Genomic DNA, 56,407 nt, shown 5'->3' with positions numbered 1-56,407 from the left:
TAAACAGCGACCCGCCACTATCACAGTCACACAGATGAAAAATGGCAAAAAGGTCACCAGACATTTTTGTGATGTATGCAATAAACAACTAGATCACTTTCACTTGAACCTCGATTCAGATGAAAGTCCAAATGCAATGCAAAAATTATTTTCAAATTGGTTTGGAACACCGAGTTGGTCTGTGCAATCAGTTCCAATTAATAACAAGCAAACTATAGTACAAAATGAAAGTTGTCCGCAATGTGGTATGACATATAGAAAGTTTCTAGAAGAGGGTAAATTTAATTGCCCAACTTGTTACGAAACGTTCAAGGAGCAACTACCACAAGTGTTAAAGCGCCTGCATAATGGCGCAACAGAACATATAGGGAAAGTTCCAGGTTCTATAAATGAAAGTTATCAAACGAAACGACAAATTGAAGCATTACGGCAAGATATGAAAGTGGCTGTTGAAGAAGAGCGTTTTGAAGATGCAGCTAACATTCGTGACCAAGTTCGACTATTAGAACAAAAGCTACAAATGGGAGGTGAGGAAAGGGATGAACATTGATCACTTTCTAAAAAGTAAACCGCCTCTTTGGATGCGTGGTGATATTGATTACGGCGATATCATTATGAGTACACGTATTCGATTAGCAAGAAATTTAACGGATTTTCGTTTCCCTAGAGCCTTTTCAGATGAAGAGGCTTTACAGATAGATAAAATGGTTTCGAATGCCCTAATTGATGGAGATAAGAAGTTTGATATTCCATTCTCTTATTTCTCACTTCAAGATATGCCAGCATTGCAACGTCAAGTGTTAGTGGAGAAGCATTTAATTAGCCCTCAATTAGCAAATAAATCAAAATCTGGCTCAATCTTAGTATCAGAAGACGAAACAATTAGTATTATGGTAAATGAAGAGGATCATATCCGAATTCAATGCCTACAACCAGGCTTGCAGCTAGATAAAGCTTATCATTTGGCAGATGAAGTGGATCGCTTATTAGAAAGGAAATTACCGTATGCCTTTGATGATTCGTTTGGCTACTTAACAAGTTGTCCAACCAATACTGGTACCGGTCTTAGAGCATCTGTCATGATGCATTTGCCTGCTTTAACAGTAACCAATCAAATGGGATCGCTTATTAATACAATGGCACGATTAGGCATGGTTGTGCGAGGTATTTATGGTGAAGGGACTGAAGCTGTAGGTAATTATTATCAAATTTCAAATCAAATTACTCTAGGGAAACCAGAAGAAGATATCATTTTAGATTTACAAAGTGTAGCTGAACAAATTATCCAAAAGGAAATCAGTGCACGACGAGCATTATTAGAACACGCGTCCATAGCTGTTTCGGATCGCTTGAATCGCTCTTTAGGGGTTTTGCAATATGCCAGAATTTTATCAAGCGAAGAAGCGGCAAATTGTTTATCAAATGTCCGATTAGGGATAGATTTGGGCTTCATCTCGCCTATTCCAGATCGTATATTAAATGAATGTATGTTAATCATGCAACCCGGTTTTTTACAACAACATGCAGGTACAACGCTCCAACCAAATGAAAGAGATGTATACCGTGCATCAATAATTAGAGAACAACTGCAATTAAATAATACAGATTCAAATCAATAGTAAACGGTAATGAAGGGGAGGATATTCATGATGTACAATCGTTTTACACAGCGCGCACAAAAAGTTTTACAACTTGCGCAAGAAGAGGCAATTCGCATGAAGCACGAAGCAATTGGTACCGAACATATATTGTTAGGATTGATTCGTGAGGGAGGAGGAATTGCTGCAAAAGCCCTTGAAGCAATAGATGTAAGTTCTGAAATGATTGAAGAGGGTATTGAAGAATTAGTTGGTATGGGTACAAAAAATGTTGGTCCAATTGTACATTACACACCCCGTGCTAAAAAGGTAATCGAATTATCGGTTGATGAATCTCGTAAATTAGGCCATTCCTACATTGGCACAGAACACTTACTATTAGCGTTAATCCGAGAGGGTGAAGGCGTCGCAGCTCGAGTATTAAATAATGCAGGAGTAAGTCTAAACAAAGCCCGTCAACAAGTGTTACAACTCTTAGGTAGCAATGATCATCCACAGGCAAATAATAATACTGCTCCAGCAGCGAATACACCAACTTTAGATAGCTTAGCACGTGACCTTACTCAAATTGCGAGAGAAGGAAGCTTAGATCCTGTTATTGGTCGAAGCAAAGAAATAACACGTGTAATTGAAGTACTATCTAGACGTACAAAAAATAACCCAGTTTTAATTGGTGAACCAGGTGTTGGTAAAACGGCAATTGCTGAAGGTCTTGCACAACAAATTGTTAACAATGAAGTACCTGAGACATTGCGTGACAAACGAGTAATGACGTTAGATATGGGTACTGTTGTTGCTGGTACCAAATATCGTGGTGAGTTTGAAGATCGCTTGAAAAAGGTGATGGATGAAATTCGCCAAGCAGGTAATGTCATCTTATTCATTGATGAATTACACACATTAATTGGTGCAGGTGGTGCTGAAGGTGCAATTGATGCATCTAATATTTTAAAACCATCCCTTGCTCGTGGTGAATTACAATGTATCGGTGCAACAACACTTGATGAGTACCGCAAATATATTGAAAAGGATGCAGCCCTTGAACGCCGCTTCCAACCAATTCAAGTAGATGAACCTTCTGTAGAAGAAGCAATTCAAATTATTAAAGGGTTACGAGATCGTTATGAAGCGCATCATCGTGTGAAAATTACTGATGCAGCGATTGATGCCGCTGCAAAAATGTCAGATCGTTATATTTCAGACCGCTTTTTGCCAGATAAAGCAATCGACCTGATTGATGAAGCAGGTTCAAAAGTACGTTTACGCTCATTTACAACACCACCAGATTTGAAAGAATTAGAACAACAACTTGATTCCTTACATTCTGAGAAAATGGCTGCAGTACAATCACAAGAATTTGAAAAAGCTGCATCTTTACGTGATACAGAACAAAAACTAAAAGATAAATTGAATTCGACAAAAAAAGAATGGAAAGAAGAACAAGGTAAAGCAGAATCAAAAGTAACTGTAAATGATATTGCTGAAGTCGTATCGATGTGGACAGGAGTACCTGTTGCAAAACTAGCACAAGAGGAATCTGAGAAATTACTCAAACTTGAAGAAGAGTTACACAAACGCGTAGTTGGTCAAGGTGAAGCAGTCGAAGCTATTTCTAGAGCTATTCGTCGAGCACGTGCTGGATTAAAAGATCCAAAGCGTCCAATTGGTTCATTTATCTTCTTAGGCCCAACAGGTGTTGGGAAAACAGAGCTTGCACGTGCATTAGCAGAAGTAATGTTTGGTGATGAAGACGCGATGATTCGAGTTGATATGTCTGAATACATGGAAAAACACTCGACTTCACGTCTTGTAGGTTCACCTCCAGGATATGTCGGTTTTGATGAGGGTGGCCAACTAACAGAAAAAGTTCGTCGCAAACCATATTCAGTCATCTTGCTTGATGAAATTGAAAAAGCACACCCAGATGTATTTAATATTCTTCTACAAGTACTTGATGATGGTCGTTTGACAGACTCTAAAGGTCGTGTAGTTGACTTCCGTAATACTGTGGTCATTATGACGTCTAATATTGGCGCTGAAGCATTAAAATACCGTAAATCTCTTGGATTCGGTGCACAAAGCGCAACTCAAAATCAAGAGCATGCGAAAAACGTTATGATGGAAGAATTGAAAAAAGCATTCCGACCTGAGTTCTTAAACCGTATCGATGAAATGATTGTGTTCCACTCTTTAGAAAAAGAAGAGCTAAATCAAATTGTTGTGCTAATGGCGAAAACACTAACAAAACGTCTAGAAGAACAAAATATAACACTTGAGTTAACGCCAGCTGCAATCGAAAAAATTGCGAAGGAAGGGTACGATCCACAATACGGTGCTCGTCCATTGCGCCGCGCTATCCAAAAACATGTGGAAGATCGCCTTTCTGAAGAAATTTTAAAAGGTACTGTTTTAACAGGACAACGAGTGGTTTTTGATGTTAAAGATGACCAATTCATTGTGGAAGTAAAAGAATTAGTAACAAAATAATGAATGCATTATGACAAAATAGGCAATATTCGCCGTAAATAGGGCATTCCAAATGCGAAATTTGGAATGCCTTGTTTTATAATATAAGAAAAAGAGAAATACATGATAGTGGGGAGAAATATGGTTAAAAAGAAAACAAAATTCTTTTGTAATTCATGTGGCTACGAATCACCAAAGTGGTTAGGCAGATGTCCAGGTTGTGGTGAATGGAATACGATGGTTGAAGAAGTGGAAGTAGTTTCAAAAGGGCCAAAAGGTGCATTCCAACATTCATCAAGTGTTTCACAAAAAGCAACACCTATTATTTCTGTAGAATCAGAAGAGGCACCAAGAATAGAGACGGAACTAAAAGAGCTAAATCGCGTCCTAGGAGGTGGGGTAGTACCAGGATCCCTCATTTTAATTGGTGGTGATCCGGGGATTGGTAAATCTACATTATTACTACAAGTATCTGCGTTGCTATCCAATAAAGGCCACCGAGTTCTTTATATTTCAGGAGAAGAATCTATTCGTCAAACAAAGCTAAGAGCTGAACGACTTGGTGTCAAATCAGCAGAACTTTATATTTACTCAGAAACAAATTTAGAATTTTTAAATCAAACAATTGATGAAGTAAAGCCTAAGTTTGTTATTGTGGATTCAATTCAAACGGTATACCACCCAAATGTGACAAGTGCACCAGGGAGTGTATCGCAAGTTCGTGAATGTACAGCAGAATTTATGAGAATAGCAAAGACGAATAATATTGCCATATTTCTTGTAGGACATGTAACGAAGGAAGGGCAAATTGCTGGACCACGTATTTTAGAACATATGGTAGATACCGTATTATACTTTGAAGGTGAACGGCACCATACGTATCGAATTTTACGTAGTCAAAAAAACCGGTTTGGTTCAACCAATGAGATAGCCATTTTTGAAATGCTTCAGGATGGCTTAAAGGAAGTACTAAATCCATCTGAATTGTTTCTGCAAGAGCGTTCACAAGGTGCACCAGGGTCAACGGTTGTTGCTTCAATGGAAGGAACAAGGCCAATCCTAGTAGAAATTCAATCGCTCGTAACACCATCAAGCTTTAATTATCCAAAACGAATGGCAACTGGTGTTGACCAAAATCGTATATCCTTGTTAATGGCTGTATTAGAAAAAAGAATGGGAATGCTATTACAAGCTCAAGATGCTTATATTAAAGTTGCTGGTGGAGTGAAGTTAGATGAACCTGCGATTGATTTAGCAGTATTAGTTAGCATTGTTTCTAGTTTTAGAGATATTGCTGCAAAACCAATGGATTGTTACGTTGGTGAAGTAGGACTAACAGGCGAAATACGCCGAGTTTCTCGTATTGAACAACGTGTGCAAGAAGCTGCAAAATTGGGCTTTAAACGTGCTATTATACCAGCCTCTAATTTAGGTGGTTGGGAATATCCAAGTGACATTGAAGTACTTGGTGTAGAAACAGTGAACCAAGTATTAAAATTGAGTTTTAAGGAATTGTAAGACATTAACGGATTTCTTGTCGATTGATGTCAATCTAATTTTTTTATGAATTAGATTGTATTCAGTGACTATTCAAGGCGTTTTTAAGGGAATCTATGTATAATGAAATTACTTAAAGGAGGTGCATCAAATGCTAAAGAGAGTTATCCAATTTGCGTTTCTTTTTATCGGAGGAACATTGGGTTTATTTATTTTACCGCCATTATACGAATTGATTCATTTATCCTCGAACCCATGGTTAAATAATCCGTATACTTCTGTGGCAATTGGTGCTTTAATATTATTTGGTTTTTCATTTTTGCTATCAGATTACTTTGTGAAATTTATCAAATGGATGGAAGAAAAACTATTAAAGGCACCTGTAGGAGATTTATTGTTTGGCACCTTAGGGTTAATCATCGGATTAATTGTTGCATACTTAATTGGCTTTGCAATCGATAGTATTAAGATTCCGATTGTCACAACAATATTGCCGATTTTATTATCAATTGTGTTGGGGTATCTTGGATTCCAAGTAGGTTTTAAAAAACGTGATGAATTAATTAACGTTTTCACATCTGGTAAATCACATAGTGGATCTAAGAAAAAGGCGGCAGAAGAACCGGAGATTCCCGATTCAATGTATAAGCTTTTAGATACAAGTGTGATTATAGATGGACGTATTGCCGATATTTCTGAAACTGGATTTGTTGAAGGAATTTTGGTTGTTCCACAATTCGTATTAACAGAATTGCAACATATAGCAGACTCTTCAGATACGTTAAAGCGTACAAGAGGTCGCAGAGGCTTAGATATATTAAGAAAATTACAAGATGAAAGAGCTTCACATGTGCTTATTACAGAAGTCGATTTTGATGATGTACAAGAAGTTGATTTAAAACTAGTACGCCTGGCAAAGAAAATGGGTGGACAAATTTTAACAAATGATTTTAATTTAAATAAGGTATGTGATTTACACAACGTAAAAGTGCTTAATATTAACGATTTAGCAAATGCGGTGAAGCCGGTTGTTATTCCGGGTGAAGAGATGCATGTTGTTGTGATCAAAGACGGTAAGGAACACAACCAAGGTGTGGCTTATTTAGATGATGGTACAATGATTGTTGTAGAAGAAGGAAGATCTTATATTGGCCAAGCGATTGTAGTAACCGTAACGAGTGTATTACAAACATCTGCTGGTCGTATGATTTTTGCCAAACCAAAACAAAATGGAAGAATAGCATAGTATAAAATATGAAAGAGACAGGGCGAATGGCTGCCTTGTCCTTTTCATTGATAAGGAAGTGAAAGGGTTCAATGCAATACGATGTAATATTACCAGCTGCAGGTAGTGGGAAACGAATGGCGGCAGGGAAAAATAAATTATTTTTGGAGTTACGACAAAAACCAATTTTGATACATACATTAGAGGTTTTTCAGCAAGATGAAGCATGTAAGGGGATTTGGTTGGCTGTAAAACCTGAAGAGCGTTCGTATATTGAAACACTTTTAGCGCAATTTCATATTACAAAAGTAAAAGGACTACCTGATGGTGGCTCAGAACGTCAATACAGTGTAAACGCCTGTGTGAAAAAAGTGGTAGATGGCAACATTGTTTTAGTACATGATGCAGCACGCCCTTTTATTACAATTCCGATTATTCATAAATTGGTAGAAGCTGCTCATACCAAGGGTGCGGCAATTGCAGGCGTACGGGCTAAGGATACGATGAAAAGAGTAAAAGATGGTGTTATTGAAGAAACAGTGGACCGTTCAAGTCTTTGGATGATTCAAACACCTCAAGCATTTGATTTTCAAGTGTTAAAACGTGCAGAACAGCAGGCAGAAGAAGAAAATTTCTTAGGCACTGATGAAGCGATGCTCGTTGAACGTTTAGGACAATCTGTATATATTGTTGAAAGTAGTTACGAAAACGTTAAAATAACTACTAAAGAGGACTTAGTTTTTGGTGAAGCCATTCTAAGTCAACGTATAGGAGGATAACTATGTTTCGAGTAGGACAAGGTTTTGATGTACATGCATTTGCTGAAGGACGTCCATTAATAATTGGAGGGATTACGATTCCTCATGATAAAGGATTGATAGGCCATTCAGATGCCGATGTTTTGTTACATACAGTAACAGATGCAGCACTTGGTGCGATTGGAGAAGGAGATATTGGTCATCATTTTCCTGATACTGATCCAGCTTTTAAGGATGCAGATTCTTCAAAATTACTAGCGTATATTTGGAAAATCGTAGAAGAAAAAGGCTATTCTTTAGGGAATGTGGATTGTACAATTATGGCACAACGTCCAAAAATGGCACCGTATATTGAACAAATGCGTAATCACATTGCAGAACTTTTGCATGCAGATCCATCTCAAGTTAATGTCAAAGCAACAACTACTGAAAAGCTCGGTTTTACTGGACGTGAAGAAGGAATTGCTGCAATGGCAACAATTTTACTTATAAAAAATTGACTTCCTTTAATTTTTATACTTGCAGTGGTAAAATGAACAAAGTTGAATTTTTGAACGACAAATAGGAGGATTTAATCATGACTAACAAAGTTCGTGTTCGTTATGCACCAAGCCCAACTGGACATTTACACATTGGTGGCGCACGTACAGCACTATTCAATTATTTATATGCAAAACATTATGACGGAGATTTCATTCTTCGTATTGAAGATACAGACGTAGCTCGTAACATTGAGGGTGGCGAAGCATCACAAATCGAAAACCTAGCTTGGTTAGGTATCCACCCAGTAGAATCACCAGTAATCGGCGGTCCTTTTGCTCCTTATCGCCAAATGGAACGCTTAGATATCTATAAAGAATATGCTCAAAAATTAATCGATATGGGTATGGCATACAAATGCTTCTGTACTTCAGAAGAATTAGAAGCTGAACGTGAAGCTCAACGTGCAAATGGTGTTGCGGCACCAATGTACAACGGTGCTTGTCGTCACTTATCTGCTGAACAAGTAGCAGATAAAGAGGCAGCTGGTATGCCTTACACAATTCGTTTCAAAGTACCAGAAAACGAAACGTACACATTCGATGACTTAATTCGTGGTGAAGTAACATTCGAATCAAAAGACGTTGGTGATTGGGTAATCATAAAAGCAAACGGTATCCCAACTTATAACTTCGCGGTAGTATTAGATGACCGCATGATGGAAATGACTCATGTATTCCGCGGTGAAGAACACTTATCAAACACGCCAAAACAATTAATGGTTTACCGTGCATTTGGCTGGGAAGCGCCAAGCTTCGGTCACATGACATTAATTGTAAACGAAAACCACAAAAAGCTTTCAAAACGTGATGAATCAATCATCCAATTCATCTCGCAATACAAAGACCTTGGTTATTTACCAGAAGCTATGTTAAACTTCTTAGCATTGCTTGGTTGGTCTCCAGAAGGTGAAGAAGAAATTTTCTCAATGGACGAGTTAATTGCTCAGTTCGATGAAAAACGTCTTTCTAAATCTCCATCTATGTATGATACAAACAAATTAAAATGGATGAACAATCAATACATGAAAAAATTATCTCATGAAGAAGTAGTTGCTCTTTCTCTTCCATTCTTACAAAAAGAAGGCTTACTTCCTCAAGAATTAACTGAAGAACAACATGAATGGGCTTCAAAACTAATTGGTCTATATCATGAACAAATGAGCTTCGGTTCTGAAATTGTTGAATTATCTAGTATGTTCTTCACAGAAGAACTTGCATATAATGATGAAGAAAAAGAAGTATTAGCGGGTGAACAAGTACCGGAAGTTATGGCTGCATTTAAAGCGCAACTTGAAGCATTAGAAGAATATGAACCTGCAGAAGTTAAAAAAGCCATTAAAGCAGTACAAAAAGAAACAGGTCACAAAGGTAAGAACCTTTTCATGCCAATTCGTGTTGCTGCAACAGGTGAAATGCATGGTCCAGAATTAAATGATGCACTTGTATTACTGGGTAAAGAAACAGTTCTTAACCGCATTGAAAAATATGTAAAATAATTTTGTTTGCTTTTTTTCTACTTCATTGTACAATAAAGCTTACAAATGAGAAAAAAACGTTGAAGAGGAGAAGTATGCGGCACATGCTCTCAAAGAGAGGACCATCAGCGGCTGAAAGTGGTCTGGGCCAATGTAAAGCAGAAATGCACCTCTGAGTGCTAAGTTGAAACTTATTTTAGTAGGCTTAGTCGGTTTGTCACCGTTAAAGACGTTCAAGCGGGAAGTATTTTGTAATGCTTCCAACCAGAGTGGAACCGCGCACACACGGCGTCTCTGTCTTTTAAATAAGACAGGGGCGTCTTTTTTATTTAACAGCTAGCGTCTGTAGCTAGATAGATTTTATAAAAGGGGAGGGGCATTAAAATGTTTAAAAGAATGAGAGAAGACATTGCAACAATCTTTGAAAATGATCCAGCGGCTCGAAGTACACTAGAAGTTGTATTAACTTATTCAGGGTTACATGCTATATGGTCACATAGAATTGCACATGCTTTGTATAAACGTAAATTTTATTTTATAGCAAGATCTGTTTCACAAATCAGTCGATTCTTTACAGGTATTGAAATTCACCCTGGGGCTAAAATTGGTCGCCGCTTTTTTATTGACCATGGTATGGGCGTCGTCATTGGAGAAACATGTGAAATCGGAAATAACGTTACTCTGTATCAAGGTGTGACATTGGGTGGAACAGGGAAAGAAAAAGGCAAACGCCATCCGACATTAGAAGATAATGTTTTAGTTGCTACTGGTGCAAAAGTACTTGGCTCTATTACAATTGGAGAGAATAGCAAAATTGGTGCAGGGTCGGTTGTTTTGAAACCTGTACCGCCAAATGCAACGGTTGTTGGTATCCCAGGTAAAGTCGTAATTCAAGATGGTGTACGTGTAAACCATGAACAAAAATTAGATCATCAAAATATTCCTGATCCAGTAGAGGATCGTTGTCAACAAATGGAACAAAAAATAAATGATTTATATAAAGAACTTGTGAATAGCAAAAAGGAGAGATAATCCCCCATGGGTATTCAAATTTTTAACTCATTATCACGTGAAAAGGAACCGTTTGTACCTCTTGAAGAAGGTAAGGTCAAAATGTATGTGTGTGGCCCGACTGTCTATAACTACATTCATATAGGTAATTCACGTCCTGTCATCGTTTATGATACAGTCCGTCGTTATTTAACATACCGTGGCTACGAAGTTACTTATGTTTCAAACTTCACTGACGTGGATGATAAAATTATTAAAGCTGCAAATGAGTTAGGTGAAGAAGTTTCAGAACTAACGGAACGTTTTATTAACGCTTATTTTGAAGATATTACAGCGCTAGGATGCCAAAAAGCGGATGCACATCCTCGTGTAACTGATCATATGAATGAAATTATCGAGTTTATCAGTGTTTTAATTGAAAAAGGCTATGCTTATGAATCTCAAGGAGATGTTTATTACCGTACTCGTAAATTTAAAAATTACGGTAAATTGTCACATCAATCTGTAGATGATTTGAAAATCGGTGCTCGTATTGAAGCTGGGGAAAAGAAAGAAGATGCTTTAGATTTTGCCCTTTGGAAAGCTGCAAAACCAGGGGAAATCTTCTGGCATAGTCCATGGGGAGATGGCCGTCCAGGTTGGCATATTGAATGTTCTGTAATGGTACACAATCATTTTGGTGATACTATTGATATTCATGCAGGTGGTCAAGATTTGACATTCCCTCACCATGAAAATGAAATCGCTCAATCAGAAGCATATACAGATAAAACTTTTGCACGCTATTGGATGCATAATGGTTATATTAATATTGACAATGAAAAAATGTCTAAATCACTAGGGAATTTCATTTTAGTACATGATATTATTCAACAAATTGATCCGCAAGTGTTACGTTTCTTCATGCTGTCAGTTCATTATCGTCATCCAATTAATTTTGCTCAAGATTTAGTTGAATCAGCAGCTGCTGGTTTAGAACGTATCCGTACTTCTTACAACAACTTAAAACACCGCATAAATGCTACTGCTAATCTAGGAGAAAAAGAGCAGTCTTGGTTAGATGCAATAGGGCAAGAACGTCAAAACTTTGACATAGCGATGGATGATGATTTTAATACTGCAAATGCAATTGCTGTTCTATTCAGTTTATCTTCTGAAGCAAATAAATATTTGAATGAAACTAACACAAATGAAGAAATTTTAACAACATTTATCAATACACTTAAAGAACTTTCAAACGTTTTAGGTATTGAACTTGAAGTAAAAGAAGAACTGTTAGACGAAGAAATCGATGCATTAATCGAAGAACGTCAACAAGCAAGAAAAAATCGTGATTTTAAACGCTCTGATGAGATTCGTGATCAACTAAAAGAAATGAACATTATTTTGGAAGATACACGCCAAGGCGTTCGATGGAAACGAGGTTAATGAAGTGGGAGAACTTCGTAATACAGATGTAAAACAATTAAATGCACTCGCTTTAGCTTATATGGGGGATGCTGTATTAGAAATTGCGATCCGTGAGCATCTACTTAGAGTAGGTCGCGTGAAGCCAAATATTCTTCACCGTGAGGCGACGCATTATGTTTCTGCAAAGGCACAATCAAAAGTTATTCATCAAATGATTGATGAAGAGTACTTTACTGAAGAAGAGATGGCTGTTTTGAAACGTGGTCGTAATGCTAAATCAGGTTCTGTTCCTAAGAACACAGACGTCCAAACATATAAATATAGTTCAGCATTTGAAGCAGTTCTTGGCTTTTTATATTTAACTGGGCAAAAGGAACGCGTCGATGATATTATCCACTATGCGATAAATATGATTGAAAATAAGGAAGAGGTGTCAAAAAAATAATGACAGAACAATTAAAAGAAATAATTGCTGGAAAAAACCCAGTTTTAGAGGCACTTCGATCTGCTAGAGATATTAACAAAATTTGGATAGCTGAGGGAGTTAAGAAAAGCGGAGTTAATGAGTTGCTTGATTTAGCGAGAGAACGTGGAATAATCGTGCAATTTGTACCTAAGAAAAAAGTGGACCAATTATCTTCAGAAAATCATCAAGGCATTGTCGCTTCTGTTGCTGCTTATAACTATGCAGAACTTGAAGATCTTTTTAAAGTAGCTGAAGAACGTGCTGAGGATCCATTCTTTATCATCTTAGATGAATTAGAGGATCCACATAATTTGGGGTCTATTATGAGAACGGCAGACGCAGTCGGTGCACACGGTATTATCATACCTAAACGTCGTTCAGTTAGTTTAACAGCTGTTGTAGCAAAAGCTTCCACAGGTGCTATAGAATATATTCCAACAGTACGTGTAAATAACTTATCGCAAACTGTTGAAGAATTAAAAGAACGTGGAGTTTGGATTGCAGGAACAGATGCTAAAGGATCGGCCGACTATCGTAAAATGGACGCAACATTACCATTAGCCATTATTATCGGAAGTGAAGGGCGTGGTATGAGTCGCATTCTCAAAGAAAAATGTGATTTCCTATATAATTTGCCTATGGTTGGTCATGTAACATCGTTAAATGCTTCGGTAGCAGCATCGTTGTTGATGTATGAAGTGTTCCGTAAACGCCAAGAAGTTTAAGGTAGCTGCCGATGAATATACTCTTAGTTGATGGCTATAACATTATTGGTGCGTGGAAGGAATTACAAACTTTAAAAGAACATAAGCTAATAGATGCGAGAGATCGACTGATAGAGTTAATGGCAGACTATCAAGCCTATTCGGGAATGCGCATCATCGTTGTTTTTGATGCGTATCTCGTTCCAGGTGTTGCAACAAAGGTGAAGCAACATAATGTTGAAATCATCTATACAAGGGCAAAAGAAACTGCGGATGATCGTATTGAAAAGCTAACAGCTGAACTAACAACTAAACGCAACAAAATCTATGTAGCCACTTCAGATATGGCTGAGCAAAGCGTCATATTTGGAAACGGTGCATTAAGAAAATCAGCACGCGAATTTGAAATAGAAATGCAAAATGTGCGTAATCAAATTTCGCAAAAAGTGAAAAATATACAGTTTCAAAAGCCGAGTTCTAAAATTCCGTTATCAGCTGAAGTTATGGAAAAATTCGAACAAATGCGAAGGGGAATTAAATTGAGTGATTGACTGTTATTTTCCAATTCCGGTATACTGATTCTAAATAGGCTAGCGCAATCGGGGTGATACTTTGTTAACGAGTGATCATTTACACGTCAAGCATCAACAATTAGAAGATTTGACTGATGAGCAATTAGTTGAAATGGCACGTCACGGTGATACAGAATCGTTGGATTTTCTGATCAACAAATACAAGCCATTTGTGCGCTTAAAAGTGAAGTCCTATTTTTTAATTGGTGCTGATAAAGAAGATATTGTGCAAGAAGGTATGATTGGATTGTATAAAGCAATCCGAGATTTTAAAGGTGATAAATTAGCTTCTTTCAAAGCATTTGCGGAACTTTGCATTAAACGCCAAATTATTACTGCTATCAAAACAGCTACAAGACAAAAGCATATTCCGCTTAATTCATATGTTTCATTAGATAAGCCAGTCTTTGAAGAGGAGTCAGCTAAAACTTTGATGGACATGCTTACAGGAGCGACTATCGATGATCCTGAAAAATTAGTAATTCATCGTGAAGAATTTAACCACCTAGAAGAAAAAATTGGTGAAGTGCTAAGTGATTTAGAACGTCAAGTATTAGCCTTTTATCTAGAAGGCTGCTCTTATCAAGAAATTTCTGCAAGATTAGACCGACATGTAAAATCAATTGACAATGCATTGCAACGTATTAAGCGAAAATTAGAACGGCATTTAGAGGTAGAATAGTAGCTTAATAGCGTAGAGGGGTTAGTTGACAGCTTGTATAATAGGTGTTAGGATTTAAAAGGATAAATGTGTAAAAGGTGATACTATGGCACAAAAAGTCGCACTAAGTTGTGAAAAATGCGGGGCAAGAAATTATCAGTTGCCTGCAGCTAAAGATAGTACAAAAAGAATGGAATTAAAAAAATATTGTTCTCATTGTAATGAGCATACATTACATAAACAAACTAAATAATACAATTCGTTATGTATATATGATTATATTCGGAGGTTTGGTTGAATGGGTAAGATAGGTGAATTTTTCCGCGGCGTTCTATCAGAAATGAGAAAAACAAGTTGGCCGAAACGTAAAGAATTAACGAAATATACAATGATTGTTATTTCAACATTGGTAATCATGGCTGCGTTTTTCATGGTAGTAGATTTGGGTATTTCGAAATTATTGCGTTGGTACTTAGAGTTGTGATTTAATTAAGTTAATATGTTTGAAATTGCCCGTGTGTTGTTACGGGTTTTTTCATTTTGCCTTTTAGAAAGGGAGGGAAGGACGAATAGTCCTATCTATTATGGAAAAAAATTGGTATGTTGTTCATACTTATTCAGGTTATGAAAACAAAGTTAAAGCAAACCTAGAAAAACGTGTTGAAACAATGGGGATGCAAGATAAAATCTTCCGAGTTATTATTCCGGAAGAACAAGAAACTGAAGTTAAAGATGGTCGTAAAAAAACATATATGCGTAAAACATTCCCGGGCTATGTTCTAGTAGAACTAGTTATGACAGATGATGCTTGGTATGTTGTTCGTAATACACCAGGTGTTACTGGATTCATCGGTTCTTCAGGTGGCGGGGTAAAACCGACACCGCTATTACCTGAAGAAGTAGAAGCAATTCTACAACAAATGGGTGGAAACGAAGAAAGTGTTGATCTAGACTTTAGCGTAGGTGACTTAGTAGAAGTTCTAGAAGGGCCTTTTGCTCATTTCCAAGGGATTGTAAATGAAATAATCGCTGATAAAGGTAAAATCAGTGTAACAGTTGATATGTTCGGCCGTGAAACAAAAATGGAACTAGATTTTGATCAAGTTCTAAAAGTTTAAATGTAAGGTACTTGCCTTGCATTTTAAAAAGTGTTATTATTTCATAGGTCATACTGTGTAAATATATCACATGTTATGGCATAGTAATCTTTAATGTTATCGGATTAAGCCGACAGACAGATATTGAGTGGGAGGGGAAACCCAATTACCACATCACGGACTTAAGGAGGTGTGTCTCGTGGCTAAAAAAGTTGTTAAAGTTGTAAAACTTCAAATCCCAGCTGGTAAAGCAAATCCAGCGCCACCGGTAGGTCCTGCATTGGGTCAAGCAGGTGTTAACATCATGGGATTCTGTAAAGAATTCAACGCTCGTACTGCGGACCAAGCAGGTTTGATTATTCCAGTTGAGATTTCTGTATTTGAAGATCGTTCATTCACATTCATTACAAAAACTCCACCGGCAGCAGTGTTACTTAAAGTAGCAGCTGGTATTAAATCTGGTTCAGGTGAACCAAACCGTAAAAAAGTAGCTACAGTGAAACGCGATAAAGTACGCGAAATCGCTGAAACTAAAATGCCAGACTTAAACGCAGCATCAGTAGAAGCTGCTATGTCAATGGTAGAAGGTACTGCACGTAGCATGGGTATTGTGATCGAAGACTAATCCCATTACTTGATAAAGTATTGTTTTTTGGAGGTTGCGAATGTTTCTTATAGTGATATTTGAAACTCGCAGCCTTTATTCGTGGGAGGTTTAATCCGTTACAACCACAATCAAGGAGGAAATATAAAATGGCTAATAAAGGTAAAAAATTGCAAGATGCAGCTAAATTAGTTGATCGTAACCAACAATACACAGTAGCTGAAGCAGCTGAACTTGCTAAAAAAACAAGCACTGTTAACTTTGACGCAACAGTTGAAGTAGCATTTAACTTAAACATCGATACTCGTAAAAATGACCAACAAATCCGTGGAGCAGTTGTGCTTCCAAACGGTACTGGTAAAACTCAACGCGTTTTAGTTTTCGCTAAAGGTGAGAAAATTAAAGAAGCTGAAGCAGCTGGTGCTGATTACGTAGGCGATGCAGAATATATCCAAAAAATCCAACAAGGCTGGTTCGACTTCGATGTAATCGTTGCAACTCCAGACATGATGGGTGAAGTTGGTAAACTAGGTCGTGTATTAGGACCTAAAGGCTTAATGCCAAACCCTAAAACTGGTACAGTTACTTTCGATGTAACTAAAGCAGTAAACGAAATCAAAGCTGGTAAAGTTGAATACCGTGCTGACAAAGCTGGTATTGTTCATGCTCCAATTGGTAAAGTTTCATTCGAAGCTGACAAATTAGCTGAAAACTTATCAACTCTTGTTGACGTAATCATCAAAGCAAAACCTGCTGCTGCAAAAGGTACTTACATTAAATCTCTTCATGTAACTACTACAATGGGACCATCTATTAAAGTTGATCCACTATCTGCTACAGCAGCAAAATAATTTTTGGTTGACAAACCTATTATCATTTGCTATGATTTATAGCGTTGTGAATCATCCATTTGTACCGTAGACCGTAGGGGCGAGTAATCGCTTAATCATCCTACCGAGGACAAAGGAACTCAGACTCTTACTTTAAGATGATGAAATTCCGCCTCTTGTCTACTAATGGCAAGAGGCTTTTCTTTTGTTGGTATAAATGACCCATTCTTATAGGAGGTGTCAAGATGAACAAAGCAGTTGAAGCTAAACAAGCTGTTGTTCAAGAAATCGCTGACAAGTTTAAAAGTGCAGCATCAGTAGTAGTAGTTGACTACCGTGGTCTTACAGTATCTCAAGTTACTGAACTACGTAAACAATTACGTGAAGCTGGTGTAGAATTTAAAGTATACAAAAACACTTTAGTTCGTCGCGCTGCTGAAGCAGCAGGTCATGAAGAACTTAACGAAGTTCTTACTGGTCCAAACGCAATCGCATTCTCAAATGAAGATGTAATTGCTCCTGCGCGTATTATCAATGATTTTGCGAAAGCTAATGAACAACTAGAAATTAAAGCTGGTCTTATCGAAGGCGCTTATGCAAGTGTTGAAGAAGTTAAAGCATTGGCAGAACTTCCATCTCGCGAAGGTTTACTATCTATGCTATTATCAGTACTTCAAGCTCCAATGCGCAACTTAGCTCTTGTAACAAAAGCTGTTGCAGAACAAAAAGAAGAACAAGGCGCTTAATTTTAAGTGTAGCTTAATCTTCAAGGTATCATAATACCAAACTAAAAAACTTACATTCCGTATAGGAGGAAAATATAATGAACAATGAGCAAATCTTAGAAGCTGTTAAAGCTATGACAGTTCTTGAATTAAACGATTTAGTAAAAGCAATCGAAGAAGAATTCGGTGTTACTGCTGCTGCTCCTGTAGCAGTTGCTGGTGGCGCTGCTGCAGCTGCAGAAGAAAAAACAGATTTTGATGTTATTTTAGCTTCTGCTGGCGATCAAAAAATTAAAGTAATCAAAGTGGTTCGTGAAATCACTGGTTTAGGTCTTAAAGAAGCTAAAGAAGTTGTAGATAACGCTCCTAAAGCTCTTAAAGAAGGCGCTTCTAAAGAAGAAGCTGAAGAAATCAAAGCTAAACTTGAAGAAGTTGGCGCATCTGTAGAAGTTAAATAATTTCTGCTGATTGATTCTAAAAAGCTCGTCATTTTTTGACGAGCTTTTTCTTTATCTATAGATGATGGAGGGCATTATTCTTGTCAGAACATTATTATTCAAATAAGCCACAAGTAGAAAGTAACCCACATAGATGGAATTTTAATCTTCGAGGATTTTCATTTGTTTTTGAAACAGATGCAGGAGTCTTCAGTAAAAGCGAAGTAGATTTTGGTTCCCGTGTATTAATTGATAGTTTTGAGATGCCGGCTGTTGAAGGATGTATTTTAGATGTAGGGTGTGGATATGGCCCGATTGGATTGTCCATTGCGAAAAGCTATCCAAACCGTATGATTCAAATGATGGATGTCAATGAGCGAGCAGTCAATCTAGCAAAAAAGAACGCTGAATTAAACGGGGTTCAAAATGTGCAGATTTATGAAAGTGATGCACTTTCATCTGTTCAAGAAGAACAAGTCGCTGTTGTTTTGACAAATCCTCCAATTCGTGCTGGTAAAAGTACTATTTTTAGATTCTATGACGAAGCGTATGAGAAATTAGTGGATTCAGGTGAATTGTGGATTGTAATTCAGAAGAAACAAGGCGCACCATCTACTGTAGAACATTTGGAATTAAAATTTTCAGAAGTGGAAATAGTAGAAAAGAGAAAAGGATATTGGATTATCAAAGCAACAAAATAAATTTGTCAATACTTATAGATTGACTTGACAAAAACGCTGTGATAATATAATACAATGCAAAAATATTAATTTGAAGGCGTATGCCTATTGGCTATAAATGTAAATAGCAGGAGCTTTCGAATTTAACTTTGGTTAATCGAAAATGAGCTCATCAACGAACTCGTTTTCTTTTTTGTCTTTCGTAATCATACAACATTTACATGGTTTCTGAAAGACCTATTATCGCTTTATTGAGGGGTGAATGAGTTGACAGGTCAACTAGTTCAGTACGGACAACACCGCCAGCGTAGAAGCTTTGCGCGTATTAAAGAGGTGCTAGAACTTCCGAATCTTATTGAGATTCAAAGCGCATCTAACGAGTGGTTTCTTGAAGAAGGATTACGTGAAATGTTCCGTGATATTTCACCAATTGAAGACTTTACAGGAAATCTATCACTAGAATTCGTCGACTACAGTCTCGGAGAACCGAAATATGATGTCGATGAATGTAAACAACGTGACGTGACTTATGCTGCACCACTACGTGTAAAAGTTCGTCTGCTTAACAAAGAAACAGAAGAAGTGAAAGAACAAGAAGTATTCATGGGGGACTTCCCACTCATGACAGAAACTGGTACTTTCATTATTAACGGTGCGGAACGTGTTATTGTTTCGCAATTAGTAAGATCACCAAGTGTATACTATCACGATAAAACAGATAAAAACGGTAAAAAAGGTTTTGGCGCTACAGTTATTCCTAACCGTGGAGCTTGGCTTGAATACGAAACAGACGCAAAAGACGTTGTCTATGTTCGTATCGACCGTACACGTAAACTACCAATCACAGTGCTTTTACGTGCGTTAGGCTTCGCATCTGACCAAGAAATCATCGAATTAATCGGTGATAATGAGTTCTTACGTAACACATTGGAAAAAGACAACACTGAAAGCACAGAAAAAGCATTATTAGAAATCTATGAACGTCTACGTCCTGGTGAACCACCAACAGTAGAAAGTGCAAAAAATCTGTTGTATTCACGTTTCTTCGATCCAAAACGTTATGATTTAGCAAACGTTGGTCGTTACAAAATGAACAAAAAACTTCACATTAAAAACCGTCTATTCAATCAAACAATTGCTGAAACATTAGCAGATCCTGAAACAGGCGAAATTTTAGTTGAAGCTGGTACATTAATTGACCGTCGAGTATTAGATCGTTTAATTCCATATTTAGAAAATGGTGTTGGTTTTAAAACTGTTTCTAAAGTGGGTGGCGTTCTAGAAGGCGATATTCAAATTCAAGAGATTAAAATCTATGCTCCTAATGACGAAGCACAAAAAGAAATTAAAGTAATCAGTAACGCTTATGTTGAAGAAGAAGTGAAACACATCACTCCTGCTGACGTAGTAGCATCTGTGTCTTATTTCTTTAACTTACTATATGGAGTTGGTGACACAGACGATATCGACCACTTAGGTAACCGTCGTCTACGTTCTGTAGGTGAACTTCTACAAAATCAATTCCGTATCGGTCTTTCTCGTATGGAACGTGTCGTACGTGAACGTATGTCTATTAACGACACAGCGTCTATTGTGCCACAACAATTAATTAATATCCGTCCAGTAATTGCAGCTATTAAAGAATTCTTCGGTAGCTCTCAATTATCACAATTCATGGACCAAACAAACCCATTGGCAGAATTAACTCACAAACGTCGTCTATCAGCACTAGGACCTGGTGGTTTAACACGTGAACGTGCTGGTTTCGAAGTACGTGACGTTCACTATTCTCACTATGGTCGTATGTGTCCGATTGAAACGCCTGAAGGTCCAAACATTGGTTTGATTAACTCACTTTCAAGTTATGCAAAAGTAAACAAATTCGGCTTTATCGAAACACCATACCGTCGTGTTGATCCTGAAACAGGTCGATTAACTGATCACATTGATTATTTAACTGCAGACGAAGAAGATAACTATGTAGTAGCTCAAGCAAACTCTTTATTAAATCCAGATGGCTCGTTCACTGAAGAAGAAGTTGTTGGTCGTTTCCGTGGAGATAACTCTGTATTCAAACGTGATACAGTTGACTACATGGACGTATCACCAAAACAAGTAGTATCTGCAGCGACAGCGTGTATTCCATTCTTAGAAAACGATGACTCTAACCGTGCTCTAATGGGTGCCAACATGCAACGTCAAGCTGTTCCTTTGTTAAACCCAGAAGCTCCATTCGTTGGTACTGGTATGGAACACGTAGATGCTCGTGACTCAGGTGCAGCAGTAGTTGCAAAATATGCAGGTATTGTTGAACACGTAGAAGCACGTTCAATCCACGTACGTCGTATCGAAGAAATCGACGGAAAAGAAGTAAAAGGCGATTTAACAAAATATAAATTACAAAAATTTGTACGTTCTAACCAAGGTACAAGTTACAACCAACGTCCATTAGTGGAAGTTGGAGAACGTGTTCAACCTCGTGATATTCTTGCAGATGGTCCTTCAATGGAATGTGGAGAATTAGCACTTGGCCGTAACGTAGTCGTAGCATTCATGACTTGGAATGGATATAACTATGAAGATGCTGTAATCATGAACGAACGCCTTGTGAAAAATGACGTTTATACTTCTGTTCATATCGAAGAATACGAATCAGAAGCTCGTGATACGAAACTCGGACCTGAAGAAATCACTCGTGATATTCCAAATGTCGGTGAAGAAGCATTACGTAACCTTGATGAACGTGGTATTATCCGTATCGGTGCCGAAGTAAATGATGGCGATATCTTAGTTGGTAAAGTAACTCCTAAAGGCGTAACTGAACTTACTGCAGAAGAACGTTTATTACATGCAATCTTCGGTGAAAAAGCTCGTGAAGTTCGTGATACGTCATTACGTGTTCCTCACGGTGCAGGCGGTATCGTACTTGATGTCAAAGTCTTCAACCGTGAAGATGGCGATGAATTATCTCCAGGTGTTAACCAAATGGTTCGTGTCTACATTGTTCAAAAACGTAAAATCCGCGTTGGGGACAAAATGGCCGGTCGTCACGGTAACAAAGGGGTAATTTCACGTATCTTACCGGAAGAAGATATGCCGTTCCTTCCAGATGGTACTCCAGTTGACATCATGTTAAACCCGTTAGGTGTACCATCTCGTATGAACATCGGACAAGTATTAGAGTTGCATTTAGGTATGGCTGCTCGTTACTTAGGTGTTCACATGGCAACGCCAGTATTTGATGGTGCCTCTGATGAAGATGTATGGAAAACAATGGAAGAAGCCGGCATGAATCGTGACGGTAAAACAACCCTTTATGATGGCCGTACAGGTGAACCGTTAGACAACCGTGTATCAGTTGGGGTTATGTATATGATCAAACTTGCTCACATGGTTGATGATAAACTTCACGCTCGTTCTACAGGTCCTTACTCACTAGTTACGCAACAACCTCTTGGTGGTAAAGCGCAATTCGGTGGACAACGTTTTGGTGAAATGGAAGTTTGGGCTCTTGAAGCATATGGTGCAGCATATACACTTCAAGAAATCTTAACAGTTAAATCTGATGATGTTGTAGGTCGTGTTAAAACTTACGAAGCTATCGTTAAAGGCGAAAGCGTTCCTGAACCAGGCGTTCCTGAATCTTTCAAAGTATTAATTAAAGAACTTCAATCTTTAGGATTAGATGTGAAAATGCTAACAATCAATGATGAAGAAATTGAATTACGTGATAGTGAAGAAGATGAAGATCTTCAACCTAACGATTCATTCAATATCACTTCAAACGCCAATGAAGAAGCATCAGTAGGATCGCCTGAATAATTTATTTTAACAGTATTGGGATGTTGGACAGGACCATTTATGGGCTTGTCCTTAACCCCTTTTATCTATAAATCAATCGTCGAGCTAATGAAAAGTCGTTTAAGACTTCAGAATAAAGGGAGGTAGGCTCCTTGATAGACGTTAATAATTTTGAGTACATGAAAATCGGTTTAGCTTCACCTGATAAAATTCGCTCATGGTCTTATGGAGAAGTAAAAAAACCAGAAACTATTAACTACCGTACACTTAAACCAGAAAAAGATGGTTTGTTCTGTGAACGCATTTTCGGACCTACAAAGGACTGGGAATGTCATTGTGGTAAATACAAACGAGTACGCTATAAAGGTGTAGTTTGTGACCGTTGTGGTGTAGAAGTAACACGTGCAAAAGTACGTCGTGAACGCATGGGCCACATTGAGTTAGCAGCTCCAGTCTCACACATTTGGTACTTTAAAGGTATTCCAAGCCGTATGGGATTAATTTTGGATATGTCACCACGTGCACTTGAAGAAGTAATCTATTTTGCTTCTTATGTAGTAATCGATGCAGCAGACACTCCTCTTGAGAAAAAACAATTGCTTTCAGAAAAAGAATACCGTGCATATCGCGAAAAATACGGTAAAACTTTTGAAGCTGCAATGGGTGCAGAAGCAATCAAACAATTACTACAAGAAATTGATCTTGATAAAGAAACAGATGCACTTAAAGAAGAATTGAAAACTGCACAAGGCCAACGCCGCACTCGTGCTATTAAACGATTAGAAGTTGTTGAATCATTCCGTCATTCAGGTAACCGTCCTGAATGGATGATCCTAGATGTACTTCCTGTAATTCCTCCAGAATTACGCCCAATGGTACAACTAGATGGTGGTCGATTCGCAACATCTGACTTAAATGACTTATATCGTCGTGTTATTAATCGTAATAACCGTTTAAAACGTCTTCTTGACCTTGGAGCTCCTGGAATTATCGTTCAAAACGAAAAACGTATGCTTCAAGAAGCAGTAGACGCTTTGATTGATAATGGTCGTCGTGGCCGTCCAGTAACTGGTCCTGGTAACCGTCCATTAAAATCTCTTTCTCATATGTTAAAAGGTAAACAAGGTCGTTTCCGCCAAAACTTACTTGGTAAACGTGTTGACTACTCTGGTCGTTCTGTAATCGTAGTAGGTCCATCACTTAAAATGTACCAATGTGGTCTTCCAAAAGGTATGGCAATCGAATTGTTTAAACCTTTCGTGATGAAAGAACTTGTTGAGCGTGGTTTAGCGCATAATATCAAATCGGCAAAACGTAAAATTGAACGTATGCATGAAGAAGTATGGGATGTACTTGAAGATATTATGAAAGAACATCCAGTATTACTTAACCGTGCACCGACTCTTCACAGACTTGGTATTCAAGCATTCGAACCAACTTTAATTGAAGGTAAAGCAATTCGTCTTCACCCATTAGTATGTACAGCATACAACGCTGACTTCGATGGTGACCAAATGGCGGTTCACGTTCCATTATCAGCTGAAGCACAAGCTGAAGCTCGTTTATTAATGCTTGCAGCTCAAAATATTTTGAACCCTAAAGATGGTAAACCAGTCGTAACGCCTTCTCAAGATATGGTATTGGGTAACTACTACTTAACACTTGAACGTCAAGGTGCTGTTGGTGAAGGTACAATCTTCTACGGTCCAGAAGAATTAAATGTTGCTTATCAAAACCAAGAAGTACACTTGCATTCTCGTATTGCAATTAAAGCTTCATCTTTGAATAACAAAACATTTACTGCAGAACAAAATAATAAGTTGTTGATTACGACTGTAGGTAAAGCTATCTTCAATGAAATACTTGATGATGCTTTCCCATACATCAATGAACCGACAACTGCAAACCTACAAGATGGAACACCAGATAAATACTTTGTTTCAACAACAACTAATATTAAAGAACATTTAGCATCTCAAGAAATTATTAAACCATTTACGAAAAAATATCTAGGTAAAGTTATTGCCGAAGTATTTGCTCGTTATCACATTACTGAAACATCTAAAATGCTTGACCGTCTAAAAGACCTTGGTTTCCAATATTCTACTAAAGCTGGTATTTCAATTGGTATCTCAGATATCATCGTATTACCAGGTAAACAAGAAATTTTACACCAAGCTCAAGAACAAGTAGATAAAGTAATGAAACAATTCCGTCGTGGTTTAATTACTGAAGAAGAACGATATGATCGCGTTATTTCATTCTGGAGTGCTGCAAAAGATGAAATCCAATCTAAACTGATGGACTCACTTCCTGCAGAAAATCCAATCTTTATGATGAGTGACTCTGGTGCCCGTGGTAATGCTTCTAACTTTACACAACTTGCTGGTATGCGTGGTCTGATGGCCAACCCGGCTGGTCGTATTATCGAACTTCCAATCAAATCTTCATTCCGTGAAGGTTTAACAGTATTGGAATACTTCATCTCTACTCACGGTGCTCGTAAAGGTCTTGCTGATACAGCACTTAAAACAGCCGATTCAGGTTACCTTACTCGTCGTCTAGTTGACGTTGCACAAGATGTTATCGTCCGTGAAGATGATTGTGGTACTGACCGAGGTTTAACGATTTCTTCATTAAGAGAAGGAACAGAAATCATCGAAGCACTAGATGAACGTGTTATTGGCCGTTATGCTAAGAAAACAATTCGTCATCCAGAAACAAATGAAGTTGTCGTAGCTAGAGATCAATTGATCACACAAGAATTAGCTCGCCAAATTGATGAAGCTGGTATTGAAGAAGTGACAATTCGCTCTGCATTTACATGTAATACTAAACATGGTGTATGTAAAAAATGTTACGGCATGAACTTAGCAACTGGTGATAAAGTTGAAGTGGGTGAAGCAGTTGGTATCATCGCCGCTCAATCTATCGGTGAACCGGGTACACAATTAACAATGCGTACATTCCACCAAGGTGGTGTAGCAGGTGCCGATATCACTCAAGGTCTTCCACGTATCCAAGAAATTTTCGAATCACGAAACCCTAAAGGTCAAGCAGTAATTACTGAAATCGCTGGGGTTGTATCTGATATTGAAGAAATTCGTGAAGGACAAAAAGAAATTACAGTTACAGGTGCAGTTGAAACTCGTAAATACTTAGCTCCTTACAATGCTCGTTTAAAAGTACAATTAAACGAACAAGTAAAACACGGTCAAATTCTAACAGAGGGTTCTATTGACCCTAAAGAATTATTGAAAGTAACAGATGTTGCTTCTGTAGAAGAATATCTACTAAAAGAAGTACAAAAAGTATACCGTATGCAAGGGGTAGAAATTGGCGATAAACACGTCGAAGTAATGGTTCGCCAAATGCTTCGTAAAGTACGTGTTATTGAAGCAGGTGAAACAGAATTGCTTCCAGGTAGTTTGCTTGATATTCACCAATTCTCTGAAGCAAATGCTGAAGCTATACATGCAGGCAAAATCCCTGCAACTTGTCGCCCGGTAATCCTTGGTATTACAAAAGCTTCACTTGAAACAGAATCATTCTTATCTGCTGCATCATTCCAAGAAACAACACGTGTCTTAACGGATGCTGCAATCAAAGGTAAACGTGATGAATTACTTGGTCTTAAAGAAAATGTTATCTTAGGTAAACTTGTTCCAGCTGGTACAGGTATGCAACGCTACCGTCAAATTAAAATGGCTGAAAGCGAAGCAGAAAAAGCTCAAGAAACACTTACTGCTGAGTAATTTTTAAGGAAAATACAAGGAGGAGGTTCATACCCCTCCTTGTAATTTTTATTAATATTTATTGACAACATAACTGTTGGGTGTTAATATATTTTAGGTTGATAGTTGATTGTCTATCATTTCGAAGGATATGCAAATGTCTTATGAAAAAGTCAAATAGGCTAACAAAACAATCGTTGGTATGAAACAAACAGTTAAAGCATTACAAACTGGTCATGTTACCGAAGTTTTCGTTGCTCTAAATGCAGACGTTCGAATGACCACGCATGCGGTGCAATAGCACAAGGAAATGGTATTCCCGTTGTATTTGTAGACTCGAAGAGAGAACTTGGTAGAGCCTGCGAAATTCATGTAGGTGCTGCAGTTAATGCAATTACTGAATGGTAGTTTTTGCGGTGATCACGCAAAGACTTTGTTTTTTACCCAAAAATGAACCACCTGGATGTGTGGATTTAAGAAACGAAATGAAGGGAGGAAAAATCGATGCCTACAATTAACCAATTAGTACGTAAGCCTCGTCAATCCAAAAGTAAAAAATCAAAATCACCAGCGTTAAACAAAAGTTACAACAGCTTTGCGAAATCATTGACTGATGTTAACTCTCCACAAAAACGCGGTGTTTGTACACGTGTTGGTACAATGACTCCAAAAAAACCAAACTCAGCGTTACGTAAATACGCTCGTGTACGTTTAACAAACCAAATCGAGGTTAATGCTTACATTCCTGGTGAAGGCCATAACTTACAAGAACACAGTGTTGTTCTTATTCGTGGCGGTCGTGTAAAAGATTTACCAGGGGTACGTTATCACGTTGTACGTGGTGCATTAGATACAGCTGCAGTAAACGGCCGTATGCAATCTCGTTCTCTATATGGTGCTAAAAAACCAAAAGAAAAAAAATAATTTAAATTAGCTTGTAGCTGAAAGGAGGAAAACAAATGCCTCGTAAAGGTCCTGTTTCCAAACGTGACGTGTTACCAGATCCAATTTATAATTCAAAACTAGTAACTCGTTTAATCAATAAAATGATGGTAGATGGTAAAAGAGGTACTTCTCAAAAAATCTTATACGGAGCTTTCGAATTAGTTAAAGAACGCTCAGATAAAGATCCTCTAGAAGTATTCGATGCAGCATTAAACAATGTAATGCCAGTTCTTGAAGTTCGTGCTCGCCGTGTAGGTGGTGCTAACTATCAAGTACCAGTAGAAGTACGCCCGGAACGCCGTACAACTCTTGGTCTTCGTTACCTAGTAAACTACTCTCGTCTTCGTGGCGAAAAAACAATGGAAGAACGTCTAGCTAACGAAATTCTAGATGCTTCTAACAACACTGGTGCATCAGTTAAAAAACGTGAAGATATGCATAAAATGGCAGAAGCGAACAAAGCATTCGCTCACTACCGTTGGTAATCATAATTTAATCTTAATCCATTATGGAAGGAGAAAGACCGCATGACTAGAGAGTTCTCCCTTGAAAACACTCGTAATATTGGAATCATGGCCCACATTGATGCTGGTAAAACAACAACAACTGAGCGTATCCTTTATTACACTGGTAAGATTCACAAAATCGGTGAAACTCACGAAGGTGCTTCTCAAATGGACTGGATGGAGCAAGAGCAAGAACGTGGTATCACTATCACTTCTGCTGCTACAACAGCTCAATGGAAAGGTAACCGAGTTAACATTATCGACACACCAGGACACGTAGATTTCACTGTAGAAGTTGAACGTTCTCTTCGTGTACTTGATGGTGCTGTGACTGTACTTGATGCACAATCAGGTGTAGAACCACAAACTGAAACAGTATGGCGTCAAGCAACAACTTACGGCGTTCCACGTATCGTATTCATCAACAAAATGGATAAAATCGGTGCTGACTTCTTATATTCTGTAAAAACTTTACACGAACGTTTAGAAGCTAACGCTCATCCAATCCAATTACCAATTGGTGCTGAAGATGAATTCAATGCAATCATTGACCTTGTAGAAATGAACGCTACATTCTACAAAGAAGGCGATGACGGTTCAAACGCTGAAGTTCGTGAAATTCCAGAAGAATACAAAGCTCAAGCAGAAGAATATCGTGAAAAATTGATCGAAGCTGTAGCTGAGCTTGATGAAGATTTAATGGAAAAATACTTTGCAGGTGAAGAAATCTCTAAAGAAGAACTTAAAGCAGCTATCCGTAAAGCTACTTTAAGCGTTGAATTCTACCCTGTAACTTGTGGTACTGCATTCAAAAACAAAGGTGTTCAATTAATGCTTGATGCAGTAATTGATTACCTTCCAGCTCCAACAGACGTTGCTTCTATTAAAGGTACTTCTGTTGATGGCGATGAAGACATCGTACGTCACTCATCTGATGAAGAACCATTCTCAGCGTTAGCGTTCAAAGTTATGACTGACCCTTATGTTGGTAAATTAACTTTCTTCCGTGTTTACTCTGGTGTTCTTCAATCAGGTTCATACGTAACAAACTCTACAAAAGGTAAACGTGAACGCGTAGGTCGTATCTTACAAATGCACGCTAACTCTCGTGCAGAGATCGAAACAGTATATGCTGGAGATATCGCAGCAGCTGTAGGCCTTAAAGCTACTACTACAGGTGATACTCTATGTGACGAAAATAACTTAGTTATTCTTGAATCAATGGAATTCCCTGAACCAGTTATCTCTCTTTCTGTAGAACCAAAATCTAAAGCTGACCAAGATAAAATGGGACAAGCTTTACAAAAATTACAAGAAGAAGATCCTACTTTCCGTGCTCACACTGACACAGAAACTGGCCAAACAATCATCTCTGGTATGGGTGAACTTCACCTTGATATCATCGTTGACCGTATGAAACGCGAATTCCACGTTGAAGCTAACGTAGGTGCTCCTCAAGTATCTTACCGTGAAACTTTCCGTTCTGGAGCTCAAGTTGAAGGTAAATTTGTACGTCAATCAGGTGGTCGTGGTCAATACGGTCACGTTTGGATCGAATTTGAACCAAACGAAGAAGGTAAAGGATTTGAATTCGAAAACGCTATCGTTGGTGGTGTAGTTCCTCGTGAATACATTCCAGCTGTAGAAGCAGGTCTTCGAGATTCATTACAAAATGGTGTCCTTGCTGGATTCCCATTAATCGACATTAAAGCGAAATTATTCGATGGTTCTTACCATGATGTCGATTCAAACGAAATGGCATTTAAAGTAGCTGCTTCAATGGCTCTTAAAAACGCAGTTTCTAAATGTAACCCAGTTCTATTAGAACCAATTATGAAAGTAGAAGTTGTAATGCCAGAAGAATATCTTGGTGATATCATGGGTAACATTACTTCTCGCCGTGGTCGCGTAGAAGGTATGGAAGCTCGCGGTAACGCTCAAGTTGTTCGTGCAATGGTTCCACTTGCTGAAATGTTCGGTTATGCAACAACTTTACGTTCAGCTACACAAGGTCGCGGTACGTTCTCAATGGTATTTGACCATTATGAAGATGTACCAAAATCTATTGGTGAAGAAATCATTAAACAAAACAAAGGTGAATAATTAAATCAATTTTTTAATTGAATTTTACCTTGTTATCAAGTATAAATAACATGTAAGCTATGTTATCTTCAAGGGATAGGGCCCTATTCCCTGAAGATACATAACTATAAACTAAAACTTATAACCCTGAGGAGGCAATTTTAAAATGGCTAAAGAAAAATTCGACCGTTCTAAAACACATGCTAACATTGGTACAATCGGACACGTTGACCATGGTAAAACTACATTAACTGCTGCAATCGCTACAGTTCTTTCTAAAAAAATGGGTGGAGAAGCTAAATCATACGATCAAATTGATAACGCTCCTGAAGAAAAAGAACGCGGTATCACAATCAACACTTCTCACATCGAATATGAAACTGAAACTCGTCACTATGCTCACGTTGACTGCCCAGGACACGCTGACTATGTTAAAAACATGATCACTGGTGCTGCTCAAATGGACGGCGGTATCTTAGTAGTATCTGCTGCTGATGGTCCAATGCCTCAAACTCGTGAACACATCCTATTATCTCGTCAAGTAGGTGTTCCTTACCTAGTAGTATTCTTAAACAAATGCGATATGGTAGACGACGAAGAATTACTTGAATTAGTAGAAATGGAAGTTCGTGACTTACTATCTGAATACGATTTCCCAGGCGATGATGTTCCTGTAATCAAAGGTTCTGCTCTTAAAGCTCTTGAAGGCGAAGCAGAATGGGAAGAAAAAATCATCGAATTAATGGACGCTGTAGATTCTTATATCCCAACTCCAGAACGTCAAACTGACAAACCATTCATGATGCCAGTCGAAGACGTATTCTCTATCACTGGTCGTGGTACAGTTGCAACTGGTCGTGTAGAACGCGGTCAATGTAAAGTTGGTGACGTTATTGATATCGTAGGTATCACAGAAGAAACTAAACAAACAACTGTAACAGGCGTTGAAATGTTCCGTAAATTATTAGACTACGCTGAAGCAGGCGATAACATCGGTGCTTTACTTCGTGGTGTAGCTCGTGAAGATATCCAACGTGGACAAGTACTTGCTAAACCAGGTACAATCACTCCACATACTACATTCAAAGCTGAAGTTTACGTTTTATCTAAAGAAGAAGGTGGCCGTCATACTCCATTCTTCTCTAACTACCGTCCACAATTCTACTTCCGTACAACTGATGTTACTGGCGTAATCACTCTACCAGAAGGCGTAGAAATGATCATGCCTGGCGATAACACAGAAATGAACGTAGAATTAATTCACCCAATCGCTATTGAAGAAGGTACTAAATTCTCAATCCGTGAAGGTGGCCGTACTGTAGGCGCTGGCGTAGTATCAACTATTGTTAAATAATAAAAGCTTTAACTAGCTTTTTAAAACCATTCCTAGTGCACACGGAATGGTTTTTTTTATACTTTAATTCTATAGAAGCAATCTAGATATAAATTTTTCGGGTAAATTGTATTTTATTATTATTCATCATATTTGTGGGCTCAGTAAGTAATGATTAATAATTATTAAGGAAGTTTGCTATTATATATGTAATAGTAAAATAACAAACAAAATAATTGTCAAAGTCTATTGTTTTTTATATAATTGAGAGCGTGAAAAAAGCAGTAATAAGAAGAGTAAAGAAAATCTCCAACATTGAAAAGAATTTAGCGAAATCACTTGCTTATTCGCCGTATTCTATGTATAATATTAAATGTTGGTCTTTGACTGCGATGAAGCGGGAGGTTGCCGGCACACCCGGCCGCATTGCCATGGCGCGTGTGTGGGAAATTTCCGTGGAGAATGTCTAGGGAATAGGCGAAAAGGAGGGGAAATAATGGCAAAACAAAAGATTCGTATTCGTTTAAAAGCATATGATCACCGAATTCTTGATCAATCTGCTGAGAAAATTGTGGAAACTGCAAAACGTTCGGGAGCGAGTGTATCAGGTCCGATACCACTTCCAACTGAAAAATCTGTTTACACTATTTTACGTGCGGTTCATAAGTACAAAGATTCTCGTGAACAATTTGAAATGCGTACACATAAACGTCTAATCGATATCGTTAACCCAACACCTCAAACTGTTGATGCGTTAATGAAATTAGATTTACCATCAGGCGTTGATATTGAAATCAAACTATAATGGTAAAAGTAAAATATATTCCAAAATTCATAGGAGGTGTGACGAATGACCAAAGGAATCTTAGGTAGAAAAATCGGTATGACGCAAGTTTTTGCTGAGAATGGTGATTTAATCCCTGTAACTGTTGTTGAAGCTGCGCCAAACGTAGTACTTCAAAAGAAAACAGCTGAAGCAGATGGCTACGAAGCTATCCAAATCGGTTTCGACGATAAACGTGAAAAACTTTCAAACAAACCTGAAAAAGGACACGTAGCTAAAGCAAACACTACTCCTAAGCGCTTCATCCGCGAAATTCGCGATGTAAACTTAGCTGAGTACGAAGTTGGTCAAGAAGTCAAAGTTGAAATTTTCGCAGAAGGCGATGTAGTAGATGTAACAGGTGTTACTAAAGGTAAAGGTTTCCAAGGTGTTATCAAACGCCACGGACAATCTCGTGGACCAATGGCCCACGGCTCTCGTTACCATCGTCGTCCTGGTTCAATGGGTCCAGTTGCTCCGAACCGCGTATTCAAACAAAAAAAATTACCTGGTCAAATGGGTGGCAACACAGTAACAATTCAAAACTTAACAATTGTTAAAGTTGATGCTGAACGCAACTTGCTACTTATTAAAGGTAATGTTCCTGGTTCTCGTAAAGCATTAGTAACAGTTAAATCTGCTATTAAAGCTAACTAATTTTCCGAAGAAAGGAGGAAACAGGAATGACAAAAGTTAACGTACTTAGTCAAACAGGTTCTTCTGTAGGCGAAATCGAATTAAACGATGCGATCTTCGGAATTGAACCAAACCAATCAGTGTTATTTGACGCTATAATCGCTCAACGCGCTTCACTACGTCAAGGTACACATAAAGTTAAAAACCGTTCTGAAGTTGCTGGTGGTGGTCGTAAACCATGGCGTCAAAAAGGTACAGGTCGTGCTCGTCAAGGTTCTATCCGTTCTCCACAATGGCGTGGCGGTGGTATTGTATTCGGCCCAACACCTCGTAGCTACAGCTATAAACTTCCTAAAAAAGTTCGTCGTTTAGCTCTTAAATCAGCATTATCAACAAAGGTTGCTGAAACAAACTTCTTAGTTTTAGATGCTCTTAAATTAGATGCACCAAAAACAAAAGATTTCGCGAAAGTTCTATCTGATCTTTCAATCGAATCTAAAGCATTATTTGTAACTGCAGACTTAGATGAAAACGTAGCATTATCTGCTCGTAACATCCAAGGTGTAACAGTTCTAACTGCTGCTGGAATCAATGTTCTTGATCTTGTAGGTCACGATAAAGTTGTATTCACTCAAGCTGCAGTACAAAAAGTTGAGGAGGTGCTTGGTTAATGGAAGCACGTAATGTATTAAAACGTCCTGTCATTACTGAGCGTTCTTCAGAACAAATGGCAGAAAACAAATACACTTTTGAAGTTGACACTCGTGCCAACAAAACAGAAGTAAAAGATGCTGTTGAAGAAATCTTTGGCGTGAAAGTTGAAAAAGTCAACATCATGAACTACAAAGGTAAATTCAAACGTGTCGGTAAATTCGGTGGTTACACAAACAAACGTCGTAAAGCTATCGTTAAATTAGCTGAAGGCGAAATCGAATTATTCGAAATGTAATGATCGTTCAATATGAACAATAAAGAAGGAGGGAACACAAATGGCGATTAAAAAGTATAAGCCTACCTCAAATGGTCGTCGTAACATGACATCATCTGACTTTGCTGAGATTACTACTAACAAACCAGAAAAATCATTGTTAGAATCTACAAAACGCAAAGCTGGTCGTAACAACCAAGGTAAAATCACTGTTCGTCATCATGGTGGTGGCCACAAACGCCAATACCGTGTCATTGATTTCAAACGTTTGAAAGATGGCATTCCAGGACGCGTTGCTACTATCGAATATGATCCAAACCGATCTGTAAACATCGCATTAATAAACTATGCTGATGGAGAAAAACGTTATATCCTAGCACCTAAAGGTCTAGAAGTTGGAATGACAATTGTATCAGGTCCAGAAGTTGATATTAAAGTAGGTAACGCCCTACCATTATCAAACATCCCTATGGGTACAACAATCCACAATATCGAAATGAAACCTGGAAAAGGTGGTCAGCTAGTACGTTCTGCTGGTACATCTGCTCAAATTCTAGGTAAAGAAGATAAATACGTAATTATTCGTCTCCAATCAGGCGAAGTTCGTATGATTCTAGGTACATGCCGCGCTACTATTGGTGCAGTTGGTAACGAACAACACGAACTAATCCACATTGGTAAAGCTGGTCGTACTCGTTGGTTAGGTAAACGCCCAACTGTTCGTGGTTCTGTAATGAACCCTAACGATCACCCACACGGTGGTGGTGAAGGTAAAGCTCCAGTAGGACGTAAATCACCAATGACTCCTTGGGGTAAACCAGCACTTGGTTACAAAACTCGTAACAAGAAAAACAAATCCGACAAACTTATCATTCGTCGTCGTAAAAAATAATGTGATTAGACTACGGTTCAATGAGAGAACCGTGGTGATATCACGGAGGGAGGTTCCAAAATGGGTCGTAGCTTGAAAAAAGGACCTTTTGTTGACGAACACTTAATGAAAAAAGTGGAAGCTCAACAAGATTCAGAAAAAAAACAAGTGATCAAAACTTGGTCTCGCCGCTCTACAATCTTCCCGAACTTTATCGGTTTAACAATCGCTGTATATGATGGACGTAAACACGTGCCTGTATACGTGACTGAAGATATGGTAGGTCATAAACTAGGCGAATTTGCACCAACTCGTACTTACAAAGGACACGGTGCAGATGATAAGAAAACATCAGTACGCTAATTTGAGGGGAGGTAAATCCTGATGCAACAAGCTAAAGCTATTGCTCGCACAGTTCGTATTGCTCCTCGTAAAGTCCGCTTAGTAGTTGATTTAATCCGAGGTAAGCAAATTGGTGAAGCAGTTGCGATTTTACGTCACACTCCAAAAGCAGCATCTCCTGTTGTTGAAAAAGTGCTAAAATCTGCAGTCGCTAACGCTGAACACAATTATGATTTAGACGTTAACAACTTAGTAATTTCAGAAGTATTCGTTGACGAAGGTCCAACATTGAAACGTTTCCGTCCACGTGCTCAAGGACGTGCAAGCGCAATTAACAAACGTACAAGCCACATTACAATCGTGGTATCTGAGAAGAAGGAGGGATAATACGTGGGACAAAAAGTACATCCAATAGGATTACGTGTCGGTGTCATTCGTGACTGGGAATCTAGATGGTACGCAGAAAAAGACTATGCTACATTACTTCACGAAGACATTAAAGTTCGTAAATTCATCGAAACTAGATTAAAAGAAGCATCGGTTTCTAAAGTTGAAATCGAACGTGCTGCAAATAAAGTTAACATCACAATTAGCACTGCGAAACCAGGTATGGTTATCGGTAAAGGCGGTACTGAAGTTGAATCACTTCGTAAAAACCTTAACGAAATGACTGGTAAACGCGTACACATCAACATTGTTGAAATTAAACGTGCTGATCTTGATGCTAAATTGGTAGCTGAAAATATTGCTCGCCAATTAGAAAACCGTGTATCATTCCGTCGTGCACAAAAACAAGCAATTCAACGTACAATTCGTTCAGGTGCTCAAGGTATTAAAACTCAAGTATCTGGTCGTCTAGGTGGCGCTGATATCGCTCGTGCTGAACATTACAGTGAAGGAACTGTTCCGCTTCATACTCTTCGCGCTGACATTGATTATGCTCATGCAGAAGCTGACACTACTTATGGTAAATTAGGTGTTAAAGTATGGATCTACCGCGGTGAAGTCCTTCCAGTTAAGAAGAACTCTGTGGAAGGAGGCAAATAATATGTTATTGCCAAAACGCGTTAAATACCGTCGTGTACACCGTGGCAAAATGCGTGGTGAAGCTAAAGGCGGTACTGAAATTGTTTTCGGTGAATTCGGTTTGCAAGCTCTAGAAGCTAGCTGGATCACTAACCGTCAAATAGAAGCTGCACGTATTGCTATGACTCGTTATACAAAACGTGGCGGTAAAGTTTGGATTAAAATCTTCCCGCACAAACCATACACTAAAAAGCCTCTTGAAGTACGTATGGGTTCAGGGAAAGGTGCTCCTGAAGGTTGGGTAGCCGTAGTAAAACCAGGTAGAATTATGTTTGAAATCGGTGGAGTTTCTGAAGAAATCGCTCGTGAAGCACTTCGTTTAGCATCACATAAATTACCTGTTAAATGTAAGATTGTTAAACGTGAAGAAATTGGTGGTGAATCTAATGAAAGCTAATGAAATCCGTGAACTTACAAGTGCAGAGATCGAAGTAAAAGTAAAATCACTGAAAGAAGAGCTTTTCAACCTTCGCTTCCAATTGGCGACTGGTCAATTAGAAAACACAGCTCGCATTCGTGAAGTACGCAAAGCGATTGCACGAATGAAAACTGTGATTCGCGAAAGAGAAATCAGTGCAAATAACTGATAAAGAGGAGGTTTGCAAGCATGACTGAGCGTAACCAACGCAAAGTTTACACAGGCCGCGTAGTTTCAGACAAAATGGACAAAACAGTCACTGTTATGGTTGAAACTTACAAAAAGCATTCGCTTTATGGTAAACGTGTAAAATACTCTAAAAAGTTCAAAGCGCATGATGAAAACAACGTAGCTAAAGTTGGAGATATCGTACGCATTATGGAAACTCGTCCGCTATCAGCTACTAAACGCTTCCGTTTAGTTGAAGTTGTAGAAAAAGCGGTTATTATCTAATATAATTCGGAACAACATAGTCCGAAGGGAGGTAACCTAAGTGATTCAACAAGAAAGTCGTTTGAAAGTTGCCGACAACTCAGGTGCGAAAGAAGTTTTAACTATTAAAGTACTTGGTGGTTCTGGTCGTAAAACAGCTAACATCGGTGATGTTATTGTTTGTACAGTCAAGAAAGCAACACCAGGTGGCGTTGTCAAGAAGGGTGAAGTAGTTAAAGCTGTTATCGTTCGTACGAAAAGCGGCGTTCGTCGTAAAGACGGAACTTATATCAAATTTGATGAAAACGCATGTGTAATCATTAAAGATGATAAATCACCACGCGGAACACGTATTTTCGGACCAGTTGCACGTGAATTACGTGACAACAGCTTTATGAAAATTGTTTCATTAGCTCCGGAAGTTCTTTAATTACATGAAAGTGCCAATCAAGGAGGTGCGACAGAATGCATGTTAAAAAAGGCGACAAAGTAATGGTTATTACAGGTAAAGATAAAGGCAAAACAGGTGTAATCCTAGCTGCTTTTCCTAAAAAAGATCGCGTGTTAGTTGAAGGTGTTAACATCGTTAAAAAACACGTAAAACCTAACCAACTTAATCCACAAGGTGGAATTGTCAGCCAAGAGGCAGCAATTCACATTTCGAACGTAATGCTTATCGACCCAAAATCTGGCGAGCCGACTCGCGTAGGTTATAAAGTTGAAGATGGCAAAAAAGTTCGTGTATCAAAAAAATCAGGTACAGTAATCGATAAATAAGTTTAAAAGAGAAGGGAGGTACAAACATGAACCGCCTAAAAGAAAAATATGTAAATGAAGTTTCTTCAGCTCTTATGAGCAAATTCGAATACACTTCAATTATGCAAGTGCCAAAAGTTGAAAAAATCGTTATCAACATGGGTGTTGGTGACGCTGTTCAAAACTCTAAAGTTCTTGATGCAGCTGTAGAAGAATTAACAGCAATCACTGGTCAAAAACCAGTAATTACTAAAGCTAAAAAATCTATCGCTGGCTTCCGCCTTCGTGAAGGTATGCCAATCGGTGCAAAAGTTACATTACGTGGTGAACGTATGTATGATTTCTTAGATAAACTAATTTCTATTTCTCTTCCACGTGTACGTGACTTCCGTGGTGTTTCTAAAAAAGCATTCGATGGTCGCGGTAACTATACTCTTGGTGTGAAAGAACAATTAATTTTCCCTGAAATTGACTATGATAAAGTTTCTAAAGTACGCGGTATGGATATCGTTATCGTTACTACTGCGAACTCTGATGAAGAAGCTCGCGAGTTGTTAACACAATTCGGTATGCCATTCCAAAAATAATATAGGGAGGCGAGAACGTGGCTAAAAAATCAATGATCATTAAACAACAACGTGGTTCAAAGTTTAAAGTGCAAGAATATACACGCTGTGAACGCTGTGGTCGTCCACACTCTGTATACCGCAAATTCAAACTTTGCCGTATTTGTTTCCGTGAACTTGCTTATAAGGGACAAATTCCTGGCGTTAAAAAAGCCAGCTGGTAATCCCCTAATTTGGGAAGGAGGTAAATTGTAATGACTATGACAGATCCAATTGCAGATATGCTTACACGCATTCGTAATGCTAACATGGTCCGTCACGAAAAATTAGAGCTTCCAGGTTCTAATATCAAAAAAGAAATCGCTGAAATTCTTAAGCGTGAAGGTTTTATTCGTGACGTTGAATATGTTGAAGATGACAAACAAGGTATTATCCGTATCTTCTTAAAATACGGTCAAAATAACGAACGCGTTATCACGGGTTTAAAACGTATTTCTAAACCAGGTTTACGTGTTTACGCTAAAACTGATGAAGTACCTAGAGTGTTGAACGGATTAGGTATCGCTTTAGTATCAACTTCACAAGGTTTATTAACAGACAAAGAAGCTCGCGCTAAAAAAGTTGGCGGCGAAGTTCTAGCATACGTTTGGTAATTAGCAACAAAAGAATGGAGGTGCAACATTAAATGTCTCGTATAGGTAAAAAGCCAATCGAGGTACCTGCAGGCGTTACTGTATCAGTAAGTGCTGATAACGTAGCAACTGTAAAAGGTCCAAAAGGCGAATTAGTTCGTGCTTTTAACAAAGATATCAAAATCGAACAAGAAGGTAATGTTATTACTTTAACACGTCCTTCTGAATCTAAAGAACACCGTACAAACCATGGTACAACTCGTGCTCTACTTGCTAACATGGTAACAGGTGTATCTGAAGGATTCGCTAAAACATTAGAATTAGTTGGGGTTGGTTATCGTGCTCAATTGCAAGGTAAAAAACTTGTATTGAACGTTGGTTACTCTCACCCAGTTGAATTCACACCAGAAGATGGTTTAGAAGTTGAAGTACCTTCTAACACTAAAGTTATTGTTAAAGGTATTTCTAAAGAAAAAGTTGGAGCTCTTGCTTCAAACATCCGTGACGTTCGTCCACCAGAACCTTATAAAGGTAAAGGGATCCGTTACGAAGGCGAACACGTTCGTCGTAAAGAAGGTAAAACAGGTAAATAATGCTGCTTAAGCATTAGAAAGGAGTGACCCTTTGTGATTACGAAACAAGATAAAAATCAAGTTCGTAAAAAACGTCATGCTCGCGTACGTGCTAAAATTTCAGGTACTACACAACGACCACGTTTAAATGTATACCGTTCAAATCAACACATTTACGCTCAAATTATTGACGATACTCAAGGCGTAACACTTGCTTCAGCTTCAACTATGGATAAAGATTTTGAAGGCACTGCAAGCAATGTGGAAGCTGCAACAAAAATTGGTGAAACAATCGCTAAACGCGCTGCGGAAAAAAATATCAAAGCTGTTGTATTTGACCGCGGTGGTTACTTATATCATGGACGCGTAAAAGCTGTAGCTGAAGCTGCTCGCGAAAACGGTTTAGAATTTTAAAAAGAAGGAGGTATACTTTTCATGGGTCTTAATATTGACGCAAACAATCTAGAACTTGAAGAACGCGTTGTTACAATCAACCGCGTTGCTAAAGTTGTAAAAGGTGGACGTCGTTTCCGCTTCACTGCATTAGTTGTAGTTGGAGATCGTAATGGCCATGTAGGTTTTGGTACAGGTAAAGCACAAGAAGTACCTGATGCTATTCGCAAAGCTGTTGAAGATGCGAAGAAAAACCTAATTGAAGTTCCACGTGTTGGTGGTACTACACCTCACTTAGTAATCGGAAACTTTGGTGCAGGTAATATCATGATTAAACCAGCTGCTCCTGGTACAGGTGTTATCGCTGGTGGTCCAGTACGTGCCGTACTTGAACTTGCTGGTATCACTGATATTCTTTCTAAATCTTTAGGTTCTAACACACCAATCAACATGGTACGTGCAACTATTAAAGGTTTATCTGAACTAAAACAAGCTGAAGAAGTTGCAAAACTTCGCGGTAAAACAGTAGAAGAATTACTAGGTTAAGGGAGGGAAACAAAATGGCTAATAAATTAGAAATTACCCTCACTAAAAGTATTATTGGTGCTAAACCAGCACAACGTAAAACTATTGAAGCATTAGGTTTACGTAAAATGCATCAAACTGTTGAACATGCCGACAACGTAGCTATTCGCGGTGCGATCACTAAAGTTGCTCATTTAGTAACAGTTACTGAAAAATAATTTTAAATTTAATAACAAGGAGGTGCCATCTAATGAAACTTCATGAGTTAGAACCAGCTGCTGGTTCACGTAAAGAACGTAACCGTGTTGGTCGTGGTATTGCGACTGGTAACGGTAAAACTTCTGGTAGAGGTCACAAAGGTCAAAATTCACGTTCAGGCGGCGGAGTACGCCCTGGATTTGAAGGTGGTCAAAACCCGCTTTTCCGTCGTTTACCAAAACGTGGATTCACTAACATTAACCGCAAAGAATACGCTATCGTAAATCTTGATGCGTTAAATCGTTTTGAAGAAGGCACAGAAGTTACACCAGCTTTACTTGTTGAAACTGGCGTTGTGGGTAAAGAAAAATCAGGAATCAAAGTTTTAGGTAACGGTTCTCTTGATAAAAAGCTTACTGTAAAAGCTCACAAATTTTCTGAGTCTGCAAAAGCAGCAATTGAAAATGCCGGCGGAAACATTGAGGTGATTTAATGTTTCGAACAATCTCTAACTTTATGCGCGTGAGAGATATTAGAAATAAAATCATTTTCACCCTTTTGATGTTGGTGGTTTTCCGTATAGGATCATTCGTTCCAGTACCAAATGTAGATGCTGAAGTATTACAACAAACTGATCAATATAGTTTGGTTGGTTTCTTGAATACTTTTGGCGGTGGAGCTCTTAAGAACTTCTCTATTTTTGCTATGGGGATAATGCCTTACATTACGGCGTCAATTATTGTTCAACTGTTACAAATGGATGTTGTGAAGAAGTTCACTGAGTGGTCAAAACAAGGTGAAGTTGGTCGACGTAAAATTTCCCAATTTACACGATACTTTGCAATTATTCTTGCCTTTATTCAATCAATCGCTATGTCTTACGGTTTTAACCGTATGTACGGCGGTTCATTGATTAGAGAAGAGGGAGTATTGACTTACTTAACAATTGCAATCGTGTTAACTGCTGGTACAGCATTCTTATTATGGCTAGGCGAACAGATTACAGAAAAAGGTGTTGGAAATGGTATATCCATTATCATCTTCGCTGGGATCGTAGCTGCATTACCAAATACAGTGAACCAAATTTATGCTCAACAGTTTGAAAATGCTGGTGATCAATTGTTCATCAACATTATTACGCTTGTCGTAATTGTATTAGCGGCTATTGCCATTGTAGTTGGAGTAATTTATGTTCAACAAGCGAATCGTAAAATTCCAATTCAATATGCAAAAGGCTCTGGTGCTCAACGTGGGGCACAACAATCTCATCTCCCATTGAAAGTTAACTCTGCCGGGGTTATTCCAGTAATCTTTGCTGTAGCATTCCTTGTTACACCAAGAACGATTGCTACTTTCTTTGAAGATAATAAAGTTACACGATTTATTGAAAGAACGTTTGATTATTCTCAACCGATTGGGATGATCTTATACGTTGCGTTAATTATAGCGTTTGCGTATTTCTATGCGTTTGTTCAAGTAAATCCAGAAAAAGTTGCAGATAATTTGAAAAAACAAGGTGCATATATTCCAGGCATTCGCCCAGGTAAAAGCACTCAAGATTATTTAACAACTGTCTTATATCGCTTAACATTTGTAGGGTCAATTTTCTTGTCAGTAGTGGCAGTTCTACCAATCTTGTTTATCAATATTGCAAATCTTCCATCATCTGCACAAATTGGCGGTACTAGTTTGCTAATCGTAGTTAGTGTTGCACTAGAAACGATGAAACAATTAGAATCACAACTTGTAAAACGACACTATAAAGGTTTCATGAAATAAAGGTTGGTTTTTTGGAACGTTATTCGTTCCTAAAAACCTTCATACTAATATTGGGGGCACTCCGTATGAATATCGTTTTAATGGGTTTGCCTGGTGCTGGTAAAGGTACTCAAGCAGACAAAATTGTTGAGAAGTACGACATCCCTCATATTTCTACAGGCGATATGTTCCGTGCAGCTATTAATAATGGTACGGAATTAGGGCTTAAAGCAAAATCGTTTATGGATAAAGGTGCATTAGTACCCGATGAAGTAACGATTGGAATCGTTCGTGAACGTTTAAGCCAACCTGATTGTGATCAAGGCTTCCTATTAGATGGATTCCCACGAACTACTACTCAAGCTGAAGCGTTAGATGGAATTCTTTCTGACCTTGGTAAAATGGTAGAACATGTTGTGAACATTGAAGTAGAACAAGAAGAATTGATTAAACGTCTAACAGGTCGTCGTATCTGTAAAGTATGTGGCTCTTCTTATCATTTAGTTTTCAATCCTCCAAAAGAGGAAGGAAAATGCGATAAAGATGGAGGAGAACTTTATCAAAGAGCAGACGATAATCCGGAAACGGTAACTAACCGTCTGGAAGTAAATATTAAGCAATCTCAACCATTACTTGATTTTTACAACAAGAAAAATGTTTTAACTAACATTAATGGTCAGCAAGATATCAATGATGTATTTGCTGATGTTGATGCTCTATTAAAAGGCAACCGCAGCTAATACCCGATGAAGGGCGCAGATATCTGCAACCGCGGGAGTATGCGGTAGCAAAACGGAAAGTTATTTTCGAGAGCTGCAAAAGCATATTGTACCCGGTCTATACACTGATGAATAGCTTGTATCTTTTGTAGGATACCATTTATCCTTGATGCATTCTCTATTCTGAAAAGGTATAATGGGTTTCGTGGAAAAGTATCTGTGTAAACGGGTATGCAGGATCTCATCCAGGGTAGCCGGGGAGCGTGTGAGATACAAGTATTACCTGGCACATAAATCTTGGTTCGAGAAGCGAAGCCTGAAGAGCGTCTTTCGAACATCTCTCATACAATCCAAACATATGTTGAGACAAGCAGCAAAACTTTTAGCAAATTCCTAGTGAATTTGACGATAGTTCCTGAATTGCATATAGAAGGGAGACAGGGTCGATGGCGAAAGACGATGTAATTGAAATCGAAGGCACAGTTGTTGAAACTTTGCCAAACGCGATGTTTAAGGTAGAATTAGAAAATGGTCATACAGTTCTTGCTCACGTTTCAGGCAAAATTCGTATGCACTTTATTCGCATCTTACCGGGAGATAAAGTAACAATTGAGTTATCTCCATATGACTTAACTCGCGGTCGTATCACATACCGTTTTAAATAATCTTTTGCGCTCCGGACCACTAAGGAGGTTAGGTTAGATGAAAGTGAGACCATCTGTGAAACCGATCTGCGAAAAATGTAAAGTTATTCGCCGACGCGGTAAAGTAATGGTAATCTGTGAAAATCCTAAACACAAACAAAAACAAGGATAATTTCCAAGGAGGTGCACATCGTACATGGCACGTATTGCTGGTGTTGACATTCCACGCGAAAAACGCGTTGTAATTTCATTAACATACATTTTCGGTATCGGTAACACTACAGCTAAGAAAGTTCTTGCTGACGCTGGTGTTTCAGAAGAAACTCGAGTTCGTGACTTAACTGAGGACGAACTAAACAAAATCCGTGAACAATTAGATAAATACAAAGTTGAAGGTGACTTACGTCGCGAAACTTCACTTAACATCAAACGTCTAATGGAAATCGGTTCATTCCGCGGTATCCGTCACCGTCGTGGCTTACCAGTTCGCGGACAAAATACTAAAAACAATGCGCGTACGCGTAAAGGTCCACGTAAAACTGTAGCTAACAAGAAAAAATAATTAAGTAAAGGAGGTTTCTTCTTAACATGGCACGTAAACAACAAACTCGTAAACGTCGTGTGAAAAAAAATATCGAAGCTGGTATTGCACACATCCGTTCTACATTCAATAACACAATTGTAACCATTACTGATATGCAAGGTAATGCTGTTTCTTGGTCTTCAGCTGGTGCTCTAGGTTTCAGAGGTTCACGTAAATCTACACCATTCGCTGCACAAATGGCTGCTGAAACTGCTGCTAAAACATCTCTAGAACATGGTTTAAAAACATTAGAAGTAACTGTTAAAGGTCCTGGTGCAGGTCGTGAAGCTGCTATTCGTGCACTTCAAGCTGCAGGTTTAGAAGTTACAGCTATCAAAGATGTAACTCCAGTTCCTCATAATGGTTGCCGCCCACCAAAACGTCGTCGTGTATAATAGTTGCAACTCTTGTTTTTATTGAGTACACTTTTTATACACAAATGGAATATATTATTTGAATGATTGATTGACATTCGATTTAAATGGAAATAATACCATATATTCGATGTTTTGAAGGAGGGTAAATTGAATGATCGAAATTGAAAAACCAAAGATTGAAACCGTTGAGATCAGTGATGATTTAAAATACGGCAAGTTTGTTGTAGAACCACTTGAACGTGGGTATGGCACTACTTTGGGTAATTCACTACGTCGTATCCTTCTGTCTTCTTTACCAGGAGCTGCTGTAACCTCAATCCAAATTGACGGCGTACTACACGAATTCTCTACTATTGAAGGCGTTGTAGAAGATGTTGCTTCAATTATTTTGAACATTAAAAAGCTAGCTTTAAAAATCTATTCTGATGAAGAAAAAGTCATTGAAATTGATTTTAAAGGTGACGGGGTTGTAACTGCTGCGGATATTACGCATGACAGTGACGTAGAAGTATTAAACCCAGATCTATACATTGCAAATGTTGCTAAAAATGGTCATCTTCGTATGCGTATGTATGCGCAACGTGGACGTGGATACACTCCAGCTGATCAAAACAAACGTGAGGATCTTCCTATCGGCGTGATCCCGATCGACTCTATTTACACTCCAGTTTCACGCGTCAACTACACAGTTGAAGGAACTCGTGTTGGCCAATCTTCCGACTACGATAAACTTTCACTTGATGTGTGGACAGATGGCAGCATCGGTCCAAAAGAGGCGATTTCGCTCGGAGCTAAGATTTTAACCGAGCACTTAAATATCTTCGTTGGTTTAACTGATGAGGCAAAAACTGCTGAAATCATGGTTGAAAAAGAAGAAGATCAAAAAGAAAAAGTTTTAGAGATGACTATCGAAGAACTAGATCTTTCTGTTCGTTCTTACAACTGCCTAAAACGTGCAGGTATCAATACTGTTCTTGAACTTGCTAACAAGTCTGAAGACGATATGATGAAAGTACGTAATTTAGGACGTAAATCATTAGAAGAAGTAAAAGCGAAGTTAGAAGAGCTTGGTTTAGGGTTACGAGAAGAAGACTAAGCGACTTTAAAATATGTAAGATCAGTAATTGAACGAAGGAGGGAAACATCCATGGGTTACAGAAAACTTGGACGTACTAGTTCTCAACGTAAAGCAATGTTACGTGATTTAGCAACAGACTTAATCATTAACGAACGCATTGAAACAACAGAAACTCGTGCGAAAGAATTACGCTCAGTAGTTGAAAAAATGATTACTCTAGGTAAACGCGGTGACTTACACGCACGTCGTCAAGCTGCAGCATTTATCCGTCGTGAAGTAGCAACTTCAACTGATGCTGAAGGTAATGAAACAACAGTTTTTGCACTTCAAAAATTGTTTGATGATGTAGCACCACGCTACGCTGACCGTCAAGGCGGTTATACTCGCATTATGAAAATGGGACCTCGCCGTGGTGACGGTGCGCCTGTAGTTGTAATTGAATTAGTTTAATTATAACGATGCGGGGGAGGGTGTACTTGTTCACAACAATTTGAACTTACACCCTCTTTTTTTCAAAAAAACGATGATTTATACGACAAATTTAAAAGCTGAGTGTTATGATGAGCGGACGTAATTGCCGTCTCGTTTAGCTCTACGCACCCCATTCACGTTTGAGGCCTGAGCAACCTCTAAACGGGAGATATCCAACTATGCGCATTTCTCTGAATGGGGTGCGCGCTTTTTTATTTCATTTTTATAGGTTTTTATAAATTCGACTTTTGTCATAATGGACAAAGTCGTATTTTTATAATAAAAACTATTTCCAGCTAGTAATCATACATAAAACAGTGTAAGTTATAGAAGAGCAGAGTATAGAGTAGTCTAGCGAGAGGAGCTTAACACATGCATGAAATCTTATCACTAAATAATGTGACATTCACATATGCACCTGACGAACCCACTGTAAAAAATGCAGTGGAAGATGTTTCTTTTAAGGTAGAAGAGGGCGAATGGATAGCAATTGTTGGCCACAATGGTTCAGGTAAATCAACTATTGCTCGTCTTATTAACGGTTTACTCTTTCCTCAAAAGGGAACTGTACAAGTTATGGGGCAAACATTAAACGAAGAAAATTTATGGGAAGCACGTTCTCAAATCGGAATGGTTTTCCAAAATCCAGATAACCAATTTGTAGGAGCTACAGTGCAAGATGATGTAGCATTTGCTTTAGAAAATAATGGTGTACCATATGAGGAAATGTTCAAGCGTGTTCATGAGGCTTTACACCAAGTAAAAATGGATAGCTTTTTAAATCATGAGCCACAGCATCTATCAGGTGGACAGAAGCAACGTGTTGCTATAGCTGGAGCACTTGCACTACAACCACGCTTACTTATTTTAGATGAAGCAACATCCATGCTTGATCCACAAGGACGTCAAGAAGTACTATCAATTGTACGTGCTTTACGTGAGAAAACGGGGTTAACGGTGTTATCTATTACACATGATTTAGAAGAAGCGATTATGGCTGATCGCTTATTGTTTATGAATGGCGGGAAAAAGTTTGCTGAAGGAACTCCCTCTGAAATTTTTGCTTTAGGAGATCAATTAGTTGAACTTGGTTTGGATTTGCCATTTGCGATGAAGCTTACAAGGCTTTTGCAGGCAGAAGGTGTACAACTTCTAGGAGAACACATGACAGAAGAAGAGTTGGTGAATGATGTATGGAAATCGAACTTCAAAAAGTAAGCTTTGCTTATGCACCTGGTACGCCCTTTGAAAAAAGAGCGTTATTTGATGTAGATTTAGCTATTCCTTCAGGTAGTTATCAAGCCATCATCGGACATACTGGTTCAGGAAAATCAACAATACTACAACATCTAAATGCATTATTAAAGCCAACAGAGGGAGCAGTTCGTATCGGTGATAAAACGATAACTGCAGGCAAAAAAGAAAAGGATTTACGCCCTGTGCGTCAAAAAGTGGGTATCGTCTTTCAGTTCCCTGAACACCAATTATTCGAAGAAACCGTATTAAAAGACATTATCTTTGGTCCGATGAATTTTGGCGTGTCAGAGGAAGAATCCATCGAACGTGCTCATGCATTAACGAAGTTAGTAGGACTACCTGAAACAGTATTAGAGAAATCACCTTTTGACTTGTCAGGTGGTCAAATGCGTCGAGTAGCTATTGCTGGTGTATTAGCAATGGAACCTGAAGTAATCGTTCTAGATGAACCAACTGCAGGGCTGGATCCTAGAGGTCGTAAGGAAATTATGGATTTGTTTTATCAGTTACACAAAGAACGTCATTTAACGACTATCCTAGTAACGCATAGTATGGAGGATGCAGCACGTTATGCAGATCGAATAGCGATTATGCATGAGGGACAATGTGTTCTAACGGGTACACCACAAGAAATTTTTAGTGATACTGATCAATTAGCTAGTTATCGTTTGGAAGCCCCTCATATTGTTCATTTTCAACATCAACTTGAACAGAAAATAGGTCGTAAGTTTTCAAAGATTTGTTTAACTGAAGAAGAGTTGGCAAAGGTGATTGCGCAAGAGTTACGAGAGGAGCGTGATCATCAATGATGGAAAAAATGATTTTCGGTCGTTTTATACCAGGGGATTCATTTGTTCATAGATTGGATCCACGTTCTAAGTTAATATTTGTATTTGCGTTTATCATTGTTGTCTTTTTGGCAAATAATACGCCTACATATATTGCACTGTTAGTGTTTACACTACTAATCATATTCATGTCACGTATTAAAATGTACTTTTTGATTAATGGATTAAAGCCAGTACTGATCTTAATGATTTTTACATTTTTATTGCATATATTCTTTACAAAAGAAGGTCCACTGATTTTTCAATGGAAGTTTATCCATATTTATGAAGAAGGACTTAGACAAGGGATCTATATTTCGATTCGTTTCTTAGTATTAGTATTCGTGACATCGATTTTAACATTAACAACCTCTCCAATTTCAATTACTGATGGGTTGGAAGTACTGTTAAATCCATTAAAAAGATTAAAACTACCTGTACATGAATTGGCATTAATGATGTCCATTTCATTACGTTTTATACCGACATTAATGGATGAAACAGACAAGATTATGAAGGCACAAATGGCAAGAGGCTCAGATATCACAACAGGTCCAATTAAAGAGCGGATAAAGGCAGTTGTTCCATTATTAGTTCCTTTATTTGTGAGTGCATTTAAACGAGCAGAAGATTTAGCAACAGCAATGGAAGTACGTGGCTATCGTGGTGGAGAAGGAAGAACACGCTATCGTCAGTTAAAATGGAGTATTGGCGATACGGTAGCGGTTTTTTCCATTGTTGTGATGGTAGTTGTATTAGTATATTTACGTAGTTAATAGAAATAGGAGATTGCATAACGATGAAAAGAAGAATGAAAGCCACAATCGCATACGATGGTACTAATTTTTCAGGATACCAAGTACAGCCAAAAAAACGAACTGTACAAGAAGAGATTGAAAAGGTACTTACTATAATGCATAAGGGTGAGATTGTCCATGTGACGGCAAGTGGTAGAACGGATGCAAGGGTCCATGCAACAGGACAAGTTATCCATTTTGATACAACATTGTCCATTCCTCTTGATCGTTATGCACGAGCATTAAACGTTCAATTGCCACGAGATATTCGTGTTATGGAAGTAGAGGAAGTATCTGATGATTTCCATGCTCGCTATAGCGTCCATGGCAAGCGATATCGCTATATCTGGTCATGTGAAGCAATTCAGAGCCCTTTTAGACGTTTTTATGCAACACCCACCAATGGGGTGAAGCCAGATGTTAAGGCAATGGAGGAAGCAGCTCAGTACATTCAGGGAACGTATGATTTTTCATGCTTTTGTGCAGCAAACACAAGTGTGAAGGATAAAGTTCGTACAGTCTCTTCGTTAGCATTCGAGTGGAATGGAGAAGAATTGCATATGGTGATTGAAGGAAATGGCTTTTTATACAATATGGTACGTATTATTGCAGGTACACTCTGGGAAGTAGGGATTGCTAAACGTAAGCCTTGCGAGTTGGCCGAAATCATTGCATCTTTAGATAGAGGAAATGCAGGGAAAACTGCGCCAGCACAAGGTTTATACCTTGAAAATGTGTACTATAATGCTTGAAGCAACATTTCCAGGTGTTTTTCTCAAAACGCTTGACTTACATTGCTATCTGTTGTAAGATGACATATGGTATTTTCATTACCCCACAAGATAAGCCCCGAATCTTAGCTTTTGAGGATAAAGAAAACAATTGGAACAGAGTAATAGAAACAATTTGATAATTGTAGGAGGATACTAAAATGCGTACAACATTCATGGCTAAAGGTCACGAAGTAGAACGTAAATGGTTAGTTGTTGACGCTGAAGGCCAAACTCTTGGTCGTTTAGCTTCTGAAGTAGCTGCTATTTTACGTGGTAAACATAAAGCAATCTATACACCACACGTTGACACAGGTGATCACGTGATCATCATCAACGCTGAAAAAATTGAGTTAACTGGTAACAAATTAAAAGGTAAAATTTACTACCGTCACACTCAATTTGCTGGTGGTTTAAAAACTCGCACAGCTGGTGAAATGAAAGAAAAATATCCAACTCAAATGTTGGAATTAGCAATCAAAGGCATGCTTCCTAAAAACTCTTTAGGTCGTCAAATGTTCAACAAACTACACGTTTATACTGGTTCTGAACACCCACATGCTGCACAAAAACCTGAAGCTTACGAGCTTCGCGGATAATAATTAGAGGAGGATACAACCTTGGCACAAGTTCAATATATCGGCACAGGTCGTCGTAAAAGCTCAACTGCCCGCGTACGTTTAGTACCAGGCGAAGGCAAAATCGTTATTAACAACCGTGACGTTGAAAACTACGTCCCATTCGCATCTTTACGCGAAGTTATTAAACAACCATTAGTAGCAACTGAAACTCTTGGTAGCTATGATATTTACGTAAACGTAAATGGTGGTGGTTTCACAGGTCAAGCTGGCGCAATCCGTCATGGTATCGCTCGTGCGTTACTAACAGTTGACCCTGATTTCCGTCCAGCGCTTAAAACAGCAGGTCTACTTACTCGTGACCCTCGTATGAAAGAACGTAAAAAATACGGTCTTAAAGGCGCTCGTCGTGCACCTCAATTCTCAAAACGTTAATTATTGGCGTTTCAAGGCTCTCAACCGATATGGTTGGGGGTCTTTTTTGTAACCTATGAAAAAAGGTACCAAAGGTTATGATAGGAAGTTAAAACATAACCTATGTAAAAGTATTTCCTAGATATATTTTTTTATTAAAATAAAAAAAGTGACCGTATTTTTTTACGGTCGCTTTTAATTTGCTTTTTTATCTATATATCTCTTTATTGTTCTTTTCAAACTTGTTGATACGATGGTAAATGCGGAATAGTAATTGTACTAGAGGTTCCAATTTGTTTGAAAAATAAATGACTAGACTACTTGTTGCAAATGAAAGTACTATACTTCCTATCACGTCAAATGGGTAATGAACGCCAACATAAACACGTGAAAGTCCAACCATTGTAGCCCACAGTAAAACAATATATTTTCCACGAGTATTTCGTAAAAGTAATGTCCATGCAATAGCAAATACTAATACTGCATGATCACTTACGAAAGAAGAATCTGCAGCATGCGGTACTAATTTGTGTACATGGTGTGCTACAAATGGACGTGGGTGATAATAGATCATATGAATAATTGCATTAATGAATAATGCAATAGCTGAAGAAAAAACAGCATATAAAGCTGTATATCTTATTTCGATACCTTTTTGTTTATTTCCTATAAACCAAAGGAAAAGTAATAAAAGGACTACCACATAAGGGACACTATTCGAAAGGAATATCATTAAATCATCCAATAATTTTGAGTGTCCGGCTAGTCCATTAATTTGTTGAAATAGCTCGTAATTCATTATTTTTAATTCCTCCACAAAATAAATTCTATATTATTGACGAATTAAAGTAATTTAAGTTGTCGCTATTTCAGGATACTATATGAAATAGCAAAGTGAATAAAAATAGAATAAAAATAGTATTAAAAATCCATTAAAAATAAAAAGTCATGAATAAAATAATATCAAAAATGGTACTACCTTTGTATTTGCAGTCATAACTTTGTTGCATACTATTATTTTGATTGAGTAATAAAATCTTGCTAGTTTATGCCTACATTTTGGTAGCGTGTTAATCTATCCATATTTACGTATATTGAGCGACATATACTCTCCCGCATTGGCATATGTTAGTGTAAAAAGGTGGTGTCTATGTTTGAAGCGGTGGCTTGTATGGAGTGTAGTATTATTAGCTTGTATATTATTAGTTGTTTATGAAACAAAAGCATCTAGTCGTGGTTTCTTTATTTCAGAAACTTTAGGAGGAGTCAAAATTGTAGTAGATGCTGGTCATGGTGGAATAGACGGTGGTGCATCAACAACAGAACTTGTTGAAAAAAATGTGACATTAGCTATTGCGCAGAAAGTGGAAAAGCTCCTAAAGAATAAAGGTGCAACAGTAGTTATGACGCGTACACAAGACGATGATGTAATTGCTGAGCATCAACCGAATACTGAATTTCAAACATTGCGAGAAAGGAAAAGGGAAGATATTTTTCTAAGAGCGAAATTAATTGATGAAGCAAAACCGGATCTTTTTATTAGTATTCATGCAAATGCTATTCCTGAATCGAAGTGGCGTGGAGCACAAGTGTTTTACCATAAAGATGGACATCCAGCAGGTGAGTTGTTAGCTAAATCAATTCAAGAAGCTATTAGAGAACAACTCAAGAATACCAATCGTGAAGCATTAGCGATTAAGCAAGTCTATTTACTCAAGAAGGTTAAAATGCCATCAGTACTTGTAGAAACAGGTTTTCTAAGTAATCCAGAAGAAGCAGAGTTACTTTCTTCACCCGATTATCAACAAAAAATGGCAGAAGCAATCGTAGCAGGTATCGAGCGTTACTCGGATTCTATTGTAGAATAAGTAGCGTCACAATACTATTTGAAAACGTTATGATATACTAAATTCGAAATGATAATTAGAGGAGTGTCTACAGTGATTAATGAACAACAAGTTCTAGAATTAGTTGGAGAATTAAAAGATCCTTTTCTACATAAAACATTAACTGAAACAGGCGGTATTATTGAAGTTTCAATTAAAGAAGAAAAGGAACATGTCAGTGTAAAAATCGCTATTGCGAAAACAAATACACCTGAACAACTTGCTCTTCAAATGGAAATAGTTAATGTATTAAAGGGTGCTGGATGCAAAACAGTTGGCATTCGATTCTCAGAACTTTCATCTGAAGAAATTGAAAAATTCCGTGGGACGGCAACTCGTGCAGAAGCACAAGATTTATTGTCACCATTAAATAAAGTGAAATTTATTTCTATTGCTTCTGGTAAAGGTGGCGTAGGTAAATCTACCGTTTCCGTTAACTTAGCAGTTGCATTATCTCGCCTAGGCAAAAAAGTTGGTTTAATTGATGCAGATATCTACGGATTCAGTGTTCCTGATATGATGGGTGTACAAACAATGCCTGTTATTGAAGAAAATCGTATTATTCCCGTCGAACGTTTTGGCGTGAAGATGATTTCTATGGGATTTTTTGTAGAAAATAACGCACCTATTGTATGGCGTGGTCCAATGCTTGGAAAAGTACTAGATCAATTCTTCCGTGATGTAGATTGGGGAGATCTTGATTACTTACTATTAGATTTACCTCCGGGTACAGGGGACGTAGCGCTTGATATTCATCAAATGTTACCTGAGTCAAACGAAATTGTTGTTACAACTCCACATCCAACTGCAGCATTCGTAGCAGCTCGTGCAGGCGCAATGGCAATCAAAACAGAACATAACATCTTAGGTGTCGTTGAAAATATGTCATGGTTCCAATCTGACGTATCAGGACAACGCGAATATGTATTTGGTCAAGGCGGTGGTCCTAAATTAGCTGACGAACTTCGTACAGATTTACTTGGACAAATTCCGTTAGGACAACCAGACTGGAATGATGTTGACTTTGCTCCATCCGTATATGCAAAAAATCACTCAACAGGACAAATTTATCTTGAGATTGCACAAAGAGTGATTGATAAATTAAATAAAGAAGAATAACAAAAAGGGATGTAACATAAGTGGACTTACTGCTTTTGATACATCCCTTTAGTATTGAAAAAAATCTTAGTCGAGGAAAGAAAGGGCTAAAAAGTAACTTGCGCAGAACTCATTCACTATTTTCCTCCGCCGCCTTTTTTATTACTTTCACCGCCACCTCCACCGCCTCCACCAGTTTTAGAAGTTTCTCCTCCTGAAGGTTTTTCGGCAGCAGATTGAATAAGCTTTGTCCATTTTTCTTGGAGTAGTGGGCTGTTAATTACTTCTGTAATGACTTTTTCTAATTCCTTCTTAGAATTTGCGGACTTCATAATTTTTTCTAATTGCTTTTGCATATCGGGTTGTGAGAAGAACTGTTCTAAATCTTTTTGGAAAGAAGCATCTTTCATCAAATCCTTAGCCAAGTCTTTTTGTTCTTTTTTCATGCCTTTTGCAAAGGATTCGCGGAATTTAGGATCTTCAAATTGTTTTTTCCAATATTCGTCGGCTTTTTTGGACATTAAAGTATCCTCTACCGCCTTTTTGACATCATCATGATTTAATACCAGTAGATCGCGCATTGATGGATCCTCTAATATATTACGCACTATTTTTTTCCCCTCTTCTGTTTGCAAAGCATCAAGAGTGGATTTTTTTATATCATCGTATGACTGGTTTTGTTGTACGGGAGAGGAACAACCAGATAGAATAACGAATAGAAGAGTAAAAATGACAGCTTTTTTGTACATATACTTCCCTCACTTTCGCATAAGTCGTTTCAATTATTGTTCACAATTGCTTTTAGTTTATGTACGGAATGAGGGAAGAAATAGATTTTTTCGACTTTGGTTGTTAGAATGGAACAAGAACTTGTAAAAAACGGAGGCCTTTTAGTCGTGACGATACGAAATTGGTTTAAATTTGCCTTTAGAGCGCTCATTATTGGTGGTGTTGTTACCGGATTAATGAGTTTAATCATACGTTGGGGAGATTTTTATGCTCACCATTTTTCAAATGGTGAGTGGGGAGAAGCATTTGGCGGACTATTATGGTTTGTCTTTCTTGGCTTTACAATGAGTATGATTTGCCAAATGGGTTACTTTGCTTATCTAACTGTACATCAAATTGGTGTCAATATTTGTCGGTCATTAACTTTGTGGAATTGGGTACAAATATTATTGATAATTATTGCGTTAATAGATGTTATTTTATTCCGCTTCAAACCATATGCACATAGCGCTAGTGATTGGCTTCTTTACATAGGATTATTAGTTGTGTTAATCGTAGCTGCAGTTTTAACAGCCATAGAAAAAGTAAAAATGACTGGCAAAAAACATATTTTGGTTTCAGCTTTATTCTTTATGATTTTTGTTAGTGTGATTGAATGGCTTATTGCACTTTGGGTACGATCAGAAGGTGGTAATGAATACATTACGCTTTTATTATTCCCAATCCTTGCAGTAAATGCGTTCCAACTACTGGAGCTACCGAAGTATAATGCGAAATCTGCTGAGGATTTGAAAAAACGAGAAGAACGCCGAAAAGCAAATAGAGCGCTAGAAGAAAAAAATAATAAAGTAAAAAAAGAACCAGAAAAAAAGCAAATTAAGAAGACAAAACGTAAATAATGTAAGGAGCTATTTCGAAAGTGGTAAAATCAAACCACTTATGAAATAGCTCTTTTCTGCTAGCTTATCTAGAATTTAATTGCTAATCGCAGGAGAAATCATTGCCAATAGCATGAGCAAATGCACAATAAAGCATAAAAACTTAGTATGGCCTTCGAATAAGATGTCCAGAAGTGAAATTTGAATACCTTTTTTATGGTGATTTTTTTGTTTTAATTGAGTATCCAAAAATCGTTTCTTCTATTGGTTGGAAGGTGTTATTTTCTATAAGTTGATTAATTCTTTTTAGTTGTAACCGTTCTTCTTGATGATATGGAATAGAAACAATATCACCTTTTGAGAGTCTTAATTCACCCTTGCTCGTTTGAATCTTTGATGCGGCTAGCATGTTTATCTGTTCTTTCCATAAAATTTTCGTAACCTCGGGAAGGAAAATGTAATCTTTCGTTCTAAACCAAAGAGGAGGGTGCTTCATAATTGAACTAAAAGTGCTAATATCCTTTTCAAGCTGTGAAGGATTGCTCACATAGAAATCACTACTTCTCCCTAACAACCCAATTGGAATGTTTTTGGATTGAATTACTTTAACGAGGGTGGGAGACCTTTTTAATAAATCAGTATCCACCATTAGTAATGGATATGGCGTTTTAACTTCGTTTAACCATTCGATAAATTCTGCATCTGCAAAAGATAAATCTATCGTTAAAGACATACCATAGTTCCCTTTTGTAATAACATTTGGTTCATCTGTTAAACGAAAAACTTCTAACATTGAATTTTTAGAAGGTGTAAAGACCAACAATAAAGCCATTATAAAAACCATCAATATAAGTATTCTTTTAACCAGTATGCTCACCTCTAGATTATATATATGAATTTAAATTGCCATTTAAAACTTTTCTAATATAAAGTGTTGACAAACGTATAGAATCAGCGTATAGTTATCAACGTTGACTCGTTAAGAGAAAACAACCTACAAAATATGACTTAAAACTTCTGATAATAAAGTTCTTGACTTTGAGAATCAGACGTGATAAGATATAAAAGTTCGCTACTGAGTGAACTAAATATGAACCTTGAAAACTGAACAAGCAAGACGTTAATCAATAAACTTTGATTACTAACTATTGTTAGTAACAAGGACAAACAATAGATATCATCATATGATGATACGCTAGCAAAGCT

Annotated in this window: 70 protein-coding genes and 2 other annotated features; of the genes, 67 read left to right on the top strand and 3 right to left on the bottom strand. The window is 38.0% G+C overall.

Annotated elements, in window-relative coordinates; genetic code table 11:
• Positions 1-136 precede the first annotated feature (136 nt).
• From ABE048_RS11570 to rpsI, 64 genes are all read left to right on the top strand, one after another.
• Entirely contained in the window at positions 137-550 is a 414-nt protein-coding gene (locus ABE048_RS11570; RefSeq protein WP_430311426.1) for a UvrB/UvrC motif-containing protein, read from the top strand.
• On the top strand, positions 540-1,619 hold the full coding sequence (locus tag ABE048_RS11565; protein WP_430311425.1) for a protein arginine kinase: 1,080 nt from the start codon (positions 540-542) through the stop codon (positions 1,617-1,619). The genes ABE048_RS11570 and ABE048_RS11565 overlap by 11 nt, the downstream gene beginning before the upstream one ends.
• Positions 1,620-1,646: 27 nt before the next feature.
• On the top strand, positions 1,647-4,085 hold the full coding sequence (locus tag ABE048_RS11560; RefSeq protein WP_430311424.1) for an ATP-dependent Clp protease ATP-binding subunit: 2,439 nt from the start codon (positions 1,647-1,649) through the stop codon (positions 4,083-4,085).
• A gap of 120 nt (positions 4,086-4,205) precedes the next feature.
• The gene (gene radA / locus ABE048_RS11555) at positions 4,206-5,582 is read left to right on the top strand and encodes a DNA repair protein RadA (protein WP_430311423.1); all 1,377 of its coding nucleotides are present in this window, start codon (positions 4,206-4,208) and stop codon (positions 5,580-5,582) included.
• Between the two features lie 130 nt (positions 5,583-5,712).
• On the top strand, positions 5,713-6,807 hold the full coding sequence (locus tag ABE048_RS11550; protein ID WP_430311422.1) for a PIN/TRAM domain-containing protein: 1,095 nt from the start codon (positions 5,713-5,715) through the stop codon (positions 6,805-6,807).
• Positions 6,808-6,878: 71 nt separating this feature from the next.
• Positions 6,879-7,565, top strand: coding sequence for a 2-C-methyl-D-erythritol 4-phosphate cytidylyltransferase (ispD, locus tag ABE048_RS11545; protein ID WP_430311421.1), 687 nt, complete (start codon positions 6,879-6,881; stop codon positions 7,563-7,565).
• Between the two features lie 2 nt (positions 7,566-7,567).
• Complete coding sequence (ispF, locus tag ABE048_RS11540) at positions 7,568-8,044, top strand: 2-C-methyl-D-erythritol 2,4-cyclodiphosphate synthase (protein WP_430311420.1); 477 nt, start codon at positions 7,568-7,570, stop codon at positions 8,042-8,044.
• Between the two features lie 77 nt (positions 8,045-8,121).
• A complete protein-coding gene (gltX, locus tag ABE048_RS11535; RefSeq protein ID WP_430311419.1) occupies positions 8,122-9,582 on the top strand; it encodes a glutamate--tRNA ligase in 1,461 nt (486 codons plus the stop codon).
• A 50-nt stretch (positions 9,583-9,632) separates the two neighbouring features.
• Positions 9,633-9,860, top strand: a binding site (T-box leader).
• Between the two features lie 85 nt (positions 9,861-9,945).
• On the top strand, positions 9,946-10,593 hold the full coding sequence (epsC, locus tag ABE048_RS11530; protein ID WP_430311418.1) for a serine O-acetyltransferase EpsC: 648 nt from the start codon (positions 9,946-9,948) through the stop codon (positions 10,591-10,593).
• Between the two features lie 6 nt (positions 10,594-10,599).
• Complete coding sequence (gene cysS, locus ABE048_RS11525; RefSeq protein ID WP_430311417.1) at positions 10,600-12,000, top strand: cysteine--tRNA ligase; 1,401 nt, start codon at positions 10,600-10,602, stop codon at positions 11,998-12,000.
• A gap of 4 nt (positions 12,001-12,004) precedes the next feature.
• Positions 12,005-12,427 (top strand): Mini-ribonuclease 3, encoded by a 423-nt coding sequence (locus tag ABE048_RS11520; RefSeq protein WP_430311416.1) that lies wholly within the window; start codon positions 12,005-12,007, stop codon positions 12,425-12,427.
• Positions 12,427-13,173 (top strand): 23S rRNA (guanosine(2251)-2'-O)-methyltransferase RlmB, encoded by a 747-nt coding sequence (rlmB, locus tag ABE048_RS11515; protein ID WP_430311415.1) that lies wholly within the window; start codon positions 12,427-12,429, stop codon positions 13,171-13,173. The genes ABE048_RS11520 and rlmB overlap by 1 nt, the downstream gene beginning before the upstream one ends.
• 11 nt (positions 13,174-13,184) lie before the next feature.
• Complete coding sequence (locus ABE048_RS11510) at positions 13,185-13,703, top strand: NYN domain-containing protein (protein WP_430311414.1); 519 nt, start codon at positions 13,185-13,187, stop codon at positions 13,701-13,703.
• Positions 13,704-13,764: 61 nt separating this feature from the next.
• Positions 13,765-14,406, top strand: a complete 642-nt coding sequence (gene sigH, locus ABE048_RS11505) for an RNA polymerase sporulation sigma factor SigH (RefSeq protein ID WP_430311413.1) — start codon at positions 13,765-13,767, stop codon at positions 14,404-14,406.
• An 85-nt stretch (positions 14,407-14,491) separates the two neighbouring features.
• Positions 14,492-14,638, top strand: coding sequence for a 50S ribosomal protein L33 (gene rpmG, locus ABE048_RS11500; protein WP_430311412.1), 147 nt, complete (start codon positions 14,492-14,494; stop codon positions 14,636-14,638).
• Positions 14,639-14,683: 45 nt separating this feature from the next.
• The gene (gene secE, locus ABE048_RS11495; RefSeq protein WP_430311411.1) at positions 14,684-14,869 is read left to right on the top strand and encodes a preprotein translocase subunit SecE; all 186 of its coding nucleotides are present in this window, start codon (positions 14,684-14,686) and stop codon (positions 14,867-14,869) included.
• Between the two features lie 100 nt (positions 14,870-14,969).
• Positions 14,970-15,503 carry a transcription termination/antitermination protein NusG gene (nusG, locus tag ABE048_RS11490; RefSeq protein ID WP_430311410.1) on the top strand — a complete coding sequence of 178 codons (534 nt, stop codon included), beginning with the start codon at positions 14,970-14,972 and terminating at the stop codon, positions 15,501-15,503.
• 178 nt (positions 15,504-15,681) lie between these two features.
• Positions 15,682-16,107, top strand: coding sequence for a 50S ribosomal protein L11 (rplK, locus tag ABE048_RS11485; RefSeq protein ID WP_146013888.1), 426 nt, complete (start codon positions 15,682-15,684; stop codon positions 16,105-16,107).
• A 128-nt stretch (positions 16,108-16,235) separates the two neighbouring features.
• A complete protein-coding gene (rplA, locus tag ABE048_RS11480) occupies positions 16,236-16,937 on the top strand; it encodes a 50S ribosomal protein L1 (protein ID WP_430311409.1) in 702 nt (233 codons plus the stop codon).
• A 46-nt stretch (positions 16,938-16,983) separates the two neighbouring features.
• Positions 16,984-17,129 (top strand) — a sequence feature (ribosomal protein L10 leader region).
• A 32-nt stretch (positions 17,130-17,161) separates the two neighbouring features.
• The gene (rplJ, locus tag ABE048_RS11475) at positions 17,162-17,662 is read left to right on the top strand and encodes a 50S ribosomal protein L10 (RefSeq protein WP_430311408.1); all 501 of its coding nucleotides are present in this window, start codon (positions 17,162-17,164) and stop codon (positions 17,660-17,662) included.
• A gap of 77 nt (positions 17,663-17,739) precedes the next feature.
• Complete coding sequence (rplL, locus tag ABE048_RS11470) at positions 17,740-18,099, top strand: 50S ribosomal protein L7/L12 (RefSeq protein ID WP_397536584.1); 360 nt, start codon at positions 17,740-17,742, stop codon at positions 18,097-18,099.
• An 80-nt stretch (positions 18,100-18,179) separates the two neighbouring features.
• The gene (locus ABE048_RS11465; protein WP_430311407.1) at positions 18,180-18,779 is read left to right on the top strand and encodes a class I SAM-dependent methyltransferase; all 600 of its coding nucleotides are present in this window, start codon (positions 18,180-18,182) and stop codon (positions 18,777-18,779) included.
• Between the two features lie 237 nt (positions 18,780-19,016).
• Positions 19,017-22,580, top strand: a complete 3,564-nt coding sequence (gene rpoB / locus ABE048_RS11460; protein WP_430311406.1) for a DNA-directed RNA polymerase subunit beta — start codon at positions 19,017-19,019, stop codon at positions 22,578-22,580.
• Positions 22,581-22,711: 131 nt separating this feature from the next.
• The gene (rpoC, locus tag ABE048_RS11455) at positions 22,712-26,314 is read left to right on the top strand and encodes a DNA-directed RNA polymerase subunit beta' (RefSeq protein WP_430311405.1); all 3,603 of its coding nucleotides are present in this window, start codon (positions 22,712-22,714) and stop codon (positions 26,312-26,314) included.
• Between the two features lie 201 nt (positions 26,315-26,515).
• Positions 26,516-26,701 (top strand): ribosomal L7Ae/L30e/S12e/Gadd45 family protein, encoded by a 186-nt coding sequence (locus tag ABE048_RS11450; protein ID WP_430311466.1) that lies wholly within the window; start codon positions 26,516-26,518, stop codon positions 26,699-26,701.
• Positions 26,702-26,797: 96 nt separating this feature from the next.
• Positions 26,798-27,217, top strand: coding sequence for a 30S ribosomal protein S12 (gene rpsL, locus ABE048_RS11445; RefSeq protein ID WP_102693539.1), 420 nt, complete (start codon positions 26,798-26,800; stop codon positions 27,215-27,217).
• 35 nt (positions 27,218-27,252) lie between these two features.
• Positions 27,253-27,723, top strand: coding sequence for a 30S ribosomal protein S7 (rpsG, locus tag ABE048_RS11440; protein ID WP_430311404.1), 471 nt, complete (start codon positions 27,253-27,255; stop codon positions 27,721-27,723).
• 42 nt (positions 27,724-27,765) lie between these two features.
• Positions 27,766-29,847 (top strand): elongation factor G, encoded by a 2,082-nt coding sequence (fusA, locus tag ABE048_RS11435; RefSeq protein ID WP_430311403.1) that lies wholly within the window; start codon positions 27,766-27,768, stop codon positions 29,845-29,847.
• A 145-nt stretch (positions 29,848-29,992) separates the two neighbouring features.
• Positions 29,993-31,180 carry an elongation factor Tu gene (tuf, locus tag ABE048_RS11430; RefSeq protein ID WP_430311402.1) on the top strand — a complete coding sequence of 396 codons (1,188 nt, stop codon included), beginning with the start codon at positions 29,993-29,995 and terminating at the stop codon, positions 31,178-31,180.
• A gap of 475 nt (positions 31,181-31,655) precedes the next feature.
• Positions 31,656-31,964 carry a 30S ribosomal protein S10 gene (gene rpsJ, locus ABE048_RS11425; protein WP_004233624.1) on the top strand — a complete coding sequence of 103 codons (309 nt, stop codon included), beginning with the start codon at positions 31,656-31,658 and terminating at the stop codon, positions 31,962-31,964.
• Positions 31,965-32,009: 45 nt separating this feature from the next.
• Positions 32,010-32,639 carry a 50S ribosomal protein L3 gene (gene rplC / locus ABE048_RS11420; protein ID WP_430311401.1) on the top strand — a complete coding sequence of 210 codons (630 nt, stop codon included), beginning with the start codon at positions 32,010-32,012 and terminating at the stop codon, positions 32,637-32,639.
• Between the two features lie 26 nt (positions 32,640-32,665).
• Positions 32,666-33,289: a 50S ribosomal protein L4 gene (gene rplD / locus ABE048_RS11415; protein ID WP_430311400.1), complete on the top strand. Its 624-nt coding sequence runs from the start codon at positions 32,666-32,668 to the stop codon at positions 33,287-33,289.
• Entirely contained in the window at positions 33,289-33,567 is a 279-nt protein-coding gene (gene rplW, locus ABE048_RS11410; protein WP_397536576.1) for a 50S ribosomal protein L23, read from the top strand. The genes rplD and rplW overlap by 1 nt, the downstream gene beginning before the upstream one ends.
• Positions 33,568-33,607: 40 nt before the next feature.
• Positions 33,608-34,438 carry a 50S ribosomal protein L2 gene (gene rplB / locus ABE048_RS11405; RefSeq protein WP_430311399.1) on the top strand — a complete coding sequence of 277 codons (831 nt, stop codon included), beginning with the start codon at positions 33,608-33,610 and terminating at the stop codon, positions 34,436-34,438.
• A 60-nt stretch (positions 34,439-34,498) separates the two neighbouring features.
• Positions 34,499-34,780, top strand: coding sequence for a 30S ribosomal protein S19 (rpsS, locus tag ABE048_RS11400; protein WP_430311398.1), 282 nt, complete (start codon positions 34,499-34,501; stop codon positions 34,778-34,780).
• A gap of 21 nt (positions 34,781-34,801) precedes the next feature.
• On the top strand, positions 34,802-35,146 hold the full coding sequence (rplV, locus tag ABE048_RS11395) for a 50S ribosomal protein L22 (protein WP_430311397.1): 345 nt from the start codon (positions 34,802-34,804) through the stop codon (positions 35,144-35,146).
• A gap of 3 nt (positions 35,147-35,149) precedes the next feature.
• Positions 35,150-35,806, top strand: a complete 657-nt coding sequence (gene rpsC / locus ABE048_RS11390) for a 30S ribosomal protein S3 (protein WP_430311396.1) — start codon at positions 35,150-35,152, stop codon at positions 35,804-35,806.
• 1 nt (position 35,807) lies between these two features.
• Positions 35,808-36,242: a 50S ribosomal protein L16 gene (gene rplP / locus ABE048_RS11385; RefSeq protein ID WP_430311395.1), complete on the top strand. Its 435-nt coding sequence runs from the start codon at positions 35,808-35,810 to the stop codon at positions 36,240-36,242.
• Positions 36,232-36,432, top strand: coding sequence for a 50S ribosomal protein L29 (gene rpmC, locus ABE048_RS11380; protein ID WP_430311394.1), 201 nt, complete (start codon positions 36,232-36,234; stop codon positions 36,430-36,432). Before rplP ends, rpmC begins: the two co-directional genes overlap by 11 nt.
• A 20-nt stretch (positions 36,433-36,452) precedes the next feature.
• Positions 36,453-36,716 (top strand): 30S ribosomal protein S17, encoded by a 264-nt coding sequence (rpsQ, locus tag ABE048_RS11375; protein WP_397536572.1) that lies wholly within the window; start codon positions 36,453-36,455, stop codon positions 36,714-36,716.
• Positions 36,717-36,756: 40 nt separating this feature from the next.
• Complete coding sequence (gene rplN / locus ABE048_RS11370) at positions 36,757-37,125, top strand: 50S ribosomal protein L14 (protein WP_397536571.1); 369 nt, start codon at positions 36,757-36,759, stop codon at positions 37,123-37,125.
• A 35-nt stretch (positions 37,126-37,160) separates the two neighbouring features.
• Complete coding sequence (rplX, locus tag ABE048_RS11365) at positions 37,161-37,472, top strand: 50S ribosomal protein L24 (protein WP_430311393.1); 312 nt, start codon at positions 37,161-37,163, stop codon at positions 37,470-37,472.
• 26 nt (positions 37,473-37,498) lie between these two features.
• Positions 37,499-38,038, top strand: a complete 540-nt coding sequence (gene rplE, locus ABE048_RS11360) for a 50S ribosomal protein L5 (protein WP_430311392.1) — start codon at positions 37,499-37,501, stop codon at positions 38,036-38,038.
• 17 nt (positions 38,039-38,055) lie between these two features.
• Positions 38,056-38,241: a type Z 30S ribosomal protein S14 gene (locus ABE048_RS11355; RefSeq protein WP_068450148.1), complete on the top strand. Its 186-nt coding sequence runs from the start codon at positions 38,056-38,058 to the stop codon at positions 38,239-38,241.
• 30 nt (positions 38,242-38,271) lie between these two features.
• On the top strand, positions 38,272-38,670 hold the full coding sequence (gene rpsH, locus ABE048_RS11350) for a 30S ribosomal protein S8 (protein WP_430311391.1): 399 nt from the start codon (positions 38,272-38,274) through the stop codon (positions 38,668-38,670).
• A gap of 32 nt (positions 38,671-38,702) precedes the next feature.
• Positions 38,703-39,242: a 50S ribosomal protein L6 gene (rplF, locus tag ABE048_RS11345; protein ID WP_430311390.1), complete on the top strand. Its 540-nt coding sequence runs from the start codon at positions 38,703-38,705 to the stop codon at positions 39,240-39,242.
• A 33-nt stretch (positions 39,243-39,275) separates the two neighbouring features.
• Positions 39,276-39,635, top strand: a complete 360-nt coding sequence (gene rplR, locus ABE048_RS11340; protein WP_430311389.1) for a 50S ribosomal protein L18 — start codon at positions 39,276-39,278, stop codon at positions 39,633-39,635.
• Between the two features lie 21 nt (positions 39,636-39,656).
• Positions 39,657-40,160: a 30S ribosomal protein S5 gene (rpsE, locus tag ABE048_RS11335; protein ID WP_430311388.1), complete on the top strand. Its 504-nt coding sequence runs from the start codon at positions 39,657-39,659 to the stop codon at positions 40,158-40,160.
• A 14-nt stretch (positions 40,161-40,174) separates the two neighbouring features.
• Positions 40,175-40,357: a 50S ribosomal protein L30 gene (gene rpmD / locus ABE048_RS11330; protein WP_430311387.1), complete on the top strand. Its 183-nt coding sequence runs from the start codon at positions 40,175-40,177 to the stop codon at positions 40,355-40,357.
• A 32-nt stretch (positions 40,358-40,389) separates the two neighbouring features.
• A complete protein-coding gene (gene rplO, locus ABE048_RS11325; RefSeq protein WP_430311386.1) occupies positions 40,390-40,830 on the top strand; it encodes a 50S ribosomal protein L15 in 441 nt (146 codons plus the stop codon).
• Positions 40,830-42,116, top strand: a complete 1,287-nt coding sequence (secY, locus tag ABE048_RS11320; RefSeq protein WP_430311385.1) for a preprotein translocase subunit SecY — start codon at positions 40,830-40,832, stop codon at positions 42,114-42,116. Before rplO ends, secY begins: the two co-directional genes overlap by 1 nt.
• A gap of 65 nt (positions 42,117-42,181) precedes the next feature.
• Complete coding sequence (locus tag ABE048_RS11315) at positions 42,182-42,835, top strand: adenylate kinase (protein WP_430311384.1); 654 nt, start codon at positions 42,182-42,184, stop codon at positions 42,833-42,835.
• A gap of 425 nt (positions 42,836-43,260) precedes the next feature.
• Positions 43,261-43,479 carry a translation initiation factor IF-1 gene (infA, locus tag ABE048_RS11310; protein ID WP_038179110.1) on the top strand — a complete coding sequence of 73 codons (219 nt, stop codon included), beginning with the start codon at positions 43,261-43,263 and terminating at the stop codon, positions 43,477-43,479.
• 37 nt (positions 43,480-43,516) lie between these two features.
• A complete protein-coding gene (gene rpmJ / locus ABE048_RS11305; RefSeq protein WP_000868344.1) occupies positions 43,517-43,630 on the top strand; it encodes a 50S ribosomal protein L36 in 114 nt (37 codons plus the stop codon).
• A gap of 24 nt (positions 43,631-43,654) precedes the next feature.
• Positions 43,655-44,020 carry a 30S ribosomal protein S13 gene (rpsM, locus tag ABE048_RS11300; RefSeq protein WP_430311383.1) on the top strand — a complete coding sequence of 122 codons (366 nt, stop codon included), beginning with the start codon at positions 43,655-43,657 and terminating at the stop codon, positions 44,018-44,020.
• A 26-nt stretch (positions 44,021-44,046) separates the two neighbouring features.
• The gene (gene rpsK / locus ABE048_RS11295) at positions 44,047-44,436 is read left to right on the top strand and encodes a 30S ribosomal protein S11 (RefSeq protein ID WP_332649184.1); all 390 of its coding nucleotides are present in this window, start codon (positions 44,047-44,049) and stop codon (positions 44,434-44,436) included.
• A 133-nt stretch (positions 44,437-44,569) separates the two neighbouring features.
• Positions 44,570-45,514, top strand: a complete 945-nt coding sequence (locus tag ABE048_RS11290) for a DNA-directed RNA polymerase subunit alpha (protein WP_430311382.1) — start codon at positions 44,570-44,572, stop codon at positions 45,512-45,514.
• A 51-nt stretch (positions 45,515-45,565) separates the two neighbouring features.
• Complete coding sequence (gene rplQ / locus ABE048_RS11285) at positions 45,566-45,946, top strand: 50S ribosomal protein L17 (RefSeq protein ID WP_430311381.1); 381 nt, start codon at positions 45,566-45,568, stop codon at positions 45,944-45,946.
• A 393-nt stretch (positions 45,947-46,339) separates the two neighbouring features.
• A complete protein-coding gene (locus ABE048_RS11280; protein ID WP_430311380.1) occupies positions 46,340-47,185 on the top strand; it encodes an energy-coupling factor ABC transporter ATP-binding protein in 846 nt (281 codons plus the stop codon).
• On the top strand, positions 47,161-48,033 hold the full coding sequence (locus tag ABE048_RS11275; protein ID WP_430311379.1) for an energy-coupling factor ABC transporter ATP-binding protein: 873 nt from the start codon (positions 47,161-47,163) through the stop codon (positions 48,031-48,033). The genes ABE048_RS11280 and ABE048_RS11275 overlap by 25 nt, the downstream gene beginning before the upstream one ends.
• On the top strand, positions 48,030-48,827 hold the full coding sequence (locus ABE048_RS11270; RefSeq protein ID WP_430311378.1) for an energy-coupling factor transporter transmembrane component T family protein: 798 nt from the start codon (positions 48,030-48,032) through the stop codon (positions 48,825-48,827). The genes ABE048_RS11275 and ABE048_RS11270 overlap by 4 nt, the downstream gene beginning before the upstream one ends.
• Positions 48,828-48,850: 23 nt before the next feature.
• Positions 48,851-49,600 carry a tRNA pseudouridine(38-40) synthase TruA gene (gene truA / locus ABE048_RS11265; protein WP_430311377.1) on the top strand — a complete coding sequence of 250 codons (750 nt, stop codon included), beginning with the start codon at positions 48,851-48,853 and terminating at the stop codon, positions 49,598-49,600.
• Between the two features lie 179 nt (positions 49,601-49,779).
• Positions 49,780-50,217, top strand: coding sequence for a 50S ribosomal protein L13 (rplM, locus tag ABE048_RS11260; protein ID WP_430311376.1), 438 nt, complete (start codon positions 49,780-49,782; stop codon positions 50,215-50,217).
• 21 nt (positions 50,218-50,238) lie between these two features.
• The gene (gene rpsI / locus ABE048_RS11255) at positions 50,239-50,631 is read left to right on the top strand and encodes a 30S ribosomal protein S9 (protein ID WP_430311375.1); all 393 of its coding nucleotides are present in this window, start codon (positions 50,239-50,241) and stop codon (positions 50,629-50,631) included.
• A 187-nt stretch (positions 50,632-50,818) separates the two neighbouring features.
• Here rpsI and ABE048_RS11250 read toward each other — a convergent pair whose 3' ends face one another.
• Positions 50,819-51,409, bottom strand: coding sequence for an undecaprenyl-diphosphatase (locus tag ABE048_RS11250; protein ID WP_430311374.1), 591 nt, complete (start codon positions 51,407-51,409; stop codon positions 50,819-50,821).
• Between the two features lie 355 nt (positions 51,410-51,764).
• Between ABE048_RS11250 and cwlD the strand changes: the two genes are divergently transcribed.
• Together cwlD and ABE048_RS11240 are read left to right on the top strand one after the other, a co-directional pair.
• A complete protein-coding gene (gene cwlD, locus ABE048_RS11245) occupies positions 51,765-52,478 on the top strand; it encodes an N-acetylmuramoyl-L-alanine amidase CwlD (protein ID WP_430311373.1) in 714 nt (237 codons plus the stop codon).
• Positions 52,479-52,550: 72 nt separating this feature from the next.
• A complete protein-coding gene (locus ABE048_RS11240) occupies positions 52,551-53,615 on the top strand; it encodes a P-loop NTPase (protein ID WP_430311372.1) in 1,065 nt (354 codons plus the stop codon).
• Positions 53,616-53,731: 116 nt separating this feature from the next.
• On the opposite strand, the gene gerD is transcribed toward ABE048_RS11240, so the two are convergent.
• Complete coding sequence (gene gerD, locus ABE048_RS11235; RefSeq protein WP_430311371.1) at positions 53,732-54,343, bottom strand: spore germination lipoprotein GerD; 612 nt, start codon at positions 54,341-54,343, stop codon at positions 53,732-53,734.
• A gap of 147 nt (positions 54,344-54,490) precedes the next feature.
• On the opposite strand from gerD, the gene ABE048_RS11230 reads away from it, so the two are divergent.
• Positions 54,491-55,222 carry a KinB-signaling pathway activation protein gene (locus ABE048_RS11230; RefSeq protein WP_430311370.1) on the top strand — a complete coding sequence of 244 codons (732 nt, stop codon included), beginning with the start codon at positions 54,491-54,493 and terminating at the stop codon, positions 55,220-55,222.
• Positions 55,223-55,415: 193 nt separating this feature from the next.
• On the opposite strand, the gene ABE048_RS11225 is transcribed toward ABE048_RS11230, so the two are convergent.
• Entirely contained in the window at positions 55,416-56,033 is a 618-nt protein-coding gene (locus ABE048_RS11225; protein ID WP_430311369.1) for a hypothetical protein, read from the bottom strand.
• Positions 56,034-56,407 lie beyond the last annotated feature (374 nt).

Source organism: Rummeliibacillus pycnus, assembly GCF_050459865.1.
Lineage (GTDB): Bacteria > Bacillota > Bacilli > Bacillales_A > Planococcaceae > Rummeliibacillus > Rummeliibacillus pycnus_B.
This window is presented reverse-complemented; position numbering and strand designations above follow the sequence as displayed.

Coding starts and splice junctions, on each gene's coding strand:
- nusG (WP_430311410.1), top strand. CDS start 14,970: ATGGAAAAAAATTGGTATGTTGTTCATACTTATTCAGGTTATGAAAAC.
- rpmJ (WP_000868344.1), top strand. CDS start 43,517: ATGAAAGTGAGACCATCTGTGAAACCGATCTGCGAAAAATGTAAAGTT.
- ABE048_RS11225 (WP_430311369.1), bottom strand. CDS start 56,033: ATGGCTTTATTGTTGGTCTTTACACCTTCTAAAAATTCAATGTTAGAA.
- rplO (WP_430311386.1), top strand. CDS start 40,390: ATGAAACTTCATGAGTTAGAACCAGCTGCTGGTTCACGTAAAGAACGT.
- rplW (WP_397536576.1), top strand. CDS start 33,289: ATGGAAGCACGTAATGTATTAAAACGTCCTGTCATTACTGAGCGTTCT.
- ABE048_RS11510 (WP_430311414.1), top strand. CDS start 13,185: ATGAATATACTCTTAGTTGATGGCTATAACATTATTGGTGCGTGGAAG.
- rpsM (WP_430311383.1), top strand. CDS start 43,655: ATGGCACGTATTGCTGGTGTTGACATTCCACGCGAAAAACGCGTTGTA.
- rpsQ (WP_397536572.1), top strand. CDS start 36,453: ATGACTGAGCGTAACCAACGCAAAGTTTACACAGGCCGCGTAGTTTCA.
- ispF (WP_430311420.1), top strand. CDS start 7,568: ATGTTTCGAGTAGGACAAGGTTTTGATGTACATGCATTTGCTGAAGGA.
- ABE048_RS11565 (WP_430311425.1), top strand. CDS start 540: ATGAACATTGATCACTTTCTAAAAAGTAAACCGCCTCTTTGGATGCGT.
- secE (WP_430311411.1), top strand. CDS start 14,684: ATGGGTAAGATAGGTGAATTTTTCCGCGGCGTTCTATCAGAAATGAGA.
- rplV (WP_430311397.1), top strand. CDS start 34,802: ATGCAACAAGCTAAAGCTATTGCTCGCACAGTTCGTATTGCTCCTCGT.
- rlmB (WP_430311415.1), top strand. CDS start 12,427: ATGACAGAACAATTAAAAGAAATAATTGCTGGAAAAAACCCAGTTTTA.
- rplA (WP_430311409.1), top strand. CDS start 16,236: ATGGCTAATAAAGGTAAAAAATTGCAAGATGCAGCTAAATTAGTTGAT.
- ABE048_RS11570 (WP_430311426.1), top strand. CDS start 137: ATGCAAAAATTATTTTCAAATTGGTTTGGAACACCGAGTTGGTCTGTG.
- secY (WP_430311385.1), top strand. CDS start 40,830: ATGTTTCGAACAATCTCTAACTTTATGCGCGTGAGAGATATTAGAAAT.
- rpsK (WP_332649184.1), top strand. CDS start 44,047: ATGGCACGTAAACAACAAACTCGTAAACGTCGTGTGAAAAAAAATATC.
- rplM (WP_430311376.1), top strand. CDS start 49,780: ATGCGTACAACATTCATGGCTAAAGGTCACGAAGTAGAACGTAAATGG.
- rpmG (WP_430311412.1), top strand. CDS start 14,492: ATGGCACAAAAAGTCGCACTAAGTTGTGAAAAATGCGGGGCAAGAAAT.
- ispD (WP_430311421.1), top strand. CDS start 6,879: ATGCAATACGATGTAATATTACCAGCTGCAGGTAGTGGGAAACGAATG.
- rpsG (WP_430311404.1), top strand. CDS start 27,253: ATGCCTCGTAAAGGTCCTGTTTCCAAACGTGACGTGTTACCAGATCCA.
- rplC (WP_430311401.1), top strand. CDS start 32,010: ATGACCAAAGGAATCTTAGGTAGAAAAATCGGTATGACGCAAGTTTTT.
- ABE048_RS11270 (WP_430311378.1), top strand. CDS start 48,030: ATGATGGAAAAAATGATTTTCGGTCGTTTTATACCAGGGGATTCATTT.
- rpmD (WP_430311387.1), top strand. CDS start 40,175: ATGGCTAATAAATTAGAAATTACCCTCACTAAAAGTATTATTGGTGCT.
- ABE048_RS11315 (WP_430311384.1), top strand. CDS start 42,182: ATGAATATCGTTTTAATGGGTTTGCCTGGTGCTGGTAAAGGTACTCAA.
- infA (WP_038179110.1), top strand. CDS start 43,261: ATGGCGAAAGACGATGTAATTGAAATCGAAGGCACAGTTGTTGAAACT.
- truA (WP_430311377.1), top strand. CDS start 48,851: ATGAAAAGAAGAATGAAAGCCACAATCGCATACGATGGTACTAATTTT.
- cysS (WP_430311417.1), top strand. CDS start 10,600: ATGGGTATTCAAATTTTTAACTCATTATCACGTGAAAAGGAACCGTTT.
- rplD (WP_430311400.1), top strand. CDS start 32,666: ATGACAAAAGTTAACGTACTTAGTCAAACAGGTTCTTCTGTAGGCGAA.
- rplF (WP_430311390.1), top strand. CDS start 38,703: ATGTCTCGTATAGGTAAAAAGCCAATCGAGGTACCTGCAGGCGTTACT.
- rpsH (WP_430311391.1), top strand. CDS start 38,272: ATGACTATGACAGATCCAATTGCAGATATGCTTACACGCATTCGTAAT.
- rplL (WP_397536584.1), top strand. CDS start 17,740: ATGAACAATGAGCAAATCTTAGAAGCTGTTAAAGCTATGACAGTTCTT.
- epsC (WP_430311418.1), top strand. CDS start 9,946: ATGTTTAAAAGAATGAGAGAAGACATTGCAACAATCTTTGAAAATGAT.
- tuf (WP_430311402.1), top strand. CDS start 29,993: ATGGCTAAAGAAAAATTCGACCGTTCTAAAACACATGCTAACATTGGT.
- rpsJ (WP_004233624.1), top strand. CDS start 31,656: ATGGCAAAACAAAAGATTCGTATTCGTTTAAAAGCATATGATCACCGA.
- rplX (WP_430311393.1), top strand. CDS start 37,161: ATGCATGTTAAAAAAGGCGACAAAGTAATGGTTATTACAGGTAAAGAT.
- ABE048_RS11550 (WP_430311422.1), top strand. CDS start 5,713: ATGCTAAAGAGAGTTATCCAATTTGCGTTTCTTTTTATCGGAGGAACA.
- rplP (WP_430311395.1), top strand. CDS start 35,808: ATGTTATTGCCAAAACGCGTTAAATACCGTCGTGTACACCGTGGCAAA.
- rplE (WP_430311392.1), top strand. CDS start 37,499: ATGAACCGCCTAAAAGAAAAATATGTAAATGAAGTTTCTTCAGCTCTT.
- ABE048_RS11250 (WP_430311374.1), bottom strand. CDS start 51,409: ATGAATTACGAGCTATTTCAACAAATTAATGGACTAGCCGGACACTCA.
- radA (WP_430311423.1), top strand. CDS start 4,206: ATGGTTAAAAAGAAAACAAAATTCTTTTGTAATTCATGTGGCTACGAA.
- gerD (WP_430311371.1), bottom strand. CDS start 54,343: ATGTACAAAAAAGCTGTCATTTTTACTCTTCTATTCGTTATTCTATCT.
- rplB (WP_430311399.1), top strand. CDS start 33,608: ATGGCGATTAAAAAGTATAAGCCTACCTCAAATGGTCGTCGTAACATG.
- ABE048_RS11275 (WP_430311379.1), top strand. CDS start 47,161: ATGGAAATCGAACTTCAAAAAGTAAGCTTTGCTTATGCACCTGGTACG.
- rpsL (WP_102693539.1), top strand. CDS start 26,798: ATGCCTACAATTAACCAATTAGTACGTAAGCCTCGTCAATCCAAAAGT.
- rpsS (WP_430311398.1), top strand. CDS start 34,499: ATGGGTCGTAGCTTGAAAAAAGGACCTTTTGTTGACGAACACTTAATG.
- ABE048_RS11280 (WP_430311380.1), top strand. CDS start 46,340: ATGCATGAAATCTTATCACTAAATAATGTGACATTCACATATGCACCT.
- fusA (WP_430311403.1), top strand. CDS start 27,766: ATGACTAGAGAGTTCTCCCTTGAAAACACTCGTAATATTGGAATCATG.
- gltX (WP_430311419.1), top strand. CDS start 8,122: ATGACTAACAAAGTTCGTGTTCGTTATGCACCAAGCCCAACTGGACAT.
- ABE048_RS11560 (WP_430311424.1), top strand. CDS start 1,647: ATGATGTACAATCGTTTTACACAGCGCGCACAAAAAGTTTTACAACTT.
- rplQ (WP_430311381.1), top strand. CDS start 45,566: ATGGGTTACAGAAAACTTGGACGTACTAGTTCTCAACGTAAAGCAATG.
- rpsE (WP_430311388.1), top strand. CDS start 39,657: ATGGGTCTTAATATTGACGCAAACAATCTAGAACTTGAAGAACGCGTT.
- rplJ (WP_430311408.1), top strand. CDS start 17,162: ATGAACAAAGCAGTTGAAGCTAAACAAGCTGTTGTTCAAGAAATCGCT.
- ABE048_RS11290 (WP_430311382.1), top strand. CDS start 44,570: ATGATCGAAATTGAAAAACCAAAGATTGAAACCGTTGAGATCAGTGAT.
- rpmC (WP_430311394.1), top strand. CDS start 36,232: ATGAAAGCTAATGAAATCCGTGAACTTACAAGTGCAGAGATCGAAGTA.